General features: G+C 67.1%; 61 protein-coding genes (2 of these 61 running past the window's edge). 39 read left to right on the top strand and 22 right to left on the bottom strand.

Annotated features, from left to right (window positions below; genetic code table 11):
• The 4 genes from QU603_RS10225 to QU603_RS10210 form a co-directional block, all read right to left on the bottom strand.
• Positions 1–85, bottom strand: the beginning of a protein-coding gene (locus QU603_RS10225; RefSeq protein WP_308491289.1) for a hypothetical protein. It extends 539 nt beyond the left edge of the window; the window shows 85 of its 624 coding nt (coding positions 1–85); its start codon is at positions 83–85; the stop codon falls past the left edge of the window.
• 81 nt (positions 86–166) lie between these two features.
• Complete coding sequence (locus tag QU603_RS10220; RefSeq protein WP_308491288.1) at positions 167–706, bottom strand: hypothetical protein; 540 nt, start codon at positions 704–706, stop codon at positions 167–169.
• Positions 707–724: 18 nt separating this feature from the next.
• Entirely contained in the window at positions 725–967 is a 243-nt protein-coding gene (locus tag QU603_RS10215) for a hypothetical protein (RefSeq protein ID WP_308491287.1), read from the bottom strand.
• Positions 964–1191 carry a hypothetical protein gene (locus QU603_RS10210; RefSeq protein WP_308491286.1) on the bottom strand — a complete coding sequence of 76 codons (228 nt, stop codon included), beginning with the start codon at positions 1189–1191 and terminating at the stop codon, positions 964–966. The genes QU603_RS10215 and QU603_RS10210 overlap by 4 nt, the downstream gene beginning before the upstream one ends.
• Before the next feature lie 453 nt (positions 1192–1644).
• Here QU603_RS10210 and QU603_RS10205 point away from each other — a divergent pair, with 453 nt between their 5' ends.
• From QU603_RS10205 to QU603_RS10190, 4 genes are read left to right on the top strand one after another with little or no spacing between them, the layout of a single operon-like run.
• Complete coding sequence (locus QU603_RS10205) at positions 1645–2370, top strand: BglII/BstYI family type II restriction endonuclease (protein WP_308493995.1); 726 nt, start codon at positions 1645–1647, stop codon at positions 2368–2370.
• Between the two features lie 30 nt (positions 2371–2400).
• A complete protein-coding gene (locus QU603_RS10200; RefSeq protein WP_308491285.1) occupies positions 2401–3078 on the top strand; it encodes an MT-A70 family methyltransferase in 678 nt (225 codons plus the stop codon).
• 6 nt (positions 3079–3084) lie between these two features.
• Entirely contained in the window at positions 3085–3960 is an 876-nt protein-coding gene (locus QU603_RS10195) for an HAD family hydrolase (protein WP_308491284.1), read from the top strand.
• The gene (locus QU603_RS10190) at positions 3957–4649 is read left to right on the top strand and encodes a hypothetical protein (protein WP_308491283.1); all 693 of its coding nucleotides are present in this window, start codon (positions 3957–3959) and stop codon (positions 4647–4649) included. The genes QU603_RS10195 and QU603_RS10190 overlap by 4 nt, the downstream gene beginning before the upstream one ends.
• On the opposite strand, the gene QU603_RS10185 is transcribed toward QU603_RS10190, so the two are convergent.
• From QU603_RS10185 to QU603_RS10175, 3 genes are all read right to left on the bottom strand, one after another.
• Positions 4594–4884 (bottom strand): hypothetical protein, encoded by a 291-nt coding sequence (locus QU603_RS10185; RefSeq protein WP_308491282.1) that lies wholly within the window; start codon positions 4882–4884, stop codon positions 4594–4596. The two genes, QU603_RS10190 and QU603_RS10185, sit on opposite strands and share 56 nt — an antisense overlap.
• A gap of 403 nt (positions 4885–5287) precedes the next feature.
• Positions 5288–6700, bottom strand: a complete 1413-nt coding sequence (locus QU603_RS10180; protein WP_308491281.1) for a DHA2 family efflux MFS transporter permease subunit — start codon at positions 6698–6700, stop codon at positions 5288–5290.
• The gene (locus QU603_RS10175) at positions 6697–7209 is read right to left on the bottom strand and encodes a PadR family transcriptional regulator (protein WP_308491280.1); all 513 of its coding nucleotides are present in this window, start codon (positions 7207–7209) and stop codon (positions 6697–6699) included. The genes QU603_RS10180 and QU603_RS10175 overlap by 4 nt, the downstream gene beginning before the upstream one ends.
• A gap of 96 nt (positions 7210–7305) precedes the next feature.
• On the opposite strand from QU603_RS10175, the gene QU603_RS10170 reads away from it, so the two are divergent.
• The gene (locus tag QU603_RS10170; RefSeq protein ID WP_308491279.1) at positions 7306–7605 is read left to right on the top strand and encodes an EthD family reductase; all 300 of its coding nucleotides are present in this window, start codon (positions 7306–7308) and stop codon (positions 7603–7605) included.
• 225 nt (positions 7606–7830) lie between these two features.
• On the opposite strand, the gene QU603_RS10165 is transcribed toward QU603_RS10170, so the two are convergent.
• Entirely contained in the window at positions 7831–9723 is a 1893-nt protein-coding gene (locus QU603_RS10165) for an FAD-dependent oxidoreductase (RefSeq protein WP_308491278.1), read from the bottom strand.
• Positions 9724–9770: 47 nt separating this feature from the next.
• On the opposite strand from QU603_RS10165, the gene QU603_RS10160 reads away from it, so the two are divergent.
• The 8 genes from QU603_RS10160 to QU603_RS10125 all read left to right on the top strand — a co-directional run bounded on the left by QU603_RS10160 (position 9771) and on the right by QU603_RS10125 (position 19876).
• On the top strand, positions 9771–10343 hold the full coding sequence (locus QU603_RS10160) for a helix-turn-helix domain-containing protein (protein WP_308491277.1): 573 nt from the start codon (positions 9771–9773) through the stop codon (positions 10341–10343).
• Positions 10344–10522: 179 nt separating this feature from the next.
• Positions 10523–13117 carry a right-handed parallel beta-helix repeat-containing protein gene (locus QU603_RS10155; RefSeq protein ID WP_308491276.1) on the top strand — a complete coding sequence of 865 codons (2595 nt, stop codon included), beginning with the start codon at positions 10523–10525 and terminating at the stop codon, positions 13115–13117.
• A gap of 363 nt (positions 13118–13480) precedes the next feature.
• Positions 13481–14503 carry a zinc-dependent alcohol dehydrogenase gene (locus tag QU603_RS10150; RefSeq protein ID WP_308491275.1) on the top strand — a complete coding sequence of 341 codons (1023 nt, stop codon included), beginning with the start codon at positions 13481–13483 and terminating at the stop codon, positions 14501–14503.
• Positions 14500–15261, top strand: a complete 762-nt coding sequence (locus QU603_RS10145; RefSeq protein ID WP_308491274.1) for an SDR family oxidoreductase — start codon at positions 14500–14502, stop codon at positions 15259–15261. Before QU603_RS10150 ends, QU603_RS10145 begins: the two co-directional genes overlap by 4 nt.
• 105 nt (positions 15262–15366) lie before the next feature.
• Positions 15367–16746 carry an ABC transporter substrate-binding protein gene (locus QU603_RS10140; protein WP_308491273.1) on the top strand — a complete coding sequence of 460 codons (1380 nt, stop codon included), beginning with the start codon at positions 15367–15369 and terminating at the stop codon, positions 16744–16746.
• Position 16747: 1 nt separating this feature from the next.
• Positions 16748–17689, top strand: a complete 942-nt coding sequence (locus QU603_RS10135) for a carbohydrate ABC transporter permease (protein ID WP_308491272.1) — start codon at positions 16748–16750, stop codon at positions 17687–17689.
• 2 nt (positions 17690–17691) lie between these two features.
• Positions 17692–18648 (top strand): carbohydrate ABC transporter permease, encoded by a 957-nt coding sequence (locus tag QU603_RS10130; protein WP_308491271.1) that lies wholly within the window; start codon positions 17692–17694, stop codon positions 18646–18648.
• 28 nt (positions 18649–18676) lie between these two features.
• Positions 18677–19876, top strand: a complete 1200-nt coding sequence (locus QU603_RS10125) for a mandelate racemase/muconate lactonizing enzyme family protein (RefSeq protein WP_308491270.1) — start codon at positions 18677–18679, stop codon at positions 19874–19876.
• A 4-nt stretch (positions 19877–19880) separates the two neighbouring features.
• Here the strand turns inward: QU603_RS10125 and QU603_RS10120 are convergent, their stop codons facing one another.
• Positions 19881–20666, bottom strand: a complete 786-nt coding sequence (locus QU603_RS10120; RefSeq protein WP_308491269.1) for a FadR/GntR family transcriptional regulator — start codon at positions 20664–20666, stop codon at positions 19881–19883.
• Positions 20667–20767: 101 nt separating this feature from the next.
• On the opposite strand from QU603_RS10120, the gene QU603_RS10115 reads away from it, so the two are divergent.
• Positions 20768–21334, top strand: coding sequence for an isochorismatase family protein (locus QU603_RS10115; RefSeq protein WP_308491268.1), 567 nt, complete (start codon positions 20768–20770; stop codon positions 21332–21334).
• Between the two features lie 18 nt (positions 21335–21352).
• Here QU603_RS10115 and QU603_RS10110 read toward each other — a convergent pair whose 3' ends face one another.
• Complete coding sequence (locus tag QU603_RS10110) at positions 21353–21919, bottom strand: GNAT family N-acetyltransferase (protein WP_308491267.1); 567 nt, start codon at positions 21917–21919, stop codon at positions 21353–21355.
• A gap of 58 nt (positions 21920–21977) precedes the next feature.
• Here QU603_RS10110 and QU603_RS10105 point away from each other — a divergent pair, with 58 nt between their 5' ends.
• The 3 genes from QU603_RS10105 to QU603_RS10095 all read left to right on the top strand — a co-directional run bounded on the left by QU603_RS10105 (position 21978) and on the right by QU603_RS10095 (position 23988).
• Positions 21978–23000, top strand: a complete 1023-nt coding sequence (locus QU603_RS10105; protein WP_308491266.1) for an Atu2307/SP_0267 family LLM class monooxygenase — start codon at positions 21978–21980, stop codon at positions 22998–23000.
• Positions 23001–23074: 74 nt separating this feature from the next.
• A complete protein-coding gene (locus QU603_RS10100; RefSeq protein WP_308491265.1) occupies positions 23075–23233 on the top strand; it encodes a hypothetical protein in 159 nt (52 codons plus the stop codon).
• A gap of 8 nt (positions 23234–23241) precedes the next feature.
• The gene (locus QU603_RS10095) at positions 23242–23988 is read left to right on the top strand and encodes a lipoate--protein ligase family protein (protein ID WP_308491264.1); all 747 of its coding nucleotides are present in this window, start codon (positions 23242–23244) and stop codon (positions 23986–23988) included.
• 271 nt (positions 23989–24259) lie between these two features.
• Here QU603_RS10095 and QU603_RS10090 read toward each other — a convergent pair whose 3' ends face one another.
• From QU603_RS10090 to QU603_RS10080, 3 genes are read right to left on the bottom strand one after another with little or no spacing between them, the layout of a single operon-like run.
• A complete protein-coding gene (locus tag QU603_RS10090) occupies positions 24260–24922 on the bottom strand; it encodes a DNA alkylation repair protein (protein WP_308491263.1) in 663 nt (220 codons plus the stop codon).
• A gap of 45 nt (positions 24923–24967) precedes the next feature.
• Positions 24968–25399, bottom strand: coding sequence for an SRPBCC family protein (locus QU603_RS10085; protein WP_308491262.1), 432 nt, complete (start codon positions 25397–25399; stop codon positions 24968–24970).
• Positions 25396–25713: an ArsR/SmtB family transcription factor gene (locus QU603_RS10080; RefSeq protein WP_308491261.1), complete on the bottom strand. Its 318-nt coding sequence runs from the start codon at positions 25711–25713 to the stop codon at positions 25396–25398. Before QU603_RS10080 ends, QU603_RS10085 begins: the two co-directional genes overlap by 4 nt.
• Positions 25714–25817: 104 nt before the next feature.
• Here QU603_RS10080 and QU603_RS10075 point away from each other — a divergent pair, with 104 nt between their 5' ends.
• The gene (locus QU603_RS10075; RefSeq protein WP_308491260.1) at positions 25818–27275 is read left to right on the top strand and encodes an MFS transporter; all 1458 of its coding nucleotides are present in this window, start codon (positions 25818–25820) and stop codon (positions 27273–27275) included.
• Between the two features lie 14 nt (positions 27276–27289).
• Here QU603_RS10075 and QU603_RS10070 read toward each other — a convergent pair whose 3' ends face one another.
• The gene (locus tag QU603_RS10070; protein WP_308491259.1) at positions 27290–27820 is read right to left on the bottom strand and encodes a DUF488 domain-containing protein; all 531 of its coding nucleotides are present in this window, start codon (positions 27818–27820) and stop codon (positions 27290–27292) included.
• Positions 27821–27887: 67 nt separating this feature from the next.
• Here QU603_RS10070 and QU603_RS10065 point away from each other — a divergent pair, with 67 nt between their 5' ends.
• The gene (locus QU603_RS10065; protein WP_308491258.1) at positions 27888–28592 is read left to right on the top strand and encodes a helix-turn-helix transcriptional regulator; all 705 of its coding nucleotides are present in this window, start codon (positions 27888–27890) and stop codon (positions 28590–28592) included.
• On the top strand, positions 28589–29842 hold the full coding sequence (locus tag QU603_RS10060; RefSeq protein WP_308491257.1) for an MFS transporter: 1254 nt from the start codon (positions 28589–28591) through the stop codon (positions 29840–29842). Before QU603_RS10065 ends, QU603_RS10060 begins: the two co-directional genes overlap by 4 nt.
• A 42-nt stretch (positions 29843–29884) precedes the next feature.
• Here the strand turns inward: QU603_RS10060 and QU603_RS10055 are convergent, their stop codons facing one another.
• Together QU603_RS10055 and QU603_RS10050 are read right to left on the bottom strand one after the other, a co-directional pair.
• Positions 29885–30361 (bottom strand): hemerythrin domain-containing protein, encoded by a 477-nt coding sequence (locus QU603_RS10055; RefSeq protein WP_308491256.1) that lies wholly within the window; start codon positions 30359–30361, stop codon positions 29885–29887.
• Complete coding sequence (locus QU603_RS10050; protein WP_308491255.1) at positions 30361–30804, bottom strand: OsmC family peroxiredoxin; 444 nt, start codon at positions 30802–30804, stop codon at positions 30361–30363. Before QU603_RS10050 ends, QU603_RS10055 begins: the two co-directional genes overlap by 1 nt.
• A 148-nt stretch (positions 30805–30952) precedes the next feature.
• Here QU603_RS10050 and QU603_RS10045 point away from each other — a divergent pair, with 148 nt between their 5' ends.
• The 3 genes from QU603_RS10045 to QU603_RS10035 all read left to right on the top strand — a co-directional run bounded on the left by QU603_RS10045 (position 30953) and on the right by QU603_RS10035 (position 34166).
• The gene (locus QU603_RS10045) at positions 30953–32680 is read left to right on the top strand and encodes an AMP-binding protein (RefSeq protein ID WP_308491254.1); all 1728 of its coding nucleotides are present in this window, start codon (positions 30953–30955) and stop codon (positions 32678–32680) included.
• Between the two features lie 71 nt (positions 32681–32751).
• Entirely contained in the window at positions 32752–33750 is a 999-nt protein-coding gene (locus tag QU603_RS10040) for an aldo/keto reductase (protein WP_308491253.1), read from the top strand.
• Positions 33747–34166: a DUF2809 domain-containing protein gene (locus QU603_RS10035; RefSeq protein ID WP_308491252.1), complete on the top strand. Its 420-nt coding sequence runs from the start codon at positions 33747–33749 to the stop codon at positions 34164–34166. Before QU603_RS10040 ends, QU603_RS10035 begins: the two co-directional genes overlap by 4 nt.
• A 47-nt stretch (positions 34167–34213) precedes the next feature.
• Here the strand turns inward: QU603_RS10035 and QU603_RS10030 are convergent, their stop codons facing one another.
• The gene (locus tag QU603_RS10030) at positions 34214–35581 is read right to left on the bottom strand and encodes an HNH endonuclease signature motif containing protein (RefSeq protein WP_308491251.1); all 1368 of its coding nucleotides are present in this window, start codon (positions 35579–35581) and stop codon (positions 34214–34216) included.
• 122 nt (positions 35582–35703) lie between these two features.
• On the bottom strand, positions 35704–36837 hold the full coding sequence (locus tag QU603_RS10025) for a serine hydrolase domain-containing protein (protein WP_308491250.1): 1134 nt from the start codon (positions 36835–36837) through the stop codon (positions 35704–35706).
• Positions 36838–36961: 124 nt separating this feature from the next.
• Between QU603_RS10025 and QU603_RS10020 the strand changes: the two genes are divergently transcribed.
• The gene (locus QU603_RS10020) at positions 36962–37621 is read left to right on the top strand and encodes a GntR family transcriptional regulator (protein ID WP_308491249.1); all 660 of its coding nucleotides are present in this window, start codon (positions 36962–36964) and stop codon (positions 37619–37621) included.
• A 45-nt stretch (positions 37622–37666) separates the two neighbouring features.
• On the opposite strand, the gene QU603_RS10015 is transcribed toward QU603_RS10020, so the two are convergent.
• A complete protein-coding gene (locus QU603_RS10015; protein ID WP_308491248.1) occupies positions 37667–38545 on the bottom strand; it encodes a hydroxymethylglutaryl-CoA lyase in 879 nt (292 codons plus the stop codon).
• 142 nt (positions 38546–38687) lie between these two features.
• On the opposite strand from QU603_RS10015, the gene QU603_RS10010 reads away from it, so the two are divergent.
• Genes QU603_RS10010 through QU603_RS09995 form a run of 4 tightly spaced genes read left to right on the top strand, consistent with a single transcriptional unit; the run spans position 38688 to position 44606 of the window.
• A complete protein-coding gene (locus QU603_RS10010) occupies positions 38688–39971 on the top strand; it encodes a CaiB/BaiF CoA transferase family protein (RefSeq protein WP_308491247.1) in 1284 nt (427 codons plus the stop codon).
• 34 nt (positions 39972–40005) lie between these two features.
• Positions 40006–42066, top strand: a complete 2061-nt coding sequence (locus tag QU603_RS10005; RefSeq protein ID WP_308491246.1) for a hydantoinase/oxoprolinase family protein — start codon at positions 40006–40008, stop codon at positions 42064–42066.
• 5 nt (positions 42067–42071) lie between these two features.
• Entirely contained in the window at positions 42072–43943 is a 1872-nt protein-coding gene (locus QU603_RS10000; RefSeq protein WP_308491245.1) for a hydantoinase B/oxoprolinase family protein, read from the top strand.
• A 6-nt stretch (positions 43944–43949) separates the two neighbouring features.
• On the top strand, positions 43950–44606 hold the full coding sequence (locus QU603_RS09995; protein WP_308491244.1) for an isochorismatase family protein: 657 nt from the start codon (positions 43950–43952) through the stop codon (positions 44604–44606).
• A gap of 4 nt (positions 44607–44610) precedes the next feature.
• On the opposite strand, the gene QU603_RS09990 is transcribed toward QU603_RS09995, so the two are convergent.
• Complete coding sequence (locus tag QU603_RS09990) at positions 44611–45177, bottom strand: TetR/AcrR family transcriptional regulator (protein ID WP_308491243.1); 567 nt, start codon at positions 45175–45177, stop codon at positions 44611–44613.
• 87 nt (positions 45178–45264) lie between these two features.
• On the opposite strand from QU603_RS09990, the gene QU603_RS09985 reads away from it, so the two are divergent.
• The gene (locus tag QU603_RS09985) at positions 45265–46035 is read left to right on the top strand and encodes an SDR family NAD(P)-dependent oxidoreductase (RefSeq protein WP_308491242.1); all 771 of its coding nucleotides are present in this window, start codon (positions 45265–45267) and stop codon (positions 46033–46035) included.
• Positions 46036–46122: 87 nt separating this feature from the next.
• Here QU603_RS09985 and QU603_RS09980 read toward each other — a convergent pair whose 3' ends face one another.
• Both QU603_RS09980 and QU603_RS09975 read right to left on the bottom strand, forming a co-directional pair.
• On the bottom strand, positions 46123–47424 hold the full coding sequence (locus QU603_RS09980; protein ID WP_308491241.1) for an aminomethyl transferase family protein: 1302 nt from the start codon (positions 47422–47424) through the stop codon (positions 46123–46125).
• A gap of 167 nt (positions 47425–47591) precedes the next feature.
• Positions 47592–47786, bottom strand: a complete 195-nt coding sequence (locus QU603_RS09975; protein ID WP_308491240.1) for a VOC family protein — start codon at positions 47784–47786, stop codon at positions 47592–47594.
• Between the two features lie 99 nt (positions 47787–47885).
• Between QU603_RS09975 and QU603_RS09970 the strand changes: the two genes are divergently transcribed.
• The 10 genes from QU603_RS09970 to QU603_RS09925 form a co-directional block, all read left to right on the top strand.
• Positions 47886–48284 carry a PNPOx family protein gene (locus QU603_RS09970; RefSeq protein WP_308491239.1) on the top strand — a complete coding sequence of 133 codons (399 nt, stop codon included), beginning with the start codon at positions 47886–47888 and terminating at the stop codon, positions 48282–48284.
• A gap of 5 nt (positions 48285–48289) precedes the next feature.
• A complete protein-coding gene (locus tag QU603_RS09965; protein ID WP_308491238.1) occupies positions 48290–49258 on the top strand; it encodes a YihY/virulence factor BrkB family protein in 969 nt (322 codons plus the stop codon).
• A 77-nt stretch (positions 49259–49335) separates the two neighbouring features.
• Positions 49336–49908 (top strand): VanZ family protein, encoded by a 573-nt coding sequence (locus QU603_RS09960; RefSeq protein ID WP_308493994.1) that lies wholly within the window; start codon positions 49336–49338, stop codon positions 49906–49908.
• A 273-nt stretch (positions 49909–50181) separates the two neighbouring features.
• Positions 50182–50604, top strand: coding sequence for a prepilin-type N-terminal cleavage/methylation domain-containing protein (locus QU603_RS09955; protein ID WP_308491237.1), 423 nt, complete (start codon positions 50182–50184; stop codon positions 50602–50604).
• Positions 50605–50679: 75 nt separating this feature from the next.
• The gene (locus QU603_RS09950; RefSeq protein ID WP_308491236.1) at positions 50680–51063 is read left to right on the top strand and encodes a prepilin-type N-terminal cleavage/methylation domain-containing protein; all 384 of its coding nucleotides are present in this window, start codon (positions 50680–50682) and stop codon (positions 51061–51063) included.
• Positions 51060–51596, top strand: coding sequence for a PilW family protein (locus QU603_RS09945; RefSeq protein WP_369698779.1), 537 nt, complete (start codon positions 51060–51062; stop codon positions 51594–51596). Before QU603_RS09950 ends, QU603_RS09945 begins: the two co-directional genes overlap by 4 nt.
• A 53-nt stretch (positions 51597–51649) precedes the next feature.
• Positions 51650–53155: a bactofilin family protein gene (locus tag QU603_RS09940; RefSeq protein ID WP_308491234.1), complete on the top strand. Its 1506-nt coding sequence runs from the start codon at positions 51650–51652 to the stop codon at positions 53153–53155.
• Positions 53156–53163: 8 nt separating this feature from the next.
• A complete protein-coding gene (locus tag QU603_RS09935; RefSeq protein ID WP_308491233.1) occupies positions 53164–54021 on the top strand; it encodes a prepilin peptidase in 858 nt (285 codons plus the stop codon).
• Positions 54022–54033: 12 nt separating this feature from the next.
• Positions 54034–55080: a type IV pilus biogenesis protein PilM gene (gene pilM, locus QU603_RS09930; protein WP_308491232.1), complete on the top strand. Its 1047-nt coding sequence runs from the start codon at positions 54034–54036 to the stop codon at positions 55078–55080.
• Positions 55080–55199 carry the 5' end (the start) of a hypothetical protein gene (locus QU603_RS09925; protein ID WP_308491231.1) on the top strand. The gene runs 534 nt beyond the window's last position, so the window shows 120 of its 654 coding nt (coding positions 1–120); it begins with the start codon at positions 55080–55082; its stop codon lies beyond the right edge, outside the window. The genes pilM and QU603_RS09925 overlap by 1 nt, the downstream gene beginning before the upstream one ends.

The raw sequence follows: 55199 nt of genomic DNA, 5'->3' as shown, positions 1-55199 counted from the left end.
CGACTGTCGCTGGCTCCCAGGGGAACCGCAGAGCGGTGATGCCCCGGTCAAAGTAGTCTTTCTTCGTCGGGATGAGCGTCTTCATGGTTCATTCTTCCTTTCCGGTCGAGGGAAGACCCCCGGGGTTCAACGGTTGTGGAAGGCCGTTCCCGGGGTCTTCCTGTTTTCAGAGATAGCGGCTGGGGTCGATCGGGATATACGAGGACACCGGCAACATGGCCATCACATGGTCGGCGGCGGCGTACGGGTCGTCCACGCGCTCGCCGTAGAACGCGGCTGAGCGCGCGGCGGAAGCGAGCTTGCGCTGCACATCTCGGGCGCGACCGAGCAGCTTGCGATACTCGGTGGCCAGAGCCTGTGGGTCCTCGAATCCGCGATCCAGCCGCGTGCGGAGCGCAAGCAGGTCATCGAACACACCGTCCGCCGCCTCCAGATGCTTAGTGTTCGCGGCGAGCTCATGCTCGGCGGCGGCCACCATGTGCTTCTCAAGGCCGCTGACACGGTCGAAGACGGCGCGGTCCACAGCGTTGATGTAGCGGCGCTCGGTTTCGCTGTTCGGGTACGCGCGCTCCCTCGCCTCGCGGCGGATGCGGTCCAGAGCGCCGGGACCGACCATGTTGACGAGAGCGCCACCGTTGTCGCGGGTGCTCGTGGGTGCGGGTGCAGGGCTGTCCTGCATGTCGGGCGGGGTGGTGCTGGTGGCCATGTCGGTTCTCCTTGCGGGTCAGCGGTGGTTGAGGCGAGAGATGTCGCGGTTCTTGTCGGCGGCAGCCTTGATGCGGTCGCGCGTGGCAGCGCGGCTGTCGGCGTCCTTGAACGCCTCCTCGAATCCGCGCTCGGTCGTCGCCAGCGCCTTGTCGATCGACTCGGACGAGGCCTTGTACTGCTTGCGCGCGTTGCGTAGCCGCGTGACAGTCGCGCCGCCGATCTTCGGGTACGGGGGCAATTCACTTCCAGGCATAGTCATGACCGGTCCTGCTCCTTCTTGTAGGTGGTGGTGGGTAGTGCAGCGGCGATCTCGGGATTCACGAGTGCGTAGGACTCCAATCCCGCGACGATCACCTGTCGGAGCACCGTGGCGCGGCTCGCGCCGGTTAGCGCAACCACGATGTCAAGTGCGGTCCCGACCCCAGCGGGCACGCAAGTCTCCATGCGGACATCGTCCTCGGCGAGTGCTTTCGGCCGAGCCATTTCGTCCTCCTCTGGTTATTGCCGTTGATAAGCGGAAGCTAACTCCATCGCATTCACACACGTTCGGTCGGATGTGTGTGCGGCGTAGAACACCGGTCGAATAGAAGAGTGCAGGGGCTGCGAGCGGTGGCGGCACCCTCGAGAACCCCTCCGACCGCGCCAAACCAGGGGTGACCAGCGCACACCAAAGCCGACCGGGTATTCGCATGATCCCGGGCAAGAAGCGCAGCTGTGGTCAGCACTGGTCAGCCCCGGCACTCAGCGAAGGAGCATTACAGACTGACTAAATCAGCCGTCTTCGACTTTTGAGGGGGGCGAATCCCTCACCTGCCACCAACCTGATGAGGCCCGGAATCTCCCACCAAAACGGGGGACCGGGCCTCTGGTGATTAGAAACACCACTCAGGCCATCCCCTCCGGACCCCTCCGGTTCGATATGGTGCCGAGGTGTACATGACGCGTAGTTACGACAACCCGGATGTCATTCCGCCGGGTATCCGCTCTCGGTACCAGTGGGCGGAAAGTGGGAACGCGGCGGCCATCCTGAACGCCGTGGCTCGGGTCGAGTTCGCGGAGCTCCTCCAGGTGCTAGACGACTTCGAACTGCACCCGAACGAGTGGCTCCGCGCGGGCGGCAACAAGGGCGACCTCACCGCCGCGTTGGATCAGCGCTTTCGCGCCCTGGGCTGGGAGGAGACTCGCATCGATTTCGAGGTCAGGGGCTACCTTCACACTGACTTCCACGCCCAGGGTGTGCGTACCGAGGGACGCCATATCGAGGAGGTCCCAGCTCTCTATGCGAGAGGCTACCGAGTCGACAACTACAAGGGGCGAATGATCGTCGATATCGAGTGGAACGCCAAGGACGGTAATCTCGACCGTGACCTGTCGGCCTATCGCTCCTGGCACGAGAACGCACTGATCGATGGCGCGGTCATTATCACGAAGGACCGCGGCAATCTTCGGGGTCTCGCTGAGCGGCTGTGGATGGAGTATCAGCAGACCCTGCCGCCCGACCAACAGAATCCGAAGCTGCCGATCGACCTCAAGACGAGCACAACTACCACGCTGGCCAACGCTGAGGATCGACTGCTCAGGGGTGGGTCAGGAACGTGCCCCGTGCTGCTCGTCGGCGTGTCGGCAAGCAGCTGGGACGGCTCGCCGTTCACCGGAGGGTAGACGTCGGAACTCCAAAGTAGAGTTCTTGACATGGCTTCCCCTCTCCGCGCTGACGCCCACCCCACACCGTTCGTCCCACTACCGAAGGTCGAAGGCGGCTTTAAGACCGTGCTCGCTGATCCCCCGTGGCGATTCGCGAACCGCACTGGGAAGGTCGCGCCCGAGCACCGTCGTCTCGACCGCTACGACACCATGACGCTGGAGGATATCAAGGCACTTCCGGTCGAGGACACCTTGGCGAAGAACGCACATCTATACCTGTGGGTGCCAAACGCGCTCCTGCCCGACGGCATGGCGGTTATGGGGGCGTGGGGCTTCCGTTATGTCAGCAACATTGTCTGGGCGAAGCGCCGCATCGATGGCGGCCCGGATGGGCGCGGCGTGGGCTTCTACTTCCGCAACGTCACGGAGCTCATCTTGTTCGGCGTGCGCGGATCAATGCGGACCCTCGCACCTGCGCGAAGCCAGGTCAATATGATCGAGACCCGCAAGCGCGAGCACTCGCGCAAACCCGATGAGCAGTACGAGTTCATCGAGTCTTGCTCGCCAGGTCCCTATCTCGAGATGTTCGCGCGACACAAGCGTCAGGGCTGGGAAGCCTGGGGTAACGAGTCAGACGTCGAAGAAGTCCGCGGCAAGGTACACCGAGGTTACACCGGCGGCGCTATCCTGGGACCACCTCAGTACGCTGGTGTGGTGAACGGCTGATGCGTCTTGGCTGACCGCATCCCCGCGGAACTTCTCGTTGTCGACCTCGATAACACCTTGTGGGACTGGTTCCGAGCGTGGTACCACTCGTTTAGTGCCCTGCTGCAGGGGCTTTCAGACGCGACTGGACTGCCCGAGGCTGAGCTTGAGCGGGCGATCCGGCCGATCCACCAAAGCCGCGGTACCAGCGAGTACTCGTGGCTCATTGAGGAGTTGGAAGTTCTGCGCCCATACGCGCATGGCCACTCCTTGCGAGAAGCCTTCGACGAAGCGCTTCACGCGCAGAACAAGGCACGCCTTATGCACACCGAGCTGTATCCCGGAGTCCTCGACACGCTGCGTGCCATCGACGCCACTGGAACTCCGATCGTCGCCTACACGGAGTCGCTGGAGTACTGGACCCACTGGCGGATTCGTTACCTCGATCTCGACGGCGTGATCGATCGGCTTTACTCTTCGCCCGATCACGACGCTCCTGCGGGCGTGGTTCCCGAAGAGATGCGTCGGTACAAGCCAGACGCCTACGGGCTTCACCACACCGAGCACCACCATGTTCCCGCTGGCGTGCTCAAGCCCGACCCGATCGTTCTCCAGACAGTTGTCTCGCAATACCGCATCGATCCCTCCAAGGTCGTTTACGTCGGAGACAGCCTCGACAAGGATGTCCCGATGGCCCAGGACGTTGGCGTGCTCGACGTCTGGGCGAAGTATGGTCGAGTGCAGCACATGGAGGAGTATGAACAGCTCCGGCGAGTCTCGCACTGGCCCGACGCGATGATCGCGCAGGAGCGATCGGAGCGCGACAAGCGGACACCTTCGTTCATTTTGGAGAATGGTCTACCGCAGCTTCTGGATATCTTCGATTTTCGGCCGCGCCCGTGAGCGCGCCCGAGCCCCCGGTGGCTGTGCTGACCCCGGAGCCGACGCCCGCGTCCGTTGAGGCGCGTCTGCAGGCACATCTCACGCTGTGGGAGAAGGCTGTGGATGTCCAGCAGCACTTCAACGACATCGGATGGCGTATCCGCGCTCTCGCTTTGACTGTTCTCACCTTCACCTTTGGCGCGACTGGGTTTGCCTATGCGAATACCGACACGTTCGCCTTCGATGGAAGGCACGTGAGCCCGGCATTCGCCGTCCCGTTGCTCGGTCTCGCGATCTGGATCGCCTTTTGGTTTGCCGACGCCGGGTGGTATCACAAGCTCCTCGTTGGCGCTGTCAAAGAGGGAATTGCCCAGGAGAAGTTGCTCAAGGCATTTGGTGTAGAAGCGGGGCTGGGCAAGAAGATTGGCGACGAGAGTCCGATCTCTCCACACTGGCCCCGCTGGCCATGGCGCAAGCGGGCCGGAGCCGTTAGACGGCCAATTACCTGGCGCGCGGCGGAGGTCAAGCTGCACTCGAAGCACAAACTGAACCTGTTCTACGGTGGAATCTGCGCGCTTCTCATCACGGCAACATGGGTCCTCTTCTTCTTGCCCGCTAGGGCGGTGGTACCCGAGCCCGCGCCGGAGATTAACATCACCAACGTGATCCCGATTCCGACGACTCCGCCTCACCCCATCCCAGCACGGTAGCGACTCCACACCCATCGACAACGCTCCAGGCTTCGGTACGCGGCCCGAGCTCGTCGTGGAGCTGGTTAGCGTACTGCTCCACGATCGCGAGCTCGACGTGCGGCGGGAGTACCTTGCCGAACTCCATCGCCCAGCGCTCAGCGGCGGCATCCCGGGCGTCAAGGATCGCGTAGAACAGCAGGTCCTGCTCCTCGTCCGTCAGCCTGTCGTAGCGCTTGTTCTTCCATTTGCTCATGGTCGTGTCCCCTCGTCGCTGCCGCTCCGTGCGGCGTGGACCCTACTCTCAGACAGACACCGCACGTTCGCCGAATGGGGCTCGGCGAGGACTCCGAAAGGACTCCCGCCACGCTCCTCCGAGGTCCTCCCGAGTCCCCCGACGAGCCCCATGGTGCCCGGTGTCAGTCGTGGTGAAATCCGCGGAATCTCGGGGTAGAACGGGGTACGTCGGCGTGCTGTGGGGCATTCAGAAAGTCGCTCGGCGTTGCCTGGGGGTCAGGGGGTCGCAGGTTCAAATCCTGTCATCCCGACGGAAAAGTCCTGATGAGAAGTCATTTTCATCGGGACTTTCGTCGTGTCTGGCCTGCCCCAGATCGTGCGGCACTGGGAGTCGAAGACCGCGGGCCCTCTCGAGACGATGGTCAGTCAATTCTCCGTCTGGCTCGATCTGCGGGGATCCTTACATGCGTTGACGAGCGGGGTGGCAGAAAGAGGGCGACGGCAGTTGCGGTGGCCGCGATGGCGGCGATGATGATCGCGACCTGGTGGAGCGCGTCGACGGGGCCGATCGTCGCGGTCTGGGTGGCGAAGTAGCCGGCGAGGAGTCCGATGCCGAGGGAGCCGGCGATGCGTTGGACGACGTTGAACACGGTGTTCGCGTCCGCTTGTTCCTCGGATGCCAGGTGCAGGTTGACGACGGTCAGCAACGGGGTGATGACCAGGCCGATCGAGGCGGAACGGGCAGCGAGGATTGCGGAGGTGACCCAGAGCGAGGTCGTGGCGTCGAGGGTGAGCAAGCCGAGGGAGGAGACCACGAGCACAGCGAAGCCGATGAGCACCGTGTATCGGATGCCGATGTGGTCGGCGACCTTCTGGCCGAGGACGGTGCCGAGGCCGGTGAGGATGCCTTGCGGGAGCAGCGCGATCCCGGCCATGAGCGCCGTGTAGCCCTGAACGTGCTGCAGGAACACCGGGAGCAGGAACAGGATCGACCACGCCGCGACCGACGCAGCGGCGCAGAGGACGAACGAGAGCGCGGCGTCACGATCGCGCAGAATGCGCGGATCGAGCACCGGATGCGGCGTGCGGCGGGAGCGCAGCACATATCCGGTGAGCAGGAGCAGGCCCGCGCCGAGCGGCAGACAGGAGGCGGGGTCGGCCCAGCCGTTGCTTTCGCCGCGATCGAGTCCGAACAACAGACCGAACAGTCCGAGAGCGAGCAGGCCGAGACCGAGAAGGTCGAGGCGGGTGTTCCGCTGCCCGGCAGGGGCGATTCCGGTCGGGATGGTGCGGGCGGCCATCACGGCGAGAAGTCCGACCGGCAGGTTGATGAAGAAGATCGACCGCCACCCGAAAGCACCGATCAGGAGCCCGCCGAGGCTGGGGCCGAGCGCGGGGCCGAGGAAGAGGAGCATCCCCGCCAGCGGGGAGATGCTGCGGGACGCGCCCGAAGAGCCCATGAGCATGCTTATCGCGAGCGGTACGAGCGTGGCACCGGTGAGCCCTTGCACAACGCGGGCGCCGATCAGAACGTCGGTGGTCGGCGCGAGGCCGCACGGCACGGACGCCGCGGTGAACGCGAGCATCCCGATCGTGTAGGTGCGCAGCGTGCCGAAGCGACGCGCCAAGAACGACGTCAGCGCCAGGCCGGTGCCGAGCGCGAGCATGTAGCCGCTGGTCACCCACTGCACGGTGCTGAGCTCGGCGTGCATCTCCGTGGCGATCGGGGCGATGGCGATGTTGACGATGCTCGAATCGAGCATCGACAGCAACGGACCCGCCAGCAACGCATACTGCGCGACGACGCCCAACCGCTGCGCGGGCGCGCTCGTCACGGCCGCGCCGCCTGATCGCCCAGCTCGTCAAGCCAGTGCAGCTCCGCCTCGGTCTGCGCACGGAGCCGGGCGATCACCGCGGAACCCCAGAACTCGTCCGGTGCGCGCTCGGCCAGAGCGGCAAGCCGATCCCGGCGAGCCGACAGCGCGGTCGCACGGACGTCGAGAATCGTGACACGTTCGTCCGGATCGAGGAAGGCGAACTGGCCGAGCCGGGTCAGGAACTCCAGATCATCCCCGGCCTGAGCGACAGGCAGCTCCGAGAGCAGGTCATGCAGCAGCTCCCGCCCCACGTCCGTCAGCTCGTAGACGTGACGAGGCGGCTTCGACTCGTGCTGCTCGACCGTCATCCTCACCGCGCCCGCTTCCACGAACCGTTTCAACGCCGGATACAGCGAGTTGTTGTTGATGACGATCCCGGTCGTCTCCTCGATCCGCTTCCGCAGCTCATACCCGTGCGCGGGACGCCGTGACAGATGACGCAAGATCAGGATCTCGGGATAGGCCATAATAGGTTATCCTAATCTAGTTTGAGTGGACGAGTGCGATGAGGCGGCGCACAATGGATTGCCGGACACCTGACCGTTCAACCGAAAGAGATCACCATGTTCTGCGCCTCTGTCGTCTACCCCGAAAGCGACGGCCTCAACGTCGACTACTTCGCCACGGTCCACGCTCCGCGGTTCGCCGAGATGATCGGTGAGAACTGCGTTCGCTGGGAAGTGCATCGTGCCGTGGCCACCCCGGGCGCGCCAACCCCGCCGTTCGCGGTCGCCGCGTATTTCTGGGTCGAGTCCGCCGAGACCTTCGGTGTGATGCTCGCCGAACACGGCGAGGAGATCTACGCGGACATCGCCAACTTCGCCACCGTGCAGCCCACGCGAGGGTGGGCCGAGGTGCTGTAGCCGCAACATTCAGCGTGCGAACGCCGGGCGTCTGTGTGCACTGCATCCGACGCGCCGAGGTCGGCAAGCCGATCTCGTAGGCGTCGGCTCGGCTCGTCGCGGTATGAGCCGGCACGGTGCCGGTCGTGCTCGAAAGGTTCGCTGCACGTCAGCGGCCCAGCGCACCGAGGTCGCCGTACCGACGGCGCCTACTCGCCAGGACGACTCACTGACTCGCGTCGTCGCTCAGGCCATCGCACTCGCGGCACGTCGTTCATTCACAGCGCGTTCATGCACAGCGCGTCGTGCCCGCACGGCGCGGTCGAGGTCTGAGAAGGCGAGGTCTGCGTGCACGGCCGCGCCGGTGGCCACTCCCGAGGCCGCTGAACCGACGACCATGGCCATCGGGTCGCCGGCATTGCCCGCGGCGAACACACCGGGCACGGCTGTCGCTCCACGGGCATCTACCGCGATCTGCCGGCCGAACGGCGTCACAGTGGCCTCGCCGCCCAGTGCTTCATACAGCTCGGTGCGCGCGTTGAAGCGGGGCACGACGGCGACGGCGTCGACGTCGTACGAGCCGCCGCCGTCGACCTCGATGCTGCGCACGCGGGTGCCGTCGACGACGAGTCGTTCCACGCGGGGTCGGATGACGGTGACCTCCAGAGCATCCAGCTGCGCCCACTGCTCCGGTGTGGGGTCTGCCGCCTCGTGCAGGAAGACCGTGACCGTCTTCGAAAGCTGTCGGAACAGCATGACCTGGTGCAGCGCCACCTCGTCAGGGGCGAGGATCGCGATGTGCTGATCGCGCACCTCCCACCCGTGGCAGAACGGGCAATGCAGCACCGTGCGTCCCCACGCCTCGCGCACTCCCGGCACATCCGGGAGATCGTCTTTCAGCCCCGTGGCCAGGATGACGCGGCGCGCGTGCACGCGACGTGACCCGCCGTCGACCTCGACGGTGAAGTCGTCGATCGTGCCGTGGGCGCGGGTGGCTGCCCCGTGGACGATGAGCACGCCGTACGACTCGGCCTCGGCGCGCCCCTTGGCCAGCAGTTCCCGAGGCGGCACGCCTTCGTTGCCGAGCGCGTTGTGGATGCCGTCAGCGGGCGCATTGCGCGGTTCACCGGCGTCGATCACGACCACACGTCGGCGCGAACGGGCCATGGCGATCGCTGCGGCCAGCCCGGCGGCGCCTCCTCCGACGACGGCGACGTCCGCCTCCATCGCGTCCGGGGCGGTGTCGTCGGGGCGAACGGCGACCCATGCGACGCGAGCGGAGTTCTCGGTGACCGGTGACGAACCTGCCCTGATCTCGCTTTCGGCCGCCTTCAGGGCGACCAGATCATCGCCCGACATGCTTTGGGCGAGGATGCTGTGCCATGCCGACAGCTGTGCCGCAAGGTACGCCGCGCCCTCGGCGTCGTCGCCCGCGACGGTCAGATCCATGAGCTCGCGCTGCGTGTGCACGAACCCTGCGTCGGTCAGCGGCACCGTCCAATCGGCCGTGGTCGGATAGCCCTCCGCGGCAAGGCCGCTGGCGGCACGGGCGGCAAGCCCGTCCCGTCCCGTGCCCAGGTCGTCAGGAGTGAGCTGGATGGATCCGCTCATCTCGGTGATCACCAGGACCCCGCCGGGCCGCAGCACCGACAGCGCGCGCTGCAGCACCGAGGCAGGGTCGGCGACGTGGTGCAAGGACAGCGATACCCACACCAGGTCCACGCCGCCGGGCACGAGCGTCGTCCAGTCGTCGTCGAGATCGACCGGGTGAGTGTGCACCCGGTCGGCGACGCCCGCAACGAGCGCAGCATCCTTCAGTCGATCCAGCAGCTGTGTCGACAGGTCCAGCGCGTGCACCTGCGCCTCCGGGAACCGTCGTGCGAGAGCGACCGTGCCGGCACCGGTGCCCGATCCCAGATCGAGCGCCGAGCACACCGGGGCAGCCAGGGCAGACGCGGCGCGATCCAGCGTGCGCGCGGTCAGGGCGGCAGCCTGGCGAGCCCCTCGGTCGAGGTACTCGGCGGACGACTCCGGGTCGTGATGGTGACGAGCTTCGTGGCGGCCGGCTTCGTGGTGGTGAGCTTCGTGGCGGCCGGCTTCGTGGTGGTGAACAGGATGCGGAGCATCGTGAGAAGTCATACGGCGACACTAACCGTGGTTCGCGGGTGGGGCATAAACTTTTGCGTATGACGCAAGAAAGACTCGACGAGGTCGTTCGACAGAGGATACGCGGGCTCCGCTTGGCCAGAGGCTGGACGCTGGACACGCTCGCCGCGCGCTGCTTCGTGTCGACCTCGACGCTGAGCCGCATCGAGACCGGTGGCCGCCGCATCGCGCTGGAACAGCTGGTCGCCATCGCCCGTGCGCTGGGGACGAGCGTGGATCAGCTCGTCGAACCCGAGGACGATGAAGACGTCGTGATCCGTCCCGAACCCGAGCACATGGGCGGTGCGACGATCTGGCTGCTCTCCCGCGAGAGAGATCGCAGCGGTGTGACCATCGCGAAGATGCGGATCACCGCCGGCAGTGACAGTGTCGAAGCGCAGGTCCACCCCGGCTACGAATGGTTCACCGTGCTCACCGGCATCGTCCATCTGCAGCTCGGCGAGCGCACGATCCTCGTCGGGGAAGGTCAGGCCGCCGAGTTCTCCACCATGACCCCCCACGCACTCACCGCTCACGGTGCCTTTGCCGAGATCCTCACCATCTTCGACCACGACGGCGATCAGGCCCATCTTCCCGGCCACCGCCACGGGTGACGGCTGTATCGATCGACACACCGTGGCTCACACCATTGCGCTAAACATCATACGTGTGATATCACTTGTCTTCGAAAGTGCTGTGACCCATAAAACTGTGACGCAAGGAACAAGGGAATCGATCTCTCATGACACTGATGTCGAACACCAACGGATCAAGGACGAAACGTAAGGGGAGGGTGGCTCTCGCGCTGCTGGCCACGGGCTTCGTCGTCGCCTCCGCGCTTGCCCCGCTTCGGGCACAGGCGGTACAGGCCACGACGTTCTATGCGTCGCCGGATGGGGCGGGGTCGGGCAATTGCACCGTGTCAGAGCCGTGCACGCTCGAGCACGCGCAAGACGTCGTGCGCGGTCAGGCGCACCGCGGTGACGTCCGCGTCGAGCTTGCGGACGGTGTCTATCGCATCGCCTCACCGCTGCAGTTCCGCGCACAGGACGGCGGCGGTGACCACACGATCGAATGGGCAGCGGCACCGGGAGCGCACCCGACGATCACCGGGGCGACGAAGGTCAGCGGATGGCAGCCGTCCGATGAGGGGTCGGGCATCTGGGTCGCCGACAGCCGCAAGGGGCTGGACACCCGACAGCTCGTCGTCAACGGCGTCATCGCGCCGCGCGCCGCGATCCGGCTCAAGAACGCCGATGTGACTCCCACGGCGACCGGTCTCACCATCAACAATCCCGATCTCGCCTACCTCGCAGACCTGCCCGATCAGGGCCGGATCGAGTTCGAGTCGCTGGGTGACTTCACCAATCGCTATTCGCCGGTGCAGAGCATCAGCAAGAGCGAGATCACGATGGCCCAGCCCGCCTGGAACAACAACACGTGGGGCTGGGACACCGTGCAGAACTCGTTCCTTGCCGGCCCCAGCTGGTACCTGGACAACTCGCTGAGCTTCCTCACCGAGACCGGGCAGTGGTACATCGACCCGCAGGCGGGCAAGCTCTATTACAAGCCCGCGGCAGGGGTGAATCCCAACACGCTCGACATCGAACTGCCTCGACTGCAGTCGTTGGTCAGCATCAGCGGCACGTACGACCGTCCGGTGACCGGACTGGCGTTCCGCGGCATCCAGTTCTCCGGCACGTCGTGGATGGGCCCGTCCGCCGATGGCTACGCCGATCAGCAGAACGGCACCTTCATCAAGGGCGACTACGCCTATCGGCCCGCCGATGCGTTCCAGACCTGCTCGCGCGGGTGTGAGATGTTCGAGCGGGCTCGCACGTCCTGGTTCCAAGAGCCCGCGGCGGTGCAGGTGTCTGCGGCCAGTCGCATCTCGTTCACGGAGAACACGTTCACCGGTCTCGGCCAGTCCGCGCTGGGAATCGGCAACGATGCGAACGCGACTTCATCGGGCGTCGGTCTGGGCGCAAGCGACATCGACGTCGTCGGCAATCGGTTCATGGAAGACAGCGGCCACGGCATCGCCGTCGGCGGCGTGCTGCCCGACGCGCATCACCCCAGCGATCCGAGGATGACCAACGAGAACATCCTGATCCAGGACAACACGATCAGCCGTGTGGCCGTGGACTACAAGGACAACAGCGGCATCCTGAGCACGTACGTCACGAACGCGCAGATCCTGCACAACGAGGTCTCGAACGTTCCCTACGACGGCATCGACACCGGGTTCGGGTGGGGCATCAATGACGCCGGCGGGTCCAACGACTACGTCGACCGCGGCTACTACAACTGGAACACGCTGTACACGACGCCGACCACGCTGAAGAACACCCGCGTGGAAGGGAACCTCGTGCACAACACGAAGTCGCGATTCGCCGACGGCGGCACGATCTACAACCTCTCGGCCAACCCGGGGGCTGTCTTCGACAAGAACTACCTGTTCAACATCTCCGGTGTCGGCCTCTACCTCGATGAGGGCACGCGGTCCACGACATGGGAGGAGAACGTGGTGCAGGGCGGTTCGTTCGTGTTCACCAACGCGTACAGCCTGCGCAACAACACCAGCGACAACGTGATCCAGAACAACTGGTACAACTCCGGAGGGATCTCGGCGCCCAACGCGGCAGCGCACAACAATACGCTGATCGACAACGTCCGGGTCAGCGGCGCGAACTGGCCGGCGGGAGCACGCCAGGTGATCTGCGACTCCGGTGTCGCAGCGGAATACCGCACCGTGCTCAACGCGAACCTGTTCGGCTTCACCGGATGCGCCACCGATGCGCCGGTCGGCTCCACGTACGCCACGACGGGCTCCTCGGCCCTCAGCTCCTACTTCGGGCAGGACGGCACCGCGCTCGGCATCGCTGCACGCGGCGCGGACATCTGGGGCGCTGGGGGACAGCACGATGACCAGTTCGGCGCCATCTACGACGAGGGCTCGTTCCGGTCCGGCGTGAGCGCCTCCGTCCGGGTGGTGTCGGTCAACGACGCCAACGCGTGGGCGAAGTCGGGTGTGATGGTTCGCAACGACATGACGCAAGCGGGAGCATCCGGCGGGTATGCCGTGGTCGCAGTGACCGCGCGCAACGGCGTCGTGTTCGAATGGGACACCGATGGCGACGGCTACCTCGACACGGATGCGCGGGCGAATGTCGACACGCGCCGGCCCGTCTGGGTGCAGCTGACGCGCTCGGGCACGTCGTTCTCCGCTTCGTACTCGTACGATGGCGCGAACTTCGTGGCAATAGGGTCGCCGGTCACACTGGCCTCGGCTGCCGACACACAGGATGTGGGTGTCTTCTCGACCTCGCACGACACGTCGCAGTCGGCGATCAACCAGTTCGACTCGTTCACGCAGCGGTCTGAGTGACAGGTCTCGACGACGCGTCGTACTGACGCGGAGGCGTGAGGGGGCGGGGCGAGGGCCCCGCCCCCTCAGGCCGTCTGCTCGTGCGCAGTGAAGCACCCGACGACAGCGTTGGGCCCGGCCGGCGATCGCCGACTTTGGGGATGACTAGACATCGGATCTTTGGCGACAATACGATGGGTGCGCGGAGTGTGCGCGACAAGGCGACCCTGCGTCCGTGGTCGGGGCCCAGAGTGCGCTCTATCAGCGGGGGAGGCCTCTCTACCGGCGGGTCGCCGCCGGAGGGAGCCCACGGTCGGGCCCATTGTCATGCAATACCGTCATACGTAAGATGTTTAAAGAAGTGATGAATAGGAAGGAACGGCGATGCTCGCTGCCGAATACGTCGGAGATCGGACGATAACCGTCGAGGAACGCGACCCGGGAGCACTCGGCGCCGATGATGTGCGCATCGCCGTCGCCTACGTCGGAATCTGCGGTACCGATCTGCACGTGTTCCACGGCGACATGGACAGCCGGGTCACCATGCCGGCCACGATCGGTCACGAGATGTCCGGCACGATCAGCGCCGTGGGATCCGCCGTCGAGGGATGGTCGGTCGGCGACGCGGTGACGGTCATGCCGTTGTCGTGGGACGGCACCTGCCCGGCATGCCTGGCGGGCAACACCCACATCTGCCAGAATCTCGACTTCATCGGAATCGACAGCCCCGGGGCTCTGCAGCAGTACTGGGACGTGCCCGCCGATGTGCTGGTGCGTCTGCCGGCCGGGGTGTCTCTGCGCGACGCCGCGCTCGTGGAGCCCGTCGCCGTCGCCGTGCACGACGTCCGCCGCTCGGGTCTGGTCGCCGGCGACAAGGTCGTCGTGATCGGTGCCGGCCCCATCGGCGTGCTGATCGCCACGGTCGCCACGTCGTTCGGTGCCGAAGTGGTCATCGCCGAGATCGATCCGGGCCGCCGAGCCGCCGCGGAGCAGATGGGGCTGAAGACACTGGACCCGTCCGGCGCCGACCAGGAGGCCTGGGTCGATGAATGGACCGGGCATGCCGGCGCCGACGTGGTGTTCGAGGTGTCGGGCGCCGCCGCCGCGGTCCTGGGCGCCACCTCCCTGGTCAAAGTCCGCGGCACGCTGGTCGTGGTGGCGATCCACCCGCAGCCCCGGCCGATCGACCTGCACCGGTTGTTCTGGCGGGAACTGCGCATTCTCGGCACCCGCGTCTACGAGCGCACCGACTTCGAGCACGCCGTGGAGCTCGTGGCAGGCGGCGAGATCCCGGCCGACGCGCTGATCACGCGGATCGTCCCGCTGAGCGAGACAGAGTCGGCCTTCCACTCGCTGGAAGCCGGCGGCGCGATGAAGATCCTCGTCGATGTGGGAGCGGGCGCATGAACCCTTTCGATCTGACCGGACGGCTGGCCGTGGTCACCGGTGCCAAGCGCGGCATCGGCTTCGCCATGGCCGCAGCGCTGGCGGCAGCGGGCGCCGACGTGATCGGCGTCTCGGCGAGCCTGGATCCCGTCTCTTCTGAGATCGCCGACCGCGTGCGCGCGCTCGGGCGCGAGTTCACCGGGTACCGGGTGGATTTCGCGCAGCGGGATGAGGTGATCGCCTTCGCGCAGGGGCTTGCCGAGGCCGAGCGGCCGGTGGACATCCTCGTGAACAACGCCGGCACGATCAAGCGGGCGCCGGCTGCCGAGCATCCCCTCGACTGGTTCGACGAGGTGCTCGAAGTCGACCTCACCAGCGGGTTCGTGCTCAGTCAGATCCTCGGCCGGCGCATGCTGGAGGCCGGTCACGGCCGGGTCATCTTCACGGCGTCGCTGCTCTCGTTCCAGGGAGGCATCAACGTGCCGGGCTACACGGCCGCGAAGTCGGGCGTGGCGGGTCTGGTGAAGGCGCTGTCGAACGAGTGGGCCTCGCGCGGTGTCACCGTCAACGGGATCGCCCCCGGGTACATCGCGACCGACAACACCCAGGCGCTGCAAGACGATCCGGCGCGCTCGCAGTCGATCCTCGAGCGAATCCCCGCGGGCAGATGGGGACGCGCCGACGACCTGGCCGGGGCCACGGTCTTCCTCGCGTCGGAGGCGGCTGCGTACGTCACGGGGGCGATACTCCCCGTCGACGGCGGATGGCTCGGCCGTTAGGTCACAATCTGATCACAGTAAAGAGCACACGTCATACGTATGCTCTATTCTTCGAGTACGCCTCCTTGGAGTCGTCAACGAGGATCAATCAGACAAGGACATCTCATGGTCGGAATCCACAATGTGGTGCGTTCACGCCGCCGAGCAGCGCTCACCGCCGCCGCGCTCGGTGTCGCATCGGTGCTCCTGGCCCTCACCGGGTGCAGTTCAGGTGGGAGCACGGGCAGCAGCAACGGGTCGTACGGCTTTCCCGAAGCCAAGCAGGACACGTCTTCGAGGATCACCGTCTGGGTGGATGCTGACCGCCAGGCCGCCGTCAAGGCGTTCGAGAAGGACAACCCCGAAACCAAGATCAAGGTCGTGACCTACGACGGGTCGGCGAACGGTTCGAATTCGTTCAAGACGAAGATGCAGCTGTTCGACCGAGCAGGCAGCGGCTGGCCGGACGTCGTCTTCTCGTCGCAGAACACCGACGCGGCATGGGCGAGCCAGAAGACCGCCGGCAAGCAGGCCTTCGCCGCCGTGCTCGACAAGGGGCTCGTTCCCAAGACGATCCTCGACGGCTTCGCCGAGGGGGCGTTGAACCCGTGCACGGTCGAAGGTCAGGTGTACTGCCTGCGCAACGACCTCGCCCAGGCGGTGCTCTGGTACAACAAGTCGCTCATGGACAAGTTCGGCTACACCCTGCCCACGACGTGGGAGGACTACCAGGCCCTCGGTGAGAAGGTCGCGAAGGAGCACCCCGGCTACATCGTCGGAACCGCCGGGGACGCGTGGACTCCGGAAGTGTTCATGTGGGGGAGCAAGTGCCAGGCCAATGACATCACCGGCCCCCGCACCGTGACGGTCAACACCGACACGACCGAATGCAAGCGGGCCGCCACGCTGCTGGACACCCTCCGCGAGAACGGCACGGTGCCGGTGGTCAGCGTCTTCACACCGGAGTTCGTGAAGAAGTACACCGGCAAGGTGCTGATGATGCCCGGACCTGCGTGGTACGCGGGTGCCATCTTCAACAACCCGCAGTCGTTGAACGTGCCGGCCGGTCAGCTCGGCGTCGCCGCTCCTCTGCCGTGGAACGGTGAGGACAAGGCGGTCACCGGCAACGTCGGCGGCGGAACATGGTTCATCTCGAGTCACTCGAAGAACCTCAAGGCCGCCGAGAAGTTCGTGCAGTACGTCACGACGGCCGATGCCTACCAGGTCGAACTCGCGCCCGGCTACCCGGCCTACGCCGAAGCCGCGCAGAAGTGGGTGGCCAAGCAGGACGCCAGCAAGTACTACGCCACACCGCTGCAGCCGATCGTGACCGCCGCCTCCCAGATCTGGGACGGCTGGGGCTACGGAATCTTCAGCCAAGAGGCGATCTGGGCGAAGACGATCACACCGGGTGTGACGGCGGGCAAGACGATCGTCGACATGCTGCCGGCATGGCAGCAGGCGATCGAGAACCAGGCCAAAGTCGACGGATACACGGTGAAGTGAGATGGCCCTCGCTCCCGTGAGCGACCGGCTGGCCGCCGACGCGACATCGCGTCGGCGGCCAGTCCGGCCCCAGGGCCGGGCGCCCGGACGCGTGCCCATCGGGTACCTTTTCGTCTCGCTCTACACGCTGCTGGCGCTGGCGTTCGGCATCCTCCCGGCGGTGTATGCCGTCTTCCTTGCCTTCACGAAGGTGGACGGCGGGTTCGCGGGGTTCGACAACTTCGTCAAGGTCGTCACCGACTTCCGGTTCGTGCCGGCCGTGCTGCATGTCACCTTCTACCTGGTGATCTGGCTGATCATGCTGGTCGTCTTCGTGGTCGTGCTGGCGCTGATCGTGCATGCGGTGAAGGTCCGGTGGGCGGGCACCGCGCTGCGCTTCGTGTACTACCTTCCCGGGGCCTTGGCCGGAGCATCCAGCGTTCTGCTCTGGCTGTTCGTGCTGGACCCGACGGCGAGCCCGGTCAGCGGCCTGCTGCGCCTGATGGGCATGAACAGCTTCGTGCAGGTGATCCAGCCCGGCAACCTGCCGGCGATCTTCGCGATCATCGCGTTCTGGACCGGTGCGGGCGGATGGATCGTCATCATGTACGGGGCGCTGAACAACGTCAGTTCCGACGTGATCGAGGCGGCGCGCATCGACGGGGCGAATGCGGTGCAGATCGCCCTGCGCATCCAGCTGCCGATGCTGCGCAAGTGGATCGCGTACATGGGCGTGATGTCACTCGCCGCCGGCACGCAGCTGTTCGTCGAGCCGCAGCTGCTCAGCCAGGCCAGCAACGCCGTGGTGCCCAATGACTATTCCGTGAACCAACTGGCCTACCAGTACGCGTTCCAGCAGAACGACTTCAACGGCGCTGCGGCGATCTCTCTGATCCTGCTGCTGGTCGCGCTTCTGCTGTCGTGGGTCTTCGTGACGCGCGGTGGCCTCTTCGAGAAGGAATGACGATGACCACACAGTCCACCGCGCCGCACAGAGTCAGTGGCGGCAGGGACAGCGGCGACAGGGTCCGTGGCGGCAGGGTCCGTGGCGGCAGGATGCGGACGCAGGGCGGTCGCTCCGTGGCCGGGCTCATCCTGGTCCTGTTCGTGCTGTTCTTCGTGATCCCCATCATCTGGCTGCTGTTCGCCGTCACGAAGTCCTCCCACGCGCTGATCGTCTCCAATCCGTTCTCGGTCGGCTCCTGGGCCGACTTCGTCGCGAACTGGAATCAGCTGTTCGGCTTCCAGGACGGTGCTGTCACGCTGTGGATCGGCAATTCGACGTTCTACACGCTGGGGGCGCTCGTGATCACGCTGGTGGTCAGCATCCCCGCCGGCTACGCCCTCGCACTGACCGAGTTCAGGCTGCGCAAGGCGCTGCTGGTGCTCACCCTGGTCGTGATGCTCATCCCGAGCACGGCGCTCGTGCTGCCGGTCTTCCTCGAGCTGAACACCGTCGGGCTGATCGGCACGCCGCTGTCGGTGATCTTGCCGATGTCGTTCTTCCCGTTCGGGGTGTATCTGACCTACATCTACTTCTCGACGAGCATCCCGCGTGATCTTCTCGCGGCGGCACGCATCGACGGCTGCAGCGAAATCCAGGTGTTCACCCGTATCGCGCTGCCGTTGGCGGCGCCGATCGTCGCACTGGTCGCGTTCTTCAATTTCGTCCAGAACTGGAACAACTTCTTCCTGCCGTTCGTGATGCTGCCCTCCAGCGACGGCTATCCGATCCAGGTCGGTCTGACGTCGCTGCTGGCGTCCACGCCGGCATTCAATCCGAGCTCAGCGGGGTCGGACTCGGTGCAGTTGCCGACGCTGGCGTTGGCGACGATCGTGTCGATCCTTCCCGTCCTGATCGTCTTCCTCTTCTCCCAGCGATTCCTGGTGGCGGGGATGACGGCGGGAGGGACCAAAGAATGAGTGCGTGGGCACGTGAGGAGTGCAGCAAGTGAAGATCACCGGCTATCGAACGTTGAACACGGTCCACGATTGGGGACGGATCACCGGCGACGTCAATGGGGTTCAGACGCGCAACACGACCCCCGTCCCCGTGCTGATCATCGAGACCGATTCGGGGATCGAAGGCGTCGGTGTCGGTTCGCATGCCAGCATTGCGCGCGTCTTTCCCGCCGTCGACGGCGAGGACCCCAGATCGGTTGTGGCGCTGTATGACCGGATGTTGGATTGGGTGTTCAAGTCCGGGCATGCCGGCAGCGTCTTCGGCACGATCGGCACCGTGGACATGGCCCTGTGGGACATCAAGGCGAAGGCAGCCGGCGAACCGCTGTGGCGTGCCCTCGGCGGGCGTGAGCGGTTCGTCCCCGGCTATGCGTCGGCACTGGAATACGGTCTGCCCGATGACGAGCTCGCGTCGCTGTACGGTCGCTTCGCCGAGCGGGGGTTCAAAGCCGGCAAGCTGAAGGGCGGTCGCGACATCGAGCGCGATCTTCCGCGCCTGGAGATCATGCACGATGTTCTCTCGCGCAATTCCCGGCATCCGGGGATCATGTTCGATGCGAACGAGTCGTGGAACCGTGCGCAGGCGGCACGATACGTGGCGCGCATCGAGGAGCGGTTCGACCTGGCCTGGATCGAGGAGCCGCTGCGACGCTGGGATGCCGCCGGCATGGCCGCACTGCGCAACACGGTGCGCACCGCCATCGCCAGCGGCGAGAACCTCACGGGGCTCGAGCAGTACCGCCCGATTCTCGACGCGAATGCCATCGACATCGTGCAGGTGGGCAGCGTGTGGGGCATCACGAACTTCCTTCGGGTTGCCATGCGCGCCCACGCGAACGACCTGCCGGTGAGCCCGGTGGCATACAACACGAACCCGATCGCCCACGCGGCCGCAGCCGTGCCCAACATGCTCACGCACGAGGTGCAGGACCTGAAGTTCCCGGTCGGCCTCGACGTGGACCAGCGGTTCGAAGACGGGGGCATCGTGCTCGGCGACCAACCGGGGAACGGCATCTCGGTCGACGAGTCGAAGATGCTCCCGTCCGGTTCTGTCACGCAGACCCCGCCGCCGACCGGGCCCCACATCCGTCCCGAGCGGGCCGCGCTGCGGCTGGTCGCCGAGCCCGACATCATCGACGATCATGCGGTGCCGGCACCGGCATCGTCACCACGGCGCAGCGCGGTGTGAGGCTCTACTTGCCCGACGGGGAGTTCGACTTCTTCGCGTGCGCTGCGGGTGCGTGATCGGAGAGCCGGCGACGTTCCCACGACACATGAATGTGCTCGTGCATCGCCTTCTGCGCGGCGGGGACGTCGCCGCTCCTGATCGCCTCGACGATCGCCGCGTGCTCGTCCAGGGTCAGGGGCACGGCATCCGGCGGATTGATGCCCTGGTAGCGGCTGGACTCCACGGCGCGCTTGTACAGATGCTTCGCGATGTTCTCGGCCAGCCCGTTGCCCGACATCTCCATCACCGCATAGTGGAAGACCACGTCGGCCTGGCGGAATGAATCCGTCTCGAAGGCGCTCTCCTGCATGGCGGTGAGTGCGTTCTCCAGACGGTGCATATCGTCGGCGGTGTGCGATCCGGCGAGGGCTCCTGCCATCGCCGACTCGAGACTTGCCCGCACGACCGTCAGCTCGTCGAGCACCCCGAGGGTCTCGTCGTTGTCGATCAGGGCCGACAGCACGACGGGGTCGAGCATGTTCCAGTACCCGCGGGCGCGGACCTGCGTTCCGCGGCCCTGCGAGACGGTGACCAGCCCCTTCTCTTCGAGCCGCTTCACGGACTCGCGCAGCACCGTGCGGCTGACGCCGAAGTGCTCGCTGAGCGGACCTTCGGGCGGCAGCAGATCGCCTTCATTGAGCTGACCGGTGACGATCAGATCGACCAGCTCCGCCACGACTGCCACTCCCAGCCGACCGGCAGGGAGCCTCTGTGGAATCAACCGCGACACCAGCGTCGACTCATGGGCCATACATGTGACCTTACTAGCACGGGCGTCGAACGAAAGGGAGGGACCGGTGCAGACTCGCCGCTGGGCGCCGTGCCCCCGTCATCCGCTGTCATCATGGACATATGACCCTCACCGCCCTGCCGCGCAGCTCCGCTCTCGTCGTCGTCGACATGCAGCAGGGCTTCACCGATCCGGTGTGGGGCACGCCGGTCGATCTCGCCGGGTGCCGTTCGCGCGTGCGCGACCTCGTCGACGTGTTCGAGGCGGCCGCCGCTCCCGTCGTGGTCGTGCGGCACGACAGTCACGAGGCCGGGTCGCCCTTGGCGCCGGATGCCGGGGGCAACGCGCTGTTCGACGAGATCGCCGCCGTCGAGCCGGCGGTGCTCGTGACCAAGTCGGTGAACTCGGCGTTCCTGGGGGCGCCGGATCTGAATTCCTGGCTGCACGAGCGGGGGATCGACACCGTCGTGGTGTGCGGCATCCAGACCAATATGTGTGTGGAGACGACCGCGCGCATGGGCGGGAACCTGGGCTACCGCGTCATCGTGCCGCTGGATGCGACCACGACCTTCGAGCTGACCGGCGCAGGCGCGTCGGCGGATGCGGCGACGCTGATGCGGATCACAGGGATCAATCTCGCCGGCGGCGGGTTCGCCGAGGTGTGCGCGACAGCCGACATCGGCTTCTGAGCGCGGTGCTCAGTGCGCTCACGACGCGAGCGATGAGGCCTCAGGCGTGGCCGATGCGGCTTCGGGCCGCGCGCGAGGATCGAGGATGAGCTGCAGGTAGGTCAGGTCGAGCCACCGGCCGAACTTCGTCCCGACCTGGCGGAGGCATCCCACCGTCGTGAAGCCGAGCTGCTCATGAAGCCGGATCGAACTCGTGTTGTCGCTGGAGATCGCCGCGACCATGACGTGCTTGCCGCTGCGGCGTGCCTCGTCGACGATGGCGACCAGGAGCGCCCGCCCGAGTCCACCGCCCCGGCTGTCGCTGCGGACGTAGACGGAATGCTCCACCGTGTGCCGGTAACCGTCTTTGGCGCGCCACGGACCGAACGTCGCGTAGCCGAGCACGGCATCGTCAGCGTCGACGGCGACCAGGACGGCCTCGCCGCGGGCCTCGTGCTCTTGCATCCATTGCGCGCGGTCGTGGGCATCCACCGTGACGTCGGTCCAGATCGCCGTCGTGCTGCGCACGGCGTCGTTGTGGATCGCGGCGATCGCGGCTGCGTCATCGCGGCGGGCGGGGCGGATGACCGCGTCAGCAGTTTTCACCCATCGACACTACGCCCGCGGCGGGAATCCGCGGACGCGATCGGGGGTTGTTTCGGTCATGACTGACATCGAGTTCGGCCTGGACACGTTCGGCGGAGTCACCCGTGACGCGAACGGAGAGCCGGTGGCTCACCCGCAGGTGATCCGCGACCTGATCGACGACGCCGTGGTCGCCGACGAGACCGGCCTCGACTTCTTCGGAGTGGGCGAGCATCACCGCCCCGACTTCGCGGTCTCGAGCCCCGAGATGGTGCTCGCTGCGATCGCGTCGCGCACCGAGCGGCTTCGGCTGGGCTCGACGGTGACGGTGCTCAGCTCCGATGACCCGGTACGCGTGTTCGAGCGCTTCTCGACCCTCGACGCCGTCTCGAACGGGCGTGCCGAGATCGTCGCCGGACGAGGATCGTTCATCGAGTCGTTCCCGCTGTTCGGCTACGACGTGAACGACTACGAGGTGCTGTTCGAAGAGAAGCTGCAGCTGCTGGCCGAGCTGCTGACCGAGCAGCCGGTCACCTGGCAGGGCACGACCCGTGCCGCACTGAAGGATCAGCGCGTGTATCCGACCACGGCGGGCGGGCTGAAGGCGTGGGTCGGGGTGGGCGGCAGCCCCGAGTCGGTGGTGCGCACCGCGAAGTATGGATTCGGACTGTTCCTGGCGATCATCGGCGGCCCCGCCCAACGGTTCGCCCGTTACATTGATCTGTTCGAACGCGCGCAAGACGAATTCGGCATCGCGCACCGCCCGGTCGCCGTGCACTCGCCGGGACTGGTCGCCGAAAGCGACGAGCAGGCGCGCGAGATCGTTCACGACGGGTGGCTCGCGATGCGCACCCGGATGGGCCAGGAGCGCGGCTGGCCGCCGCCGTCGCCCGGTGACTTCGAGCGCGAGATCGAGACCGGCGCGCTGTACGTCGGGGGACCCGAGACGGTGGCGCGCAAGGTCGTGCGCACCCTGCAGACGCTGAAGGTCGACCGCTTCGACTTCAAGTTCGACCAACCGGTGCCGCACGGCGACCAGCTGCGCTCGATCACGCTGTACGGCGAGAAGGTCGTCCCGATGGTCAAGGACATGCTGGGCTGAGCCGCAGGGCAGACGCGGCATCCGGGCGCGTGGGTCGCGCGGCTGCCCACTCGCGCCCGTGAAATCATGAGGGAATGACGAGTTCGACCGAGGTGAGCTGGACGCGTGGCGGCATCGAGATGTTCGGCACGATCACCGGCCCCGAGCGCTCCGGCCCGGCCCCGAGCTTGCCCGAATGGCTGCGGGCGATGTTCGGCACGTCCGACGGCATCGACCCGGCACGCGGCCGCTGAGCGTGGCCGTGCCGCTCTCGACGCTGATCATCCGCGACGAGCCGTTGATGGATGCCGCAGCCGCACTGGAGCGGTCCGTCGAACTGCTGCGCGCGGTGGCGGGCGGCACGATCGCCGATGACAGGGTGGTGCGGGTGTATGCCCCGCCGCCGACCGTGGCCATGAGCAGGCGCGAGAGCCGCATGCCGGGCTTCGCACAGGCATCGGCGGCGTGCGTCGAGCGCGGATTCGCCCCCGTGGTACGCCCGACCGGCGGACGTGCGGTCGCCTACGACGAATCGTGCATCGTGTTCGACCTGATCGAACGCGAGGGTGCTGCGGGGCCGGTGGTGCCGGCCGGTGCCTCGGCACCCGCCGCGTCGGCGGGTGCACCGGTGCCCGTGGTGGGCCCGCAGGCGCTGTTCGCGCGCGTCGGCGACGCGCTGGTGACCGCTCTCGGACGGCTGGGCGCTGATGCGCGGGTCGGGGACGTGCCAGGGGAGTACTGCCCCGGCGAATTCAGCATCAACGCCCGCGGCGCGGTCAAACTCGTCGGCACGTCGCAGCGCGCGGTGCGCGGGGCGCGTCTGCTCAGCGGCATGGTGCCGCTGGGAGCGATCGATCGCCTGGTGGACGTGCTGCGCGAGGTGAACGCGGCACTGGGGCTGGAGTGGGATGCCGCGACCTTCGGCACGCTGCGGGACGAGGCATCCGGCGTCTCTCGCGTCGAGGTCGAAGACGCGCTGGTCGGCGCCCTCATCGATCTGCCCCGCTGATCGGCGCGCCCCTTGTCGATGTGGCCGCTGATACCCCCGGCAGACGGGCGCCGACCCTGCCGTCGGTCAGCAGTCGCTATGTGCGGATTCGCCGGGGGCGCGGCGGTCGTTTGTGACTGCTGAATTCTGGGGTGGCTGTTCAGCAGTCGCTATGTGCGGGTGCGGCGTGATCGGGACCGTCGCTTGTGACTGCTGAATCGCCGGGGGCGGGGGGGTGCGCGGGGGCGGGTCCAGCGGGCGGGTCCGGCGGGCCGGCCGCGGGCGGGATGCCTCAGCCCTCGCGGCGGCGCACGATCTCGGCGATCCACAGGGGTGCGAACGGCGACGTGCAGCCCGGCGGGGTCGGATAGTCGGCCAGCACCTGCAGCCGCTCGCCGATCTGCAGCGCCCGCGCGCGGTGCGGCGGGTGGTAGATCCCGATCTGGGCGAGGGTGTCGTTCATCGCCCACTGCAGGGCGGGCGCGGCATCCTTCATCTCGCGCTCGATCTGATCGAGCAGTGCGTCCAGATCCAGGCTGTCGGGGTGGGTGATCACGCGCTGGCTGGTGAGGGACCAGGCGGCGGCATCCACCACCGGATCGGGGTCGTCGAACCAACGCTCGCGCATCTGCTCTGCCAGCGGAGACTTCTTGACCACATAGTTCACGAACCAGTCGGTGACCTTCGGCACGCGGGTGTCGCGCATCATCGCGTCGAGCTGGGCATCGTCGAACGCGCGCGGGGAGCAGATCAGCAGGGCGACCAGCCGTGCCGGGGTCTGCCCGGTGGCCCACAGCTCGGCGGCAAGAGCCTGGTCGGTCTTGATCGCCTTGGCCACCCCGCGCAGCTTCGTGAGATTGACGCCGTGGTCGTCGCCGTGTCGCTCGTTGACCGCGCGCATGCGGGGATCTTCGAGGTTGGCGAGCTGAGCGAGCACGTCATCGACCGTCGTCATTCCTCGAGGGTACGTCAGCGGCGCATGCCCGTCACGCGCAACCCGTCACGTGAGGCCGCTGCCGGTTTCGAGCACCGACTTCAAGCCGCTGAGGATGAACGACCAACCGCGGATGTGCTCGGCCGTCTTCGGTGCGGCGGCCAGCCGATCGTGGACGACGGTGAGTTTGACGTAGTCGCCGTCCTGCGGCTCGATCGTCCAGGTGATGCGGCTCTCGGGTTCGGCGGCGAGTTCGGGGTCGTACAGGCTGCGCCATCCATGCGACAGGAGACGCGGCGGGTCGCACTCGTAGATCTCGTTGTCGGCCCACAGCTCGCCGTCGGGAGAATGCGACACGAGGCGGCCGCCGGGGCGCCAGTCGGCGTCGACCGTGCTGCCGAAGAAGTACTGGCGTCGGAACTCCGACGTCGTGATGGCCTCCCATACCTGCTCGGCCGAAGCCTTGATGTACGTCTCGAAGACGAGTTCGTCGGTCATGATGACTCCAATTTCCGTTTCAGGTCGCTGAGGGCAGCGGCCTGGCTTTGGACGTACCGGTGGATCCACCGGTCGTGCACGATCCGGATCGGCACCGGATTGAGGTGATGCCGCGTGAGGCGACCGTCTTTGCGGGTGACGACGAGCCCGGCCTCGACCAGCAGCTTCACGTGCTTCATGACGCCGAATCGGGTCATGTCGGGCGCCACCGCCTCGAGTTCGGTCAATGACTGGCCGTCGCGGTCGAAGAGGGCGTCGAGCAGTCGCCGGCGGGTGGGGTCGGCCAGCGCTTTGAAGACCAGATCGTCGTCCACGGCGTCAGTATAGGTGACCAAATGGTCACATGTAAAGAGGTGCCGGCGAACGTGGGCGCGCGACGCGGCGCGGGACCCGGCCCGCGCGACGCTACGGTAGAGCGATGACAGGCGACCAGCGGTGGGAGGACTACATTCCCGACCCGCGCCGCTGGCAGGTTCTGTGGGTGCTGGTCGTCGTGCTGTTCATGTCGCTGATGAGCGTGAGCAGCATCAACGTCGCACTGCCGACCATCGAACTCGGGCTGCACGCCACCCAGTCCGAACTGCAGTGGGTGCTCTCGGGCTATGCGCTCACCTTCGGCATCGGGCTCGTGGCGGCAGGACGCGCCGGTGACATCTACGGACGGGCGCCGCTGTTCATCGCCGGAGTCGCTGTGTTCACGCTGAGCTCGGTGTGGGCGGGCCTTGCGCCCGACCCGCTGCAGCTGAACCTCGCGCGCGCGGTCATGGGTGTGGGCTCGGGGCTTGCCGGCCCTCAGGCGGTCGGCATGATCCAGCAGTACTTCCGCGGGGCCGAGCGCGGACGCGCGTTCGGGATCTTCGGCAGCGTCGTGGGCGTCTCGGTCTCGATCGGGCCGCTCCTGGGTGGTGTCCTGATCGAGGCCGGGGGCACGCAGACCGGCTGGCGGTGGACGTTCTTCGTCAATCTGCCCATCGGCATCCTCGCGATCGTGCTGGCAGCGCTGTGGATTCCCCGGCCGCTGCTGAACAGCCACCGCGAACCCGAACCGGGCCAGATTCCGCCCAGCCGCGATCTCGACCCGATCGGCTCGGTGCTGCTGGGCCTGGCCGTGCTGGCGGTCATGGTTCCCTTCCTCGAGTCCGGGGCATCGCCGTTCGTGTGGTTCGCACTGCCGGCGGGCGTCGGCATCCTGCTGGTGTGGATCTGGTGGGAGAACCGCTACAAAGACAGCGGACGTGAGCCGATGGTCGACATGCAGATCTTTCGGGTCACGAGTTTCGCGAACGGCACACTGCTGGTGTCGCTGTACTTCCTCGGGGTCACGAGCGTGTGGATCCTCGTCGCGCTGTACATGCAGGACGGCCTGCACCACACCGCACTGGAGTCTGGGCTGGTCGGTCTGCCCAGTTCCATCCTCTCGGCCATCGCCGCACTGTGGGCTGGCCGCAGCGTGGCCAAGCTGGGGCGCAAGGTCGTCATCGGCGGGCTCTACTGCGCCCTGGTCGGTCTGGTGCTGAGCATCCTCGTGGTGTGGCTGCACTCGATCGGCGCGGCCAGCGAATGGTGGCTGCTGCTGAGCCTGTCGTTCGTCGGCATCGCGCAGGGCGCGGTGATCAGCCCCAACCAGGCTCTCACCCTCGCCGAAGTGCCGCTGCCGTATGCGGGCAGCTCGGGCGGCGTGATGCAGACCGGGCAGCGCATCGGCACGTCGGTGGGCATCGCGGTGATCACCGCACTGTCGTTCGGGGTGCTCGCCGTCTCGAACTGGTCGGTCGCCTTCAACGCCGGGTTCGCGGTGATCATCATCGTGGTGGCGATCGCGCTGGTGGTCGCCTACCGCGACCTGCGCCAGCGCCACGGCAACGCCTGGCTGTGAGGGCGGGATGCCTCTCAGCCGTCGATGGCCGGGTACGTGATCGTCAGGCCGTCGGCCTGTGCGAACGTCGTGAGGGTCTCTTCGCGCGGCGTGCCGCTGCCGATGATGTCGAGCACCCGGTCGCCGCGCACGATGAGCGCATCGCCGATCAAAGACCGGTGGCAGCGCCACGGCACCGCTTCGGCGCACATCACCGTCGTGGGCCGCTCACGTGCGATGGCTCGCAGCTCGTCGATGCCGGCGGCGAATTCCGGGGTCTGCATGTAGTCGGCGTAGCCGCGGAAGCTCGCGTTGCGCCAGCCCGTGTTGATCGACTGCTTCGTCGTGTGGCGCAATCCGCCCAGCGACGCCAGATGAACGTAGGCGAGGCCGTACTCGCTCAACGCGGCGCCGAACACGTTTTCGTTGAACTGCGGAGTGTGCCGTGAGCGGGGCACCGTGCGCACGTCGACGACGCCGCGCACGCCGTTCTCGACGAGCAGTTCGGCGAACTCCTCGACGGTGCGCGTGGAGTGGCCGATCGTCCAGATCGTGAGGCCTGCCATACGTCGAGCGTACGAGTGCCGAGCCCGGATCGGCCCGAGGGGACCCAGACTGAGTAAAATGGCACGCATGGCAGCGGGCATCCGAGCCAGCCGGCGCGAAGACGTGCTGCGTCTCGTCGAAGAATCAGAGGAACCGTTGACGATTGCGGCGCTCGCTGATCGTCTCGGTATGCATCCGAACACCGTGCGGTTCCACCTCGAACGACTCGTGGCCGCCGGCAAGATCGAGATGACGAAGGATGCGCGCGGTCAGCGTGGGCGCCCCGCACAGCTGTTCGGCTCGGCGGCGAGCCACGCCGACGGGCGTCGCTACCGCATGCTCGCCGAGATCCTCGTCGACGCACTGGGGGACCGCCCCGACCCGGTCGCCGCCGCCACCGAGGCGGGCCGCCGCTGGGGCCGGCGTGAGGCCGAGCAGGCCGAGATCGATGATCCCGTGACCGGACTCGTGGGCATCTTGGATCGCATCGGCTTCGGGCCGCGCAGAAGCGAACAAGAGCGCGTCGAGGTCTGCCACTGCCCGTTCCTCGAGCTGGCACAGCAGCGCCCCGACATCGTCTGCTCGGTGCACCTGGGCATCATGCAGGGAGCGCTGAAGGCCTGGGACACCGATGTCACGGTGAGCCGGCTGGTTCGCCATGAACGGCCCGAGACCTGTGTGGCGCACCTGGCCGCCGGCGCTGTGGGCGAGCACTCGCAGGGCAAGCACGCGCAGGGCCAGCTGACCGCTGCCGCACCGCCGGAAGATCAGGAGTCGTCGCCGACGCCATGACAGACGCCTCCGCGCCACAGTCCTCCCTTCTTCACCACACCGGCTTCTCGTATTTCGTCATCGCGTTCGTCGCGCGGCTGCCGTTCGCGATGATGGTCGTCGGTGTGCTGACCCTCGCCGTCTCGGCGCGCCAGTCGCTGTCGCTGGGCGGTCTGACCTCGGCTGCGGTCGGGCTGGGCACCGCGTGCTTCGGCCCGCTGCTGGGGGCGGCGTCCGACAGGTTCGGCCAGCGCGCAGTGCTGCTGATCGTGGGAGCTGCCAACGGCATCGCGCTGGCGCTGTTCGCGTGGATCGCCTACAGTCCGGCGCCGGATGCCGCGATGCTGGCGTGTGCGTTCCTCATCGGCGCGACGGCGCCTCAGGTCTCGCCGCTGTCGCGGTCGCGGCTGGTGACGATCATCGCCGAGAAGATGCGCGGTGTGCGCCGGGACCGCGTGTTCAACGCCACGATGGCCTACGAGTCCGCCGCCGATGAGACCGTGTTCGTGATCGGTCCGTTCGTGGTGGGCGTGCTGGCCTCGTTCCTGGCACCGTGGGCGCCGCTGGTGGCGGCGGCGGTGATCACGGTCGTGTTCGTCTCGGCGTTCGCGTTGCATCCGACTGCTCCACGCCGCCAGACCCGCTCGCACGATCGGCCGACCGGCCCGGTCTCGCAGCTGTTCAGACCGACTCTGCTGGTCGTCGTTGTGGGAATCCTCGGTGTCGGCCTGTTCTTCGGCTCGACCCTGACCGGCCTGACGGCGTTCATGGACGAGCGCGGCGTGCCCGAGCAGGCGGGTGTGCTCTACGGGGTGATGGGCATCGGCTCGGCGGCATTCGCCCTGGGCGTGGCGTTCTTCCCGGCGCGGTTCGCGCTGGCGTGGCGATGGGTCGCCTTCGGCGGGGTGATCCTGGCCGGCACGATCGCGCTTCCGTTCGTCTCGACGATCGGTCAGATGGCCTGGGCGCTGGCGCTGATCGGCATCGGCGTCGGTCCCACCCTGGTCACGCAGTACAGCTTCGGGGCCGAACGCAGCCCGGTCGGCCGCTCGGCGACGGTGATGACGATCCTGGGTTCGGCGGTGATCGTCGGGCAGTCGATCGGGGCCGCCGTGACCGGCGAGGTCGCCCAGCGCGCCGGCGCCCAGGCGTCGCTGATACTGCCGGCCGTGTCGGCGGGGATCGTGGTGCTGTGCGCCTTCGCGAACGTGGTGCTCTCACGACGCACCTCGCCGACACTGCTCTCGACGGTGCCGTCGGCCAGGCCGTGAGCGCACCGACGGCGGGCGCGCGCACGGCCTGGTGAGGGCGGCTCAGGCCTTCTCGCAGGTCCATCCCTCGGGGAACGTGCCGGCGTCGAGGAACTCGGCGAGCTGTGCGCGCGCCTCGTCCGACAGATCGGCATCCGCCCGCGGGTAGACCACGGGCTCCTCCTTCTGGTTGTGGCTGTCGAGCAGGGTCAGAAGTTCTTGACATGCGGTGCGCAGGGATGCCGCATCCGCCGCAGAATCCAGCGATGCTTCGATCGCATCCATCGAGCGCCACAGTTCGCCGTGTTCGCGCAGCATGACGAACAACGCCATCATCATGGTCGGCTTCAGCGGCGGGAACAGGAACGACTCTTCGAGATAGATGTGCCGGCGCAGCGCGTGCATCGACTCACGGAGCGGCGCGGGGTCGCCGCCGGCATCCAGGCCGGCGAGATAGGCCTCGATGCCGGCGTCGATCGCATGGTGTTCGCGGGTGAGCGCGTCAGCCAGCTCCGTCCCGGCCGGCTCCGTGCCGGCCATCAGTCCTCGAGCGCGGCGTCGATGGAGATCTTCGCGCCGGTGATCAGACGGGAGACGGGGCACAGCTTGGCGGCCTGGTCCACGATCGAGGCGAAGGTCGCGGCATCCACACCGGGCACCTTGGCGCGGATGGTGAGGTTGGATGTCGTGATGGTCGGCACGTCGTCGACCGCGTCGAGGTGCACCTCGGCGGTCACGGTCAGCTGCTGCGGGGGAGTCTTGTGCTCGCCGAGGGTCAGTGCCAGCGCCATCGAGAAGCACGAAGAATGTGCGGCGGCGACCAGCTCTTCGGGGCTGGTCTTGCCGCCGGGTGCCTCGGTGCGCGAGACCCAGGTGGCCTCGAGGTTGTCCAGCGAACCGCTCGAGCTGGACCCGATCGTGCCGGTGCCTGAGGCGAGGGGTCCGTCCCACGTGGTCGTGGCGTTGCGTACGGCGATGCTCATGTCGCTCCTGTCATCGATGCGATTTTCCACACGGTTGTGTGTGTAAAAACGACTCTACCCGTGGCAGAACCACCCGAGCTCGCGCGAGGAAACAGAGCGCGTAGGCTTCGGATCACACGCGACTCACACGCGACGCAAGGGAGCGCACATGCCCGCACAAGGACGCATCGCCACGGCTGCCACTCAGGCCGTCCGGGAGGCGAGGGACTATCTGTTCGACCATGCCACCGACTATGACGCAGCCGTGGACGGCTTCGCCTGGCCGCACGTGGACGCGTTCAATTTCGCACTCGAATGGTTCGACGTCGTGGCCGGTGAGAATCCCGACCGTGCGGCCGTCACGATCGTCGAGGCCGATCTGTCGTCGCGGTCGTGGTCGTACGGGCAGTTGTCGGCGCGCAGCGACCAGGTCGCCAACTGGCTCGCGTCGCTGGGCGTGCATCGAGGTTCGCATGTGATCGTCATGCTGGGCAACACGATCGAGCTGTGGGAGGTCATGCTCGGCATCGGCAAGCTGGGTGCGGTCTCGATCCCGACCTCGACGCTGCTGTCGGCGTCCGATCTCGCGTACCGGGTCGAGAAGGGCGAGGTCGACGCGGTCGTCACGCTCACGTCGCTGGCCGACCGGCTGTCGCAGGTGCCGGCATCCCTCATTCGGATCGGCATCGGCGGCGACGGTGACGCGCTGGCGCAGGGGTGGGTCGGGTGGGATGAATCGCACTCCGCCGCGGAGGACTTCGAGCCCGACGGTCCGACGCCCGCCGACGACATCGGGCTGCTCTACTTCACGTCGGGCACGACCAGCCGCCCCAAGCTGGTGGCGCACACACAGGTGTCGTATCCGGTCGGGCACCTCTCGACGATGTGGTGGCTGGGCGTGCGGCCGGGGGATGTGCACCTGAACATCTCGTCGCCGGGATGGGCGAAGCACGCATGGAGCAGTTTCTATTCGCCGTTCCTCGCGCAGGCGACGGTGTTCGTGTTCAACTACGACCGGTTCGATGCCGGGGTGCTCATGCAGGTGATGGACGCGCACCGCGTCTCGACCCTGTGCGCGCCGCCGACGGTGTGGCGCATGCTGATCCAGGCCGATCTCGGGCAGCTACGGCATCCGCCGCGGGAGCTCGTGGGCGCGGGCGAGCCGCTGAACCCCGAGGTCATCCACCGGGTGCGCACCGCGTGGGGTTCGACCATCCGTGACGGATACGGTCAGACCGAGATGACCTGCTGCGTCGGCAATTCGCCGGGGCAGGTCGTCAAGGACGGCTCGATGGGGCGGCCCACGCCCGGCTACCCGGTGGTGCTCGTGGACCCGGTGACGGGGGAGCGCACCGAAAGCGAAGGCGAGGTGTGCCTGGATCTGTCGCAGGATGTGCTGGGGCTCATGTCCGGGTACTACGAGGATGCCGCAGCCACGGCCGCGTCGCGCGAGGGCGGGTATCACCACACCGGCGACATCGCTTCGCGGGACGCCCAGGGCTACTTGACCTATGTGGGGCGTGCCGACGACGTGTTCAAGGCGTCGGACTACAAGGTGTCGCCGTTCGAACTCGAGTCGATCCTGCTCGAGCACGATCTGGTGATCGAGGCGGCGATCGTGCCGAGCCCCGACGAACTGCGGCTCGCGGTGCCGAAGGCCTACATCTGCCTGACGCCGGCGGCGGCCGCTGATCCGGATGCCGCAGCCCGAGCGATCTTCTCGCATGCGCGGGAGCGACTGTCGGCGCATCTGCGGATTCGCATCATCGAGTTCGTGGACGATCTGCCCAAGACCATCTCGGGCAAGATCCGCCGTGTCGACCTGCGTGCGCGCGAAGCGGACCGGGTCGCGTCGGGTGACGCGACAGGTCAGCATCTCGATCGCGACTATCGCTGAACGCCCGCACACGGCAGCCGGTGCACGGCAGCCGGTGCACGGCAGCGCGCCAGACATGCAAGGCTGGGCACATGCTTCAGCACTCTCTCGCCCGCACCGGGCGCTCGGTATCGGCCATCGGACTCGGCACATGGCAGCTCGGCGCTGATTGGGGCGCCGTCAGCGAGGATGACGCACTGGCCGTGCTCGCGGCATCCGCCGACCAGGGCGTGACGCTGTTCGACACCGCCGACGTCTACGGCGACGGCCGGTCGGAGTCACTGATCGGCCGGTTCTTGGCCGAGCGCGCAGGACACGACATCACCGTGGCGACCAAGATGGGGCGGCGCGTGGATCAGGTCGCCGAGAACTACACGGCGGACAACTTCCGCGCGTGGACCGATCGCAGCCGACGCAATCTGCAGGTCGACACTCTCGACCTGGTGCAGCTGCACTGCCCGCCGTCTGCGGTGATCGAGGACGATGCGACCTTCGACGCGCTCGACGCGCTGGTCGAGGACGGAGCCATCGCCGCCTACGGCGTCTCGGTGGAGACGTGCGCGCAGGCGCTCGAGGCGATCGCGCGCCCGAATGTGACGAACGTGCAGATCATCTTCAACCCGTTCCGGCTCAAGCCGCTGGACGAGGTGCTGCCGGCGGCATGGGCGGCCGGGGTCGCGGTCTTCGCACGCGTGCCGCTGGCGTCGGGGCTGCTCAGCGGCCGCTACACGGCGCAGACGACCTTCGCGCCGGATGATCATCGCACCTTCAACCGGCACGGCGAGGCGTTCGACCAGGGCGAGACGTTCTCGGGCGTGGACTTCGAGACCGGCATCGCTGCCGCGCGTGAGCTGGCGGCGGTGCTGCCCGAGGGTGTGTCGCTGCCGGCGGCGGCGCTGGCATGGGCCGCGTCGCGGGCAGGCGTCACGACGGTGATCCCCGGCGCTCGCAGCGTGGCGCAGGCGTCGGCGAATGCCGGCGCGGCAGCCCTGCTCGAGTCCGGATCGCCGCTGGATCTGGATGCGTTCGACACCGCCGTGCACGACGTGTACGACCGGATGCTGCGAGCCGAGATCCATCCGCGCTGGTGAGCGACAGCGCTCTGCCCAACGGCAAGGCTCGTCGTGGGGCCGGGCTGGTGCTGCTCGTCACGGCGATCGCGGCGGGCCTCGGCATCCACTACGGGACGCCCGGAGGCACGTTCTCTGACATCGCGGGCGACGTGCTGTACGCCGTCGCGGCGTATGCCGTGGTGACGGTGCTGGCGCCGCGCGGGAAGGTGCTGCTGGTCGCCGCCGGCGCCGGCGCGTGGTGCGTGGCGATCGAGCTGTTTCAGCTGACGGGGATTCCGCTGCGGCTGGGTGCGGCGTTCGCGCCGTTCATGCTCGTGCTGGGGACCGTGTTCGATCCGCGCGACATCGTCGTCTACGCGGTCACGGTGGCCGTGGTGGCGGTGCTGGATGCCGCGGCCCACGCGCTCGCTTCGCGTCGCCGCGTGCGGGATTGACCGCCGGGCCGTCGGCTCTCGCTCCACGCTCACGCGCACGCTCACGCTCACGCGGCGTACTCGAATCGTGCGCGTCCGCCGAGGCGGGGTGTGCGGGTGGGATCGACGGTGCCCGGTGGGATGAACCAGACTCTGGCCTTCGTGCCGTGGCCGTCGATGCGTATCTCCCAGCCGTTGTCGTGGATGCGGTGGTGGCAGGACTCGCACAGCAGCACGCCTTCGTCGACGTTCGTGTTGCCGTGGTCTCGCACCCACCAGTTCAGGTGGTGTGCCTTGGTCATGCCCGGTGGCAGGTTGCACATTGCGCACCCGCCGTCGCGTTCGACGAGGAACAGCTTCTGCGCGGGCGTGAACAGGCGCTTCATGCGCCCCCAGTCGAGGATTTCGCTGTCGCCGTTGAGGACGGCGGGGATGACGTTCGCCGACGCCGCGACGTGCCGGGCAGCGGCCGCCGATGCGGGGGTGTCGATTCCGTCGATCTGTGCGAGTCCGGTGCCGTCGCGCAGGGTGTCGAGGTCCATGCGCACCACGACGGTCGCGCCGTTCAGAGGCTGGTCGTCGTCGCAGCCCAGTGCGTGCTCGGCGAGGTGGATGAGCGCTTCGGCCTGCAGACGCTGCACGGTGCCGGCGCCTGCGGGCGGCTCGTCATCGCCCTCGGTGACATCGGTGCGCGAGTTGCGGAACAGAAACGACACGAACGCCTCGATCGCCGCCTTCAGCGGCGCGCCGTGGGCGACCTCGATCTTGCCGTCGAGCAGCAGGAACCCGTCGCGTTCGAACATGCGCAGGTATTCCTCGTTGCGGCGGTTGCGTTCGGCCGGCTCGACGCCGTCGGGGTCGAGATAGGCCTCGGCCTGTGAGACGAGTTTGCGCAGCTGGTCAAGAGACAGACCCGGGGCCGCGGTGGCCAGCAGCTGTTCGGCGGCGTCGCGGTCCTCGGCTGAGGAGCGCACGGCCACTCTTTCGAGCATCCCGACGATCAGGGCCGCCGCACCCTGGGCGAGTGTGCCCGCGTGCATGCCCGCCGCGACGTGTGGGTGCCGGGGCGGCAACGGCTCACCGGTGAGGCTGGTGCGGGTCTGGATGGCCTTGCCGACCGAGATCAGCCGGCGCGCGTCGCCGGCACTGACGCCGGTCGTGGCCCCGAGCAGGGCGGCAGCATTGCGGTACCCCTGCTGTTTCGCAAGCGAGTCGGCGCCCAGCTCAGGCCGAGACTCATGCGCGATTTCGGCGGCGACCTGGGCACGGACGGTATCGAGCCGTCGACCGAGCGCGCCCAACGCGTCGGTCACCTGGACCAGCTGCGCCCGGCTCAGAGCGGAAGGGTCTTCGGCCACCGCGGAGAGCGCACCGCCGGTCCACGCAGAGCGCAGCGCGGTGACCGCCTCGTCGAGTCCCCTCAGTACGTCTTCCATGCGTCAATAGTACAAAGCTACGAAAGATGAGGCAAGCAAATGTTCGAGACTGTCGAAATCTGTGGATGATGAGTTCCGCGTCACGGCTGGGGAGGAGGCGGTGTCGTTCGAACACCCCACTCTCAGGCGTACACGGCCCGCTCGAACGCCTGCACTCCCTGCTCGGCGACCGGATCGAAGAACGGCAGCAGCTGTGAGGCCCAGATCGCCGCGACGCCCGTGGTCCGATCGATCCAATAGAACACGTTCGCCAGGCCGGCCCACGTGAGCGAGCCCGCGCGGCGTCCGCCGGCGACGTCGTCCTCGTTGCGCAGGAACGAATAGGCCCACGACTTGCGCGCTCCCGGAAAGAAGTCCGCCTCGCGGGTCAGCGCGGGAATCGCCGACGGCAGCGGTGTGACCACCACGCCCGGCGCTGCCTGCACCGCCCACTCGACCGTCTCAGGCTGCAGCACGCGGCCGTGCGCGCCCATCCCGTCGCCCAGCCACACCCGCAGCAGGGCCAGCAGGTCGGGCACGGTCGAGAACAGACCCTGCCCGCCCATGTCGAGTTCGGGCACGTCCGGCGGCGTCACCTTCGTCGGCACGATCTCGCCGTCGCGCTGGCGCCGGTACACGGTCGCCAGCCGGGGGCGCATCGCGGCCGACACGTCGAACGACGTCGATGTCATGCCGCACGGGCCATAGATCCGCTCGGCGAAGACATCCTCGAGGCGCGTGCCGCGCACGGCGGCGATGATGAGCCCCATCCAGTCCATCGAGGTGCCGTAGGTCCACCGTTGACCGGGGTCGTGCAGCAGGGGAGTGTTGATCGAGTCCCACAGGGGCGTTGATGAGGGATGCCGCATCCGCTCGCGAGCCAGGATCGCATAGCGCTTGTCGAACATGTCGTACGCCAGACCCGAGGTGTGCAGCAGCAGCATGCGCGGCGTGATGTCGCGCTTCGGCGGCCGCGTGCGCACGCGACCCTCGTCGTCGAGCGTCTCGAGCACCTGCAGCGCCGCGATCTCAGGAACGTACTGCCGCGCCGGCGCGTCGAGATCGATGAGGCCCTCCTCGACGCACTGCAGGGCCGCCGTGGCGGTGAATGCCTTCGTCATCGAATAGATCGCCAGCACGGTGTCGGTGCCGGCCGGCGCTGCCCCGTCCGCGGTCTGCCAGGTCGTGGCATCCCGCCCCGTCACGCCGGCGACCACCAGCGGAGCTCCGGCCGAGACAGCGGTGTGGACGGCGTCGTCGAGGTGTTCTGCACGCATGCCTTCACCCTGCCACGCCGGTGTCGCGATCGGATGAATTGCATGCAGAGTGGGGTGGGATGACGCGCACCCGCGCCAGGCTGTGCCAGACTTCCGACCGATCGGATTCACGGGAGGCGTGCGCATGGCTCAGTTCGAGGATGCTGTCGACCGCCTGCGACGGGGGATCCTCGACGGTCGGTATCCACCGGGGGCCAAGCTGTCGGCGGCCAGCGTGGCCGAGGCACTCGGCATGTCGCGCACCCCGGTGCGCGAGGCGTTCCGCATCCTCTCGAAGGAGGGGCTGGTCGAGTTCTCGTCGAACCGTGGCGCGCGGGTGGCGATCCTCGACTCCAGCGAACTGGAGTCGATCTTCGAGACTCGCGTGGCGCTGGAGGGCACAGCGTGCCGGATCGCGGCCGACCACGTCACTCTGGCCGATCTGGCCGAACTGCAGGCGCTGGCCGAAGAGATCCTGCAGCTGACCACCGCCGACGGGGCGGGCAACATCGCGCTCATCGAGCAGGTCAACACCCGCTTCCATGCGCGCATCGCCGAGATCGCGGGCAGCGGCGCGCTGTCTGCGGCCATGTCGGGGACCGTGCACGCGGCGATCCTCACGCGCACGCGCCAGGCCTATGAGCCGGAGGCCCGACTGCGCAGCGCGCACCATCACATCGAGATCGTCGCCGCGCTGCGCGCCGGAGACGGCCAGTGGGCACAGGCCGTGATGACCAGTCACCTGCTGGCGGCGCGATTCGCGCTGCTGGGCGCCCGACGGGTGCCGACTGACAGCGCGGACTGACAGCGCCGACTGACAGCGCGGACACCGCGGACTGACAGCACGGGCTCAGGGGAATCCGCCGGCACGTCCCAGCAGCGCTTCGGGACGCACGCCGAGCTGCTGCGTGATGAACTGGGTCGCTTCGATCACGCGATCACGATCGACGGTGGGGTTCCAGCCGCTGCGCTCGGCGAGATAGAGCAGGTCTTCGGTGGCGATGTTGCCGGTCGCGGCGGGCGCGAACGGGCATCCGCCGATGCCGCCGGTCGAGGCATCCAGCGTCTGCACCCCGGCTTCGATGCCGGCGACGGCATTCGCGTAGCCGGTGTTGCGTGTGTTGTGCAGGTGCAGTCGCAGCGGCAGATCGGTCTCGCTCTGCACGCGCGCCACGCGGGCGCGCACGTCGCCGGGGACGCCCACGCCGATGGTGTCGGCCAGCGAGAGCTCGGCGATCGGCAGTGCGGCGATCTCGGCGGCGATCATGCCGATGCGGTCGACGGGCACTTCGCCCTCGAACGGACAGCCGAACGCCGCGCCGATGGTGACAGTGGTGGGGATGCCGGCGGCGCCCAGCGCATCGATCATGGCCGGCAACCGGTCGAGCGACTCGCGCACCGTGGTGCCCTGGTTGCGCCGTGAGAACTCGTCGGTGGCGACGATCACGATGTTGGCCTCGTCGATGCTGCTGGCGATCGCGCGCTCGATGCCCTTGGGATTCATGACGAGCCCGCTGTAGCGCACGCCGTCGGGGCGGGGAACGGCGGCCATGACCTCTTCGGCGTACGCCATCTGCGGCACCCGGTCGGGGCGGGCGAAGCTGACCGCCTCGACGCGGTCGATGCCCGAGGCGAGGATCAGCTCGATGTAGCGCACGCGGGTCGCGGCATCCAGTGCGCGGTCTTCGTTCTGCAGTCCGTCTCGGGGTCCCACCTCGACGATCTTCATGAGCCGTCCACCCTTCTCGTCGCCGCTTGCACTGCCATTCTCGCGCATCTGGATGCAGTTTGCCACTGAAAGCTCGACATTTGGCGTCTTACGGGCTAGAACTGTATGCAATCGGTTCGATGACGAACGGAAGTGTGAATTCATGGCGCAGGACCCCGACAACGCCCCAGCCGCACAGAACGACCCAGGTGCACAGAACGACCCACGTGCCGACATCGGCGACGAGCGTGCGGGCATGCCGCTGGCCGATGTGCGGGTGATCGAAATGGGTCAGTTGCTCGCCGGACCGTTCTGCGGCCAGCTTCTGGGCGATTTCGGCGCCGACGTCATCAAGATCGAGCAGCCCGATGTGGGCGATCCGTTGCGCGACTGGGGACAGGCCAAGGCAGCGGGCAACTCGCTGTGGTGGCCCGTGGTCGGCCGCAACAAGCGCACGATCACGCTGAACCTGCGCAGCCAAGACGGTCAGCGGCTCGTGCGAGAACTGGTGGCGCACGCCGATGTGCTGCTGGAGAACTTCCGCCCCGGAACGCTCGAGCGGTGGGGCCTCGGCCCCGAAGAGCTGTGGAAGATCAACCCGCGCCTGGTCGTCACGCGCGTCAGCGGGTACGGGCAGACCGGTCCGTATTCGTCGCGGGCGGGCTTCGGGTCGATCGGCGAGGCGATGGGCGGTCTGCGCTACGTGACCGGTGATCCCTCCACGCCCCCCTCTCGCGCGGGGATCTCGATCGGCGATGAGCTGGCGGCGGTGTTCGCCTGCATCGGCACCCTGGTCGCGCTGCACCATCGCGATCGCACCGGAGTCGGGCAGGTGGTGGACTCGGCCATCTACGAAGCGGTGCTGGGCATGATGGAGTCGCTGGTCACCGAATGGGATGTCGCGGGCTATGTGCGAGAGCGCACCGGGGCGACTCTGCCGGGCGTGGCCCCGAGCAACGTGTATCCGACGCGGTCGGGGGCGATGGTGCTGATCGCGGCGAACCAGGACTCGGTCTTCGGACGGCTGGCGCAGCTGATCGGCCAGCCCGAGCTCGCGGAGGATCCGCGGTTCTGCGATCACAACGCGCGGGGCGCACGCATGGAAGAGCTCGACGGCATCATCGCCACGTGGACCGCGCAGCACGAGACCGGTGAGCTGCTCGAATCGCTGCACGACGCCGGCATTCCCGCGGGGCTCATCTACACCGCCAAAGACATGCTGGCCGACCCGCATTTCGCCGCTCGTGAGGCGATCATCTCGATCGACTCGCCCACGCTCGGCCGCGACCTGTCGATGCAGAGCGTGTTTCCGCGCCTGTCGGCCACACCCGGGCGGGTGCGGCACGTGGGCCGGGAACGCGGCGAAGACAACGAGCACGTGTATGCCGGCCTGCTGAAGCTGACGGCGGCCGAGATCGCCCGACTGAAAGCCGAAGGAACGATATGAACGCCAGTGGATTGACCGAATGGAAGGAAGTCGCATGACCTATCAGGTCGGAGTGGACGTCGGCGGGACCTTCACCGACGTGCTGCTCATCAACGTCGAGACGGGCGCAACGTGGCGTTCGAAGGTCCCCTCCACGCCCGAGGACCAATCGATCGGGGTGCTGCGCGGCATCGAGAAGGCCTGCGCCGAGGCGGAGGTCGATCTGTCGGCGGTGTCGCACGTGCGGCACGGCACGACGGTGGCCACCAACGCCGTGCTCGAAGGCAAGGGCGCCAAAGTCGGGCTGATCACAACGCAGGGCTTTCGCCAGGTGCTGCAGATCGCCCGCTCGTTCGTGCCGGGCGGTCTTGCCGGCTGGATCATCTGGCCCAAGCCCGAGCCGCTGGCAGCTCTCGAGAACACGATCGAGGTGCGCGAGCGCGTCGACACCGACGGCGGCGTGGTCATCGAGCTCGACGAGGACGATGCGCGCGCCCAGATCGCGAAGCTGCGCGGGCGCGGCGTGCACACGGTGTGCGTGAGCCTCATCAACTCGTTCGCCAACGACGCGCACGAGCGCCGCCTCGCCGAGATTCTGCACGAAGAGCTGCCCGATGTGCCGGTGTCGATCTCGTCGCGCGTGCTGCCCGAGATGCGCGAATACGAGCGCACGCTGACGACCGTGGCCAACGGGTACGTGCGCGTGCAGGTGGGGGAGTACATCCGCAACCTCGAGGCGAAGATCGCCGCGGGCGGCGTGGATGCCGAACTCGCGCTGCTGCGCTCCGACGGGGGCCTCGCCGCCCCCGGTGCGGCAGGTGAACGCCCCGTCGCGCTGCTGATGTCGGGCCCGGCCGGCGGTGTGACCGGCGCGACCTGGGCCGCGCGGGCTGCGGGGGTGGGCGACTTCCTCACATTCGACATGGGGGGAACCTCGACCGACGTGGCACTCGTCCAGAACAGCAAGCCGCAGATCGCCAAAGACACCAAGGTGGGTGACCTCAGCATCCGGGTCAGCTCGATCGATGTGCGCACGGTCGGCGCCGGCGGCGGGTCGATCGCGCACGTGCCCGAACTGACCCGCGCGCTGCGCGTCGGACCCCAGTCGGCCGGTGCGGTCCCTGGACCGGCCGCCTATGCGATGGGCGGCACCGAGGCGACGGTGACCGACGCCAACGTCGTGCTCGGCTATCTGCCCGATGAGCTGGCCGGCGGCGAGATCCATATGGACGTGGATGCCGCGCGCACGGCTGTCGGCTCGCTGCAAGAGGCGACCGGCCTTCCCACCGTCGAGGCGGCCGCCTCAGGCATCATCGACATCGTCAACGAGAACATCCTCGGCGCGATCCGGCTCGTCTCGGTGCAGAAGGGCTACGACCCGCGCGACTTCGCCCTGGTCGCGTTCGGAGGCGCAGGTCCGCTGCACGGCAACGCGATCGGCCGGCTGCTCGGATCATGGCCGGTCATCATTCCGCCTTCGCCGGGCGTGCTCAACGCGTACGGCGACATCATGACCAGTCACCGCGAGGAGGCGGCGCGCACGATCCTGCGCGAAGTGACGGGAATGACCTCCGCAGAGCTGGCCGACGAACTCGACCAGCTCGCCGCGACCACCCGAGAGCGGCTCGGACGCGACGGGGTCGACACGTCCGACCTCACCTACACGTACCGCGCCGACGTGCGCTATCACGGCCAGGGTTTCGAGCTGACCGTCGACATCGATCGCGGTGCGCTGGACGGCGCCGACGGGCTGTCGGTGGTCGCCGACGCGTTCGACGCCGAGCACGAGCGGCTCTTCTCGTTCCTGCTCGACTCGGGCCACGAGATCGTCTCGCTCACGGTCGTGGCGGCCAGCCCTGTCTCCGAGGTGCCTCTGATCGAGCGTGAGCCGGGGACATCCGACCCGTCAAAGGCACGGATCCGCACCACGCGCATCTGGGTGGACGATGCCTACCACGACGCCGACCTGTACGACCGCGAGCTGCTGCGTGCGGGGGATGTGGTGACAGGGCCTGCGATCGTCGTCGAGATGGACTCGACCGCGCTCATCCTGCCCGGCCACGCCGCCACGGTGCACTCCAGCGGCGCCCTGCTCATCGAACCCGTCAAGGAGTAAGGATCATGGCAACAATCACCGAGACGAACACGGCGCCGCTGGAGAAGGTCGACGTCGACGTCGTCACGCTCGACCTCATCGAGAACGGCCTGCGCAACGCCCGGTACGAGATGGACGAAGTGCTCTTCCGCACGGCGCTGTCTCCCGGCATCCGAGAACAGCACGACGAGTTCCCGCTGATCGCCGACGCGCAAGGACGCATGGTCGTCGGCCAGTTCGGGCTGTCGGTGCCCGACTTCCTCGAGAACTTCTCGGGCGCCATCGAAGAAGGCGATGTGCTGCTGACCAGCGACCCGTACAGCTGCGGGGCCGCCATCAGCCATGCCAACGACTGGCTGGTGGTCACCCCGATCTTCTTCGAGGGACGCCTGGTGGGCTGGGCGGCGATGTTCGGCCACATGTCGGATGTCGGGGGCAAGTCGCCCTCGAGCATGCCCACCGATGCGCGCACGATCTATGAAGAGGGCATCGTCATCCCGCCGTTCAAGCTCTACAAGGCGGGCAGGATCGACACCGACGCGGTCAACATCATCATGAACCAGGTGCGCCAGCCGCAGTGGAACCGCGCTGACCTGAACGGCCTGGTCGCCGCGACCCGCATCGCCTCGCGCCGCGTGCAGGAGATGTGCCGGCGGTTCGGCACGGCGACCTATGCGGCCGGTCTCGACGCGCTGCTGGATCGCAACTACCGGGCCATGAAGACGCTGCTGTCGGTGCTGTTCGAAGACGGTGAGACGGTGTCGTTCACCGACTACATCGACGACGACGGCGTCGGCTACGGGCCGTTCAAGCTCACCGTCACGCTGACCCGCACGGGAGACAAAGTCCTGCTGGACTTCAGCGACTCGTCACCGCAGGCGCCCGGGCCGATCAACTACTACATCAACGAGAACCTCGCGCGGATGTTCTTCGGCATCTATGTGATCACGGTCGCCGATCCGCAGATCCTCTGGAACGACGGCTATTACCCGCTGATCGACGTGGTGATTCCCGACAAGTCGTTCTGGAAGCCGCAGTTCCCCGCGGCGCTGAACGCCCGCAACCACGGCATCGGCAGGCTGTTCGACCTGTTCGGGGGACTGCTGGGCCAGAAGACGCCCGATCTGCTGAACGCGGCCGGGTTCTCGTCATCGCCGCACTTCATGTACTCGGGCAAGTACCGCAGCGGTGAGAAGAAGGGGCAGTCGTTCCAGCTGTACTCGATCGGGTTCGGCGGCATTCCCGGCCGACCCATCGGCGACGGGCCCGACGGATACTCGCTGTGGCCGTCGTTCATGAACATTCCGTGCGAGTACCTCGAGAGCTACTACCCGATGCGCATCGTGAAGTGGGAGACGATCGCCGACACGGGCGGCGTCGGCCTGCACCGCGGCGGCAACGGCGTGGAGGTCGTCTACCACTTTCTCGAGGACGGCGTCATCACGATCCACGACGATCGCTGGCTCACCTACCCCTGGGGCGTGAACGGCGGCGCGCCGGGCGCTCGCGGGCGCAAGTGGATCGAGCGCATCGACGGCAGCCACGAGATCCTGCCCAGCAAGCTGCATGACCTGCCGGTGCAAGCCGGCGAGGCGCTGCACTTCATCACCTGGGGCGGCGGCGGGTGGGGCGATCCGCTCGAACGCGACCCGGCACTGGTGTCGCTCGAAGTGCAGCGTGGACTGGTCAGCCGGGAGGGTGCGGCGCTGTACGGCGTCGTGCTCACCGGCGACGACCTCGTCGACGTCGAGGCCACCGAGAGCCTGCGTGCCGAGATGCGTGCCACGCGCCCGCCGCTGCAGGTGTTCGACCGCGGGGGAGAGATCGACGACATCCTCGCCCGCGCGCTCGAAGAGACAGGACTGGAAGCGCCCACCCCGCCGCCGGTCGTATTGTGAGGTGCTGTGGCTGACGAGGTGAATGACCAGCACGCCGCCCGCGCGGGCGTGCTGACCGACGCGGACGCCGGGTTCGAGACCCGACTCGAACCCGGCTCCGCTCCGGCGCTGCTGGTCGTGGACATGATGCGCGCGTACTTCGAGCCGGGCGCTCAGCTGTACATGGGCGACGCGTCGAGCCTCGAGGCGGCAGCCGAGCTGTTGTCGGCGGCGCGGGGCGCCGGCATCCCGATCATCCACACGCGGGTCTCGTATGCGCCCGGCGGCGCCGACGGCGGCCGCTTCTTCGAGAAGGTGGGAGCGCTGCGTCACCTCGTCGGCGACACGCCGCTCGGGCAGATCATGCCGCAGGTCGCGCCGGCCGGCGACGAGCCGGTGCTGGTCAAGCAGTACGCCAGTGCGTTCTTCGGCACCGTGCTCGACACGATGCTGCGCACGCTGGGTGTCGACACGCTGCTGATCGCCGGGGTGTCCACCAGCGGCTGCATCCGTGCGACGGCGGTGGATGCGGTGCAGTACGGGTTCATCCCGATCGTCGTGCGGCAGGCGGTCGGCGACCGCGATCCGCGCACGCACGAACAGAACCTGTACGACATTCAGGCGAAGTACGGCGAGGTGTACGCACTGCAGGATGCCGTGGCCTACCTCGGTCGTCTGCGCTGATCGCTCACGCCGAGCCGGGTCGGAGGCCCCCCACGACGATGTCGAGCACGCGCTCGCGCTGGCGCGCGTCAGCCCCCGACGAGAGCGCGCCGAGCACCGCGCCCAGCAGCGCCGTGGTCGCGTCATCGGGGTCGATGTCGCCGCGCAGCGTGCCCGCGGCCGCGCCATGCGACAAGAAGTCGCCGACGACCGTGCGGATGCGCTCGCGGGTCTCGCCGGCACCGATCGATCCGGTGGCCACCGCCTGCTGGAACGCCTCGGCCATGCCGTGTTTGGTGGCCACGAAGACGGCGTAGTGGTCCATCCAGTGGCGCAGCGCGACGTCGGCGGGCTCTGCGGCCAGCAGCGTGTCGGCCAGAGTCACCAGGTCGTCGAGTTCGGAGTGGTAGATCGCCTCGACCAGCGCCTGCCGATTCGGAAAGTTGCGGTACAGCGTCGCCACGCCCACACCGGCTCTGCGCGCCAAGGCGTCGAACGAGACCGATCCGTCGCCGGAGGCGAAGGCGCCGCGGGCCGCCGTCAGGATCTTGTCGCGATTGCGCGCCGCATCGGCGCGAGGGCGAGATGACAAAGTGGAGGACACTCCGTTTCGTGGTAGTCTCCCTGTTGAAGCGGATGCCTCTCCGTTTCGCATCCAGTATCGCAGAGGAGGCCCCTCATGGCCAACGAATCCACATCCCTCGACCGGCTACCGATCACGACGGCGCCGCCATCGGGCACCGTGGCCCTCGTCACCGGTGCGAACAGCGGCATCGGGCTGGCCGTCGCCACCGGCCTGCACAGGCTCGGCGTCTCGGTCTGGGTCGCGGCGCGTTCTCGTGAGAAGGGTGCGGCGGCTGCGGCATCCATCGGCGAAGACGTCAGAGCTGTGCAGCTCGACGTGACCGATCCCGACTCGATCGATCGCGCAGTGCGCGAAGTCGGCGAGCTCGACATCCTGATCAACAACGCCGGCATCAATCCCGGGGGCGAAGACATCGCGCACACCGATGCTGCGCAGTTCCGCCGTGCGTACGAGACGAACGTGTTCGGCGTCGTGTCGGTCACCGAGGCGTTTCTGCCGACGCTGCAGCGGTCGGCGCGTCCGCGCATCGTGAACGTGTCGAGCGGCACCGGCTCGCTGGCCTGGAACAGCGGCCCGAACCCGCAATTCGACTGGCAGGCGGTGCGCGGCAGCGGCATCGCCTACCGCTCGTCGAAGGCCGCAGTCAACGCAGTGACCCTGCTGACCGCGCAGGCGCTCGGCGAGCGCTTCAAGGTCAATGCGCTGGCTCCCGGCCTGCGCGCGACGAACCTGCTGCCGAACATTCCCGCCTCGGCAGGGGACCCTGCCGAGGCCGCAGAGGGCGTCATCCGCCTGGCGCTGCTGCCCGACGACGGCCCGTCCGGCGCCCTGTGGTCGTGGGACGGCACGCGCGCGCCCTGGTGAAAGGGCTCGTTGGGTGCATGCTCCGCCCATCGCGTGCCCGGCGACCGTGTTCGCTGGCAGCGGCTGAGAGGGCTGGGGGCGTGGGATTCAGTCGGGCGGCTGCAGGCGGATGCGAGCACGGATCTCGGCTTGCACATGCGGGACGAGGAATGGCGTCGATTTCCCGCCATCGGGCTGGCCCCAGAGGACGGTGACGACGGCGCCGTCCTGTGCGGCGTCCTCGTCGACCATCGCCAGCGACTGGAACGCCCGCGCGTTCGCCGTGTAGCCGGCCCACGTGGACATCCCGACGAGGCGATCACCGGCGAGGACCTTGTCGAAGATGAGCGTGCCGTACTCGGAATTCGGCAGGTCCAGAATCCGCGGCCGCACGCCGTCGCCGAACAAGCTCCGCTCGAACACGTCCATCACATCGCTGCTGTCCCACACGAGCCACACCTTCCGTCGATGCGGCTGGTCCGCCAGGCGCTCCAGCGCGTCGCGACCGATGAAGTCGTGGTCGAACCGGATGATGTTCCCGTAGCCGAGGTCCCACGGCGTCGCGTAGTAGTCCTCGATGTCGTCCGAGTCGAAGCTGCCTTGAAGCGACGCGTGCCCCTCCAGCCCTCGCGGGTTCAGCCATTCGCGATATGGCTTCAGGTCCTCACCGGTATAGATCGCGGGGACGACGAGCGGGATCCAGCCGGATTCGCGGGCGGTCGTGAGATAGGCGCGCGAGCCGCCGCGGCGCATGCCGAACTCCTCACCTGCGGCGACGATCGCCTCAAGCACCGTCGGGCCGTCGTCGATCGGACCCATCAGCTCCAGACCGGTGTTCTCCAGGCCTGGCGCACCCGCCATCGTGTGGTTCAGAACGCGCACGTGCTTGCCCGCGATCGTGAGCTCTCCCATGTGGAAGAAGCCGATCTGCGGCATCGCCGCTCCCTGCGCCTTCGCCAGGATCTCGCCCGAACGCGGCCCGTTCAGCTCGTAGCGGTACATCTGCCGACGACCCGGATTGAACGCGGTCGGCGGATCCTTCACCACCTTCACGTCATAGTCGCCGGCCTCGGCCTGGTAGGCCACCCAGTTGAACGCGAGCGGGCCACCGACCAAGCTGTATCGGTCGTCGTCGAGTCCGAACAGGATTCCATCGCCGATGAACCGGCCGCCGGGGCTGCACGCGATGAACTGCTTGGCCCGGTCCTTGCCGAACGTGGCCATGCTGTTCACACCGAGGTCTGAGAACAGCTTCTTGGTGTCCGGGCCTTCGACCCGGAGGTCGGCCATGTGATGCGACTGGTCGAACAGGACGGATGTCGTCTTCCAGGCGCGCTGCTCGTCGTCCCAGGAAGAGTACTCCGGCGGGTACAGGAAAGGGAACTTCAGTGACGGCGCACTGCGAAGCATCCTGACAGGGCTGCCAAACCGCTGAATCCGGTCTTCGAGACTCTCATCGGGCACGAGAACACACCTCTTCCTTGAAGCTGCTGCCCCTGGGTCAGCCGTCGGGATGTGTTCGTGCGTGGCTCAGCGGCCGGTCTCAGGGTATACCCGCACGGAACCGCCGCCGGCGATCAGTCCTCTTGGATATACACGAGCCCGTTTCCGAACGGGTCGTCGAAGAAGAACATCGGGGAGCCGCCACCAATCGAGATCGGCTCCTCGTTGTGGAGGGTGCTGCCCGCCTCTTTGACCCTGCGGAACGCATCCGCTGCGTCAGGAGTGCCCAATCGCAGCGCGACCGGGAGCTGCACGCGCGTCGTCGTCACTCTCCACAGCATGCCACGGGTCTGTGGGCTTGAACAGGCGCCGTCTAACGTGGTGGGCAGGGGTCTCGACGAGGGGTCCAGCCGACGAAGGGATGGCACATGGGCATCCGCACCGCATTCCTGACTGTGCTCAAGCACACGCTCAATCCGCTGACGCTGCGTGCCGCGCGCGCCGGCCGTGGTCCGTTCTCGCTGGTGCGTCACGTCGGACGCACGTCGGGGAAGACCTTCGAAACCCCCGTCATTCTGGCCCGGCGCCCCGACGGCTTCGTCGCCGAGCTCACCTATGGGCCGCAGGTCAACTGGTATCGCAACATCGTCGCGGCCGGGCATTGCGACGTCGTGTACAAGGGCGTCGAGAATCACATCGACCGCATCGAGCCGTGCAGCACCGAAGAGGGGCTGAAGGCGTTCGGCAACGCCCGCGCGGTCGTGCTCAGGATCTTGCGCCGCCACGACTTCCGATTCCTGCACGAGGCGTCGGGGGCCCAGTCATGAAGGCCATGATCGCCCGCCTCACGGCGTGGGCGCTGAGCAAGAAGCCCGTGCGCGCGTTCTTGCACTACAGCGAGCACCGCGGGCCGCAGCTGGCCGACAGCATCACGTACCGTGCGCTGTTCAGCGTGTTCGCCGCGGTGCTGCTGGGGTTCACCGTGGCAGCTGCCTGGCTGGCCGGCAACGACGAGGCGCGAGCCGCCCTGATCCAGGGGGTGGATGCCGCGATCCCGGGCCTCATCGGTGACGGCGGAGTCATCGACCCGGCCCAGCTGCAGGCGCCGGCCGCCCTGACGCTGGCGGGCGTCATCTCGCTCGTGGGCCTGGTGGGTGCGGCGATCGGCGCGATCTCATCGACGCGTTCCGCGCTGCGCGTGCTCGCCGACCGCGGAGCAGACGACGTGTTCTGGCTGTGGGTGCTGCTGCGCAACCTGGGCCTTGCCGTCGCGATCGCCGTCGGCCTCGCGATCTCCTCGGCCGCGACGTTCTTCGGCACCGAGCTGATCGGCCTGGTCAGCGGATGGGCGGGCAGCGCGCTCGCCGGCGTCGCGGTGACCGTGCTGTCGATCGTGGTGGTCTTCGCGCTGGATGCCGCCCTCATCGCGCTGCTGTTCGTCGCCCTGTCGGGGATGAAAGCGCCCGCCCGCACGATCATCCCTGGCGCGCTCATCGGAGCCGTCGGCCTGATCGTGCTGCAAGAGCTGTCGACCCTGTTCGTGCGAGGAGCGGGCAGCAACCCGCTGCTGGCGTCGTTCGCGTCGCTGATCGCCCTGCTGCTGTGGTTCAACCTGTCGGCTCAGGTCATGCTCATCGCCTGTTCGTACATCGTGGTCGGGGTGCAGGAGATCGACGACCGAGTCCGCGCCAAATACGGCGCATCGACGTTCGCTCAGCGGCGGGTGCAGAACGCAGAGGATGCCGTGGCCCTCGCAACCGCGGAACTCGAGCGCGCCCGCTCCGCGCTCACCGATCGTTGAGCGAGCGCGGCCAGTCGAAACGCGCTCGAGTCGATCGGGAAGCACGTAGCTCCGCTCGGTACGATCCCTGAGTGCAGATGCAGCTGAAAGCCGACGCCGCCCGAGGCGATGCGCCGACATGGCGCACGCTGCCGACGCTCGCAAAAGTTGGCACGGTGGTCATCTGGGCCGTGTTCGTCGTGTACGCCATCGTCCTGCTCAAGCTGCTGCTGTTCTCGCGGCCGGCCGGCGTCGAGCAGCGAATGAACCTGATTCCGTTCGCGACCATCTCGCATTACCTGTTCAACGATGCGGCGACGGTGCAGAGGTTCGCGCTCGGCAACGTCGTGGGCAACATCGTCGCCTTTGCTCCGCTCGGCGTCTTCTTGCCTCTGCTGCGCCGCCGCACCGGCATCTGGACGAATCTGCTCATCGTCGTCTGTGCGAGCGTCGCGGTAGAGGTCGTTCAGGGCGTCTTCGGACTCGGCTCCTCAGACATCGATGACGTCATCTTGAACACGCTCGGCGGGCTCGTCGGCATCCTGTTCTTCACTGCCCTGCGCCTGATCTTGCGCCGCTGGAGTCGCGTGATCGCGGTGGTGGCGGCACTGTCGCTGCTGGTCGTGCCGGTGTTCTTCTATCTGCTGTTCGTCATCAGATTGCAGCTGTGATCCGGTCCTCGAGGCGACTTACGCCGCTAGGACTCAGGGCTTCTCGAGGTTCCGCATAACGATTTTCAAACCAGGACTTGCAAAATCGTGAGATATCTCTCATGATACTTGCAGGGACGGAGCACGACGGCGTCTGGGGATGCCGCTCCGCCCCTCACTGGGGAGTCGACTCGCACGTCTGGGGATTTGCGGCTCGATGTTGTGCCGCGTGCGATTCGCCCGTCGGAGTTGGACTGACCTGGTGTCTTTGTCCATATCTGACAGGAGACGCAGATGCGTAACACCATCCATAACCTCATCGAGGCCAAGAAGGCCGAACGTGAGGAAAGCGGCGAGGCCGGCTTCTCGCTCATCGAGCTGATCATCGTCGTGGTGATCATCGGCATCCTGGCCGCCATCGCGATCCCGATCTTCGCGAACATCCAGAAGAATGCCAACGACGCCGCAGCGCAGTCTGCGGCTGCCAACGGTGCGACAGCTGCAGCAATCATCGCGTCGAAGAGCGGCGCAGTTACGGCTGACGTTACGGGCGCGACTTTCGCCGATCTCACGAAGGCTCCCGTCTCGGCAGTGGCGGCGACCATCACCGGCGTGGACATTTCGACGATCTGCGTTGTGGCAACGTATACCGGCGGAAACTACACCGCGTGGGGTGTCGGCCCCGGATGTACTGCGGCCCAAGCCGGCGGTCACTGATCCAACCACGCGCACCGGGGCCGGCACCATGTGTGACGGTCCCGGTGCTACTCAGAGTCGACCGGAGGGCCACAGGTGCATCGGAGATCTGATGATTCAGGCTTTGGCCTCGTCGAGATCGTCATCGCACTGTTCCTACTAGGGATCATCGCGGTGGCGATCCTGCCGGTGATGATCAACGGCATTCGGTATTCGTCCGAGCAGTCGACGGTCGCAACGGCGACGCGGCAATTGAGCGCGCTTGTTGATCAGGCCCGTGAGAACGCCACTAGCTGCGCCGGGCTTGCCGCCCTCGCCGGCGGTCGCATCTTCCCAGACGGTGCCGGCCACAATTTCACCACGACGACGGTCGCGGGCGCCTGTACTCCCGGCGACACCAGCCGCCTCACCATCACGGCGAAGCAGGGTATGACAACACTTGCTTCTGTCGACGCATTGATCTTCATTCCTGCGCCATGACTTCTTCGACCTCAGCGCACGACGACGACGGCATCACCCTCGTGGAGCTGATCGTCTACATCGTGGTGCTCGGCATCGTGATGAGCGTGATCACGATGCTCTTCATCAACACGTGGAAAGCGCAGGCGAGTGTGACGTCGCAGACGCAGGCAACCACACGCGGCCAGCTCGTGTCTTCGGAGATCGAGAGAGCCATGCGCAACGCAGTGGACTTCAAGGTGCTGGACTCCGGTGCCACGCTCGAAGTGAACACGTCGTTCACCGGTGACCGTCAGTGTCAAGGCTTTGCACTCACGGGAGCGGGCCTGAGCATGACTATCAGCTCGAACACTACCGAGCCGGCCATCGGGACGTGGCCAGTGTGGCAAGAACGGGTGGAATCGGTCAGTGGTGTTCCCCTGTTCACCGAGCTTGACACGACGGGTGTCGCGTACGCGTTCGATGCGACGAGCGACTCCGCACCGGTGCGGTTCACCGGTGACACGTATACACGCAACCAGACATTGGGAACGATGGGCGGGTGCTGGGAATGAGTCTGAACCGACTGCGCGTGATGCTGGCGCGAGAAGACGAGGGTGTCGCCCTCGTGGCCGTGCTCCTGATCATGTTCGTCGGCGCTATTGCCGCCGTCCTCATTGCTGGAACCGTCATCTTCACGATTCAGTCGAACACTCAGAACAAGGCGTCCACACAAGCGTTCATCGCTGCAGAGTCCGGTCGGGATGCTGTGCTCGCCAACGTCCTGGCAAGCACGTGCACGCTCACTGCCTCGAACCCGCTCGGCAGTGCCGCCGGCCCGTTCTACACGGCACAGGCAGACCATTGCCCGAGCAGTACCGGAACTGACACATTCACGATCACGTCGACGGGATTCGACGTGAACGGTGACTCGACGAAGATCACAGCCGTGTATGAGCGTCTCGTAACGTATGAGAACCAGCCTGGCGGTTCTCTCGCGTACATCGACGGCACGTTCACGGTGACTCACGCGTCATATGCCGGCACCGTGGTCGTGCGTCATGGAGATTACGACTGCGGGACGAGCAAGTCGACCATCGACGGCGATCTCTGGGTGCTCAATGGCCAGGCGATTCTCAGCCAGGGGTGCACGGTCACGGGGAACGTCTACGCGAAGGGCAACGTGCAGATCGGCTCGAATAGTGTGACCGTCGGCGGCGGCATCACCACAGCAGGCAGCGTGGTGGCCTCCAGCACCAACGGACTGAGTGTGGGCGTGACTCCGCTGAACCCTCGAGTTACCGGTGACACCGACATTCGTGCGACGGGCGACATCAATCTCAGCAATGTCAAGGGGACGATCGCGGGCAACGTGACCGCCGGCGGCACCTACACGCCCGGCTCGAGCAGCCTGACCATCGGCGGCACGGCACAGGGCGGTCAACCCGATCCAGCGGTGTTCGTTCCCACGCTGCAGCAGGTCTACGACATGACCACGTGGGTCGATATCAGCGCGAATCGTGGGCAGTGGGGTGATGACGTCGAGTGGTACGACGTGCCCGCTGGCTCGTGCGCTGCAGATATGACGGCTCAACTCAAATCTGCGCTCCCCGCAGGCAAGACCCGCTGGGGCATCGACTATTCGTCGTGCGGCGGCGACGTCACTGTCACCATCGGCGGTTCCGTGGTCGTTCCGCACGACACCCTTTTTCTGATCCCGGGGAATCGCCGAGTCACGGTGAACATGGGCGGAACGATCACCTCTCCGGTGGGACAGACAACGCAGCTGTTCGTCATCCACGCCGATTCCGTTCCCGACCAGAAGCCGACGTGCGTCAACGGCCCTGCTTCCGACACGATGGTCGCCGTGCCCGAGACCGGCGTCAACCTGATGTTCTACACCCCTTGCGGGATCCCTAAGATCACCGGGAGTTTCAAGGACACGTTCCACGGTCAGTACTACTCAGGCAGTGCTGACGGCAGCAACTGGGTTCAGCCCGAGTTCACCTGCGTTCCGATGGCATGGCAGCCACTCGTCGATCTGAGTTGCAACTTGACGAGCTCCGACACGGGGCCCCACGGGACACTGGTGCAAGTGCAGAAGCCGATCCGCTTGACGCAGGCCGAGGAATAGTTGAGCCCGTGACTGCCTTCATTCTCATCTTCGCAGCCCTGTTCGGGCTCGCCATCGGATCGTTCCTCAACGTCGTTGCGTACCGTGTGCCGGCAAAGGTTTCGCTTATGCGCGAGAGCCGGTGCCCCGCCTGCGACGCACCAATTCGGGCGTACCAGAACGTGCCGGTGCTGTCGTGGATCGCGCTGCGCGCCAGGTGCTCGAACTGCAAGGCGCCGATCGCGAAGCGGTACCCGATTGTTGAAGCGATCACGGGGGTGGCGTTCGTAGTTGTGACGTGGTGGGTCATCAGTGGGGGAGCGGGTACTGGCCCTTCGTCTCGCGCCGGCTTCGCCGGGGCTCGCACAGGGACCTATTTGGATGACCCGAGTGTGTGGGTTGTGCTCGTTGGCTATCTCTACTTCGTGAGTTTGGCGATCGTGCTCACGCTCATCGATCTTGACGTGCATCGGCTGCCGAACAGCATCGTGCTGCCGGCATACCCGGTCACGCTCATTCTGTTCACGGTCGCGTGTCTGCTCGGTGCCGACTGGTCGAGCCTGCTGCGGGCAGCCGTCGGCGGCGCCGCGATGTATGTCTTCTACTTCATCGTTCGCCTGATCAGTCCGCGCGGCATGGGCGGCGGCGACGTCAAACTCGCCGGCGTGATCGGCCTGTATCTCGGGTGGGTCGGCTGGAGCACGCTCGTGGTGGGCGCCTTCGCCGCATTTCTGTTCGGCGGAGTCTTCGGCATCCTGCTGATTCTGCTGCGCCGCGCCGGGCGCAAGACGGCGATTCCGTTCGGACCGTGGATGCTGCTGGGCGCGTGGGCGGGGCTGTTCGCGGGCGCATGGGTCGGACGCTGGTATCTGGGGCTGTACAGCTGAGGGGAATGGAAGATGAGCAGATCGATCATCGGTGTGGAGATCACCGAGGAATGCGCGCGCGCGGTCGAAGTCACGACCGGCCGCACGCCGCAGATCGTCGCTTCGGGTGAAGCGCCGCTGCCGGCTGAGGCCGCGCACGACTCCGAAGTGCTCGACCCGGGCGCGGTGGCCCTAGCGATCCGCCAGCTGTGGTCGACGGCGAAATTCCGCTCGCGCAACGTCACGCTCGGCGTCGCAAGTCGACGCATTCTGGTGCGCGAATACACCACCACGGCAATGAAGCCCGACCTGCTGCGCAAGGCGCTGCCGTTCCAGGTGCAAGACCTGCTGCCGGTGCCGGTCAGCCAGGCCGTGCTCGACTATTACCCGATCTCACAGACCGGTGACCAGGTGCACGGTCTGCTGGTAGCTGCGGTGTCAGAGACCATCGAGCAGATCATCGCGACCTTCGCTCGTGCCAAGGTGCGCATCAGCGACGTCGACCTGACTGCGTTCGGGCTCGCCCGTGCGACGGCCGCTCTGGTGCCCACGGGCACGGGAGCGATCGTGTATGCCGGCGACCACACGACGCAGGTCGTCGTCACCAGAGACGGCGTGCCCGACTTCGTGCGCATAGTGCCTGTGGACCTTGCGACACCCGCTGTTCGCCGGCGCCAGATCGCTCCCACTGAGGAGGACGCCCTCGATGCCCTGCTGGCGGGTCGGCCCGCACAGGTGCCCGAGGCCGAGCTCGTGGCCGCAGGCGTCACACCTGTGCGCCGCAGCGGGCTGCGTGCGAGCGAAGCCGAGCGGCCGTATGGCGACTTCCTGGCCCGGGTGCGCAGCACGCTCTCGTTCTATTCGAACCGGCCAGATGCCCAGCCGTTCGACCAAGTGCTGCTCACCGGCCCCGGCGCAGTCATCGACGGCGTCGCCGAATCGCTCGCGGGCAGCGTCGAGGCGCCCGTGCGCCTGGTCGGAGCCACCGATCTGGCCGTAGGCCGGATGCCGTTGCCACCCGGTGAGCATGCACACGCGCTGGTGAGCACGCTCGGACTCGTTCTCGGAAAGGACCGCTGATGGCCCGCACAGCACCCGCCTTCGCCGGCGCCGTCGGCGGCGCCCCCCGCGTCAGCTTGCTGCCGCGCAGCGAGGTCGACCGCCGCGAGCGCGCCGTGCTCACCCGCAAATGGTTCTGG

The organism is Microbacterium terrisoli, from assembly GCF_030866805.1.
Classification (GTDB): Bacteria; Actinomycetota; Actinomycetes; order Actinomycetales; family Microbacteriaceae; genus Microbacterium; species Microbacterium terrisoli.
Note: the sequence above shows the minus strand (reverse complement) of the source record. Positions and strands in the feature narration are given on the sequence as shown.

Coding starts and splice junctions, on each gene's coding strand:
- QU603_RS10220 (WP_308491288.1), bottom strand. CDS start 706: ATGGCCACCAGCACCACCCCGCCCGACATGCAGGACAGCCCTGCACCC.
- QU603_RS10215 (WP_308491287.1), bottom strand. CDS start 967: ATGACTATGCCTGGAAGTGAATTGCCCCCGTACCCGAAGATCGGCGGC.
- QU603_RS10210 (WP_308491286.1), bottom strand. CDS start 1,191: ATGGCTCGGCCGAAAGCACTCGCCGAGGACGATGTCCGCATGGAGACT.
- QU603_RS10205 (WP_308493995.1), top strand. CDS start 1,645: ATGACGCGTAGTTACGACAACCCGGATGTCATTCCGCCGGGTATCCGC.
- QU603_RS10200 (WP_308491285.1), top strand. CDS start 2,401: ATGGCTTCCCCTCTCCGCGCTGACGCCCACCCCACACCGTTCGTCCCA.
- QU603_RS10185 (WP_308491282.1), bottom strand. CDS start 4,884: ATGAGCAAATGGAAGAACAAGCGCTACGACAGGCTGACGGACGAGGAG.
- QU603_RS10175 (WP_308491280.1), bottom strand. CDS start 7,209: ATGGCCTATCCCGAGATCCTGATCTTGCGTCATCTGTCACGGCGTCCC.
- QU603_RS10170 (WP_308491279.1), top strand. CDS start 7,306: ATGTTCTGCGCCTCTGTCGTCTACCCCGAAAGCGACGGCCTCAACGTC.
- QU603_RS10165 (WP_308491278.1), bottom strand. CDS start 9,723: ATGACTTCTCACGATGCTCCGCATCCTGTTCACCACCACGAAGCCGGC.
- QU603_RS10160 (WP_308491277.1), top strand. CDS start 9,771: ATGACGCAAGAAAGACTCGACGAGGTCGTTCGACAGAGGATACGCGGG.
- QU603_RS10150 (WP_308491275.1), top strand. CDS start 13,481: ATGCTCGCTGCCGAATACGTCGGAGATCGGACGATAACCGTCGAGGAA.
- QU603_RS10145 (WP_308491274.1), top strand. CDS start 14,500: ATGAACCCTTTCGATCTGACCGGACGGCTGGCCGTGGTCACCGGTGCC.
- QU603_RS10140 (WP_308491273.1), top strand. CDS start 15,367: ATGGTCGGAATCCACAATGTGGTGCGTTCACGCCGCCGAGCAGCGCTC.
- QU603_RS10135 (WP_308491272.1), top strand. CDS start 16,748: ATGGCCCTCGCTCCCGTGAGCGACCGGCTGGCCGCCGACGCGACATCG.
- QU603_RS10130 (WP_308491271.1), top strand. CDS start 17,692: ATGACCACACAGTCCACCGCGCCGCACAGAGTCAGTGGCGGCAGGGAC.
- QU603_RS10120 (WP_308491269.1), bottom strand. CDS start 20,666: ATGGCCCATGAGTCGACGCTGGTGTCGCGGTTGATTCCACAGAGGCTC.
- QU603_RS10115 (WP_308491268.1), top strand. CDS start 20,768: ATGACCCTCACCGCCCTGCCGCGCAGCTCCGCTCTCGTCGTCGTCGAC.
- QU603_RS10105 (WP_308491266.1), top strand. CDS start 21,978: ATGACTGACATCGAGTTCGGCCTGGACACGTTCGGCGGAGTCACCCGT.
- QU603_RS10100 (WP_308491265.1), top strand. CDS start 23,075: ATGACGAGTTCGACCGAGGTGAGCTGGACGCGTGGCGGCATCGAGATG.
- QU603_RS10090 (WP_308491263.1), bottom strand. CDS start 24,922: ATGACGACGGTCGATGACGTGCTCGCTCAGCTCGCCAACCTCGAAGAT.
- QU603_RS10085 (WP_308491262.1), bottom strand. CDS start 25,399: ATGACCGACGAACTCGTCTTCGAGACGTACATCAAGGCTTCGGCCGAG.
- QU603_RS10075 (WP_308491260.1), top strand. CDS start 25,818: ATGACAGGCGACCAGCGGTGGGAGGACTACATTCCCGACCCGCGCCGC.
- QU603_RS10070 (WP_308491259.1), bottom strand. CDS start 27,820: ATGGCAGGCCTCACGATCTGGACGATCGGCCACTCCACGCGCACCGTC.
- QU603_RS10065 (WP_308491258.1), top strand. CDS start 27,888: ATGGCAGCGGGCATCCGAGCCAGCCGGCGCGAAGACGTGCTGCGTCTC.
- QU603_RS10060 (WP_308491257.1), top strand. CDS start 28,589: ATGACAGACGCCTCCGCGCCACAGTCCTCCCTTCTTCACCACACCGGC.
- QU603_RS10055 (WP_308491256.1), bottom strand. CDS start 30,361: ATGGCCGGCACGGAGCCGGCCGGGACGGAGCTGGCTGACGCGCTCACC.
- QU603_RS10050 (WP_308491255.1), bottom strand. CDS start 30,804: ATGAGCATCGCCGTACGCAACGCCACGACCACGTGGGACGGACCCCTC.
- QU603_RS10045 (WP_308491254.1), top strand. CDS start 30,953: ATGCCCGCACAAGGACGCATCGCCACGGCTGCCACTCAGGCCGTCCGG.
- QU603_RS10040 (WP_308491253.1), top strand. CDS start 32,752: ATGCTTCAGCACTCTCTCGCCCGCACCGGGCGCTCGGTATCGGCCATC.
- QU603_RS10030 (WP_308491251.1), bottom strand. CDS start 35,581: ATGGAAGACGTACTGAGGGGACTCGACGAGGCGGTCACCGCGCTGCGC.
- QU603_RS10025 (WP_308491250.1), bottom strand. CDS start 36,837: ATGCGTGCAGAACACCTCGACGACGCCGTCCACACCGCTGTCTCGGCC.
- QU603_RS10020 (WP_308491249.1), top strand. CDS start 36,962: ATGGCTCAGTTCGAGGATGCTGTCGACCGCCTGCGACGGGGGATCCTC.
- QU603_RS10015 (WP_308491248.1), bottom strand. CDS start 38,545: ATGAAGATCGTCGAGGTGGGACCCCGAGACGGACTGCAGAACGAAGAC.
- QU603_RS10010 (WP_308491247.1), top strand. CDS start 38,688: ATGGCGCAGGACCCCGACAACGCCCCAGCCGCACAGAACGACCCAGGT.
- QU603_RS10005 (WP_308491246.1), top strand. CDS start 40,006: ATGACCTATCAGGTCGGAGTGGACGTCGGCGGGACCTTCACCGACGTG.
- QU603_RS10000 (WP_308491245.1), top strand. CDS start 42,072: ATGGCAACAATCACCGAGACGAACACGGCGCCGCTGGAGAAGGTCGAC.
- QU603_RS09985 (WP_308491242.1), top strand. CDS start 45,265: ATGGCCAACGAATCCACATCCCTCGACCGGCTACCGATCACGACGGCG.
- QU603_RS09980 (WP_308491241.1), bottom strand. CDS start 47,424: ATGCTTCGCAGTGCGCCGTCACTGAAGTTCCCTTTCCTGTACCCGCCG.
- QU603_RS09970 (WP_308491239.1), top strand. CDS start 47,886: ATGGGCATCCGCACCGCATTCCTGACTGTGCTCAAGCACACGCTCAAT.
- QU603_RS09965 (WP_308491238.1), top strand. CDS start 48,290: ATGATCGCCCGCCTCACGGCGTGGGCGCTGAGCAAGAAGCCCGTGCGC.
- QU603_RS09960 (WP_308493994.1), top strand. CDS start 49,336: ATGCAGCTGAAAGCCGACGCCGCCCGAGGCGATGCGCCGACATGGCGC.
- QU603_RS09955 (WP_308491237.1), top strand. CDS start 50,182: ATGCGTAACACCATCCATAACCTCATCGAGGCCAAGAAGGCCGAACGT.
- QU603_RS09945 (WP_369698779.1), top strand. CDS start 51,060: ATGACTTCTTCGACCTCAGCGCACGACGACGACGGCATCACCCTCGTG.
- pilM (WP_308491232.1), top strand. CDS start 54,034: ATGAGCAGATCGATCATCGGTGTGGAGATCACCGAGGAATGCGCGCGC.